This window comes from Massilia sp. CFBP9026 (genome assembly GCF_034045165.1).
GTDB classification, from domain to species: Bacteria; Pseudomonadota; Gammaproteobacteria; order Burkholderiales; family Burkholderiaceae_D; genus Telluria; species Telluria arenae.
The window spans coordinates 1-56,783 of sequence record NZ_JAXCWH010000010.1; the positions used below are offsets into that span (position 1 = coordinate 1).

Annotated in this window: 53 protein-coding genes; 32 read left to right on the forward strand and 21 right to left on the reverse strand. The window is 65.7% G+C overall.

What is annotated here, in order from left to right; translation table 11 throughout:
* Positions 1-419: 419 nt before the first annotated feature.
* Both SOM28_RS21585 and SOM28_RS21590 read left to right on the forward strand, forming a co-directional pair.
* Positions 420-1,133 carry an SDR family oxidoreductase gene (locus SOM28_RS21585; protein WP_320469399.1) on the forward strand — a complete coding sequence of 238 codons (714 nt, stop codon included), beginning with the start codon at positions 420-422 and terminating at the stop codon, positions 1,131-1,133.
* 78 nt (positions 1,134-1,211) lie between these two features.
* Positions 1,212-1,895, forward strand: coding sequence for a hypothetical protein (locus tag SOM28_RS21590; protein WP_320469400.1), 684 nt, complete (start codon positions 1,212-1,214; stop codon positions 1,893-1,895).
* A gap of 55 nt (positions 1,896-1,950) precedes the next feature.
* On the opposite strand, the gene SOM28_RS21595 is transcribed toward SOM28_RS21590, so the two are convergent.
* On the reverse strand, positions 1,951-3,294 hold the full coding sequence (locus tag SOM28_RS21595) for an MFS transporter (protein WP_123071374.1): 1,344 nt from the start codon (positions 3,292-3,294) through the stop codon (positions 1,951-1,953).
* Positions 3,295-3,438: 144 nt separating this feature from the next.
* Here SOM28_RS21595 and cyoA point away from each other — a divergent pair, with 144 nt between their 5' ends.
* From cyoA to SOM28_RS21635, 8 genes are read left to right on the forward strand one after another with little or no spacing between them, the layout of a single operon-like run.
* Positions 3,439-4,446 (forward strand): ubiquinol oxidase subunit II, encoded by a 1,008-nt coding sequence (cyoA, locus tag SOM28_RS21600; RefSeq protein WP_123071373.1) that lies wholly within the window; start codon positions 3,439-3,441, stop codon positions 4,444-4,446.
* Positions 4,447-4,448: 2 nt separating this feature from the next.
* Positions 4,449-6,458: a cytochrome o ubiquinol oxidase subunit I gene (gene cyoB / locus SOM28_RS21605; protein ID WP_123071372.1), complete on the forward strand. Its 2,010-nt coding sequence runs from the start codon at positions 4,449-4,451 to the stop codon at positions 6,456-6,458.
* The gene (gene cyoC, locus SOM28_RS21610) at positions 6,451-7,089 is read left to right on the forward strand and encodes a cytochrome o ubiquinol oxidase subunit III (RefSeq protein WP_123071371.1); all 639 of its coding nucleotides are present in this window, start codon (positions 6,451-6,453) and stop codon (positions 7,087-7,089) included. The genes cyoB and cyoC overlap by 8 nt, the downstream gene beginning before the upstream one ends.
* Positions 7,086-7,463, forward strand: coding sequence for a cytochrome o ubiquinol oxidase subunit IV (cyoD, locus tag SOM28_RS21615; RefSeq protein WP_320469401.1), 378 nt, complete (start codon positions 7,086-7,088; stop codon positions 7,461-7,463). Before cyoC ends, cyoD begins: the two co-directional genes overlap by 4 nt.
* A complete protein-coding gene (locus SOM28_RS21620) occupies positions 7,464-8,279 on the forward strand; it encodes an SURF1 family protein (protein ID WP_320469402.1) in 816 nt (271 codons plus the stop codon).
* Positions 8,280-8,331: 52 nt separating this feature from the next.
* The gene (locus SOM28_RS21625) at positions 8,332-9,690 is read left to right on the forward strand and encodes an ATP-binding protein (protein ID WP_123071368.1); all 1,359 of its coding nucleotides are present in this window, start codon (positions 8,332-8,334) and stop codon (positions 9,688-9,690) included.
* Positions 9,677-10,216 (forward strand): response regulator transcription factor, encoded by a 540-nt coding sequence (locus tag SOM28_RS21630; protein ID WP_123071367.1) that lies wholly within the window; start codon positions 9,677-9,679, stop codon positions 10,214-10,216. Before SOM28_RS21625 ends, SOM28_RS21630 begins: the two co-directional genes overlap by 14 nt.
* A gap of 18 nt (positions 10,217-10,234) precedes the next feature.
* Positions 10,235-10,663, forward strand: coding sequence for a c-type cytochrome (locus tag SOM28_RS21635; RefSeq protein ID WP_320469403.1), 429 nt, complete (start codon positions 10,235-10,237; stop codon positions 10,661-10,663).
* On the opposite strand, the gene SOM28_RS21640 is transcribed toward SOM28_RS21635, so the two are convergent.
* Positions 10,660-11,418 carry a ZIP family metal transporter gene (locus SOM28_RS21640; RefSeq protein WP_320469404.1) on the reverse strand — a complete coding sequence of 253 codons (759 nt, stop codon included), beginning with the start codon at positions 11,416-11,418 and terminating at the stop codon, positions 10,660-10,662. The two genes, SOM28_RS21635 and SOM28_RS21640, sit on opposite strands and share 4 nt — an antisense overlap.
* 391 nt (positions 11,419-11,809) lie before the next feature.
* Here SOM28_RS21640 and SOM28_RS21645 point away from each other — a divergent pair, with 391 nt between their 5' ends.
* Positions 11,810-13,039, forward strand: a complete 1,230-nt coding sequence (locus SOM28_RS21645) for a cation:proton antiporter (RefSeq protein ID WP_320469405.1) — start codon at positions 11,810-11,812, stop codon at positions 13,037-13,039.
* The gene (locus tag SOM28_RS21650) at positions 13,026-14,147 is read left to right on the forward strand and encodes a YbdK family carboxylate-amine ligase (protein ID WP_320469406.1); all 1,122 of its coding nucleotides are present in this window, start codon (positions 13,026-13,028) and stop codon (positions 14,145-14,147) included. The genes SOM28_RS21645 and SOM28_RS21650 overlap by 14 nt, the downstream gene beginning before the upstream one ends.
* Positions 14,148-14,150: 3 nt before the next feature.
* Here SOM28_RS21650 and SOM28_RS21655 read toward each other — a convergent pair whose 3' ends face one another.
* Positions 14,151-14,651 carry a MarR family winged helix-turn-helix transcriptional regulator gene (locus SOM28_RS21655; protein ID WP_123069328.1) on the reverse strand — a complete coding sequence of 167 codons (501 nt, stop codon included), beginning with the start codon at positions 14,649-14,651 and terminating at the stop codon, positions 14,151-14,153.
* Positions 14,652-14,756: 105 nt separating this feature from the next.
* Here SOM28_RS21655 and SOM28_RS21660 point away from each other — a divergent pair, with 105 nt between their 5' ends.
* Both SOM28_RS21660 and SOM28_RS21665 read left to right on the forward strand, forming a co-directional pair.
* A complete protein-coding gene (locus SOM28_RS21660; RefSeq protein WP_320469407.1) occupies positions 14,757-17,570 on the forward strand; it encodes a bifunctional diguanylate cyclase/phosphodiesterase in 2,814 nt (937 codons plus the stop codon).
* 91 nt (positions 17,571-17,661) lie between these two features.
* Complete coding sequence (locus SOM28_RS21665) at positions 17,662-20,109, forward strand: penicillin-binding protein 1A (RefSeq protein WP_320469408.1); 2,448 nt, start codon at positions 17,662-17,664, stop codon at positions 20,107-20,109.
* Here the strand turns inward: SOM28_RS21665 and SOM28_RS21670 are convergent.
* The 3 genes from SOM28_RS21670 to SOM28_RS21680 are packed head-to-tail and all read right to left on the reverse strand — an operon-like array spanning position 20,081 to position 21,748.
* A complete protein-coding gene (locus SOM28_RS21670) occupies positions 20,081-20,671 on the reverse strand; it encodes a M23 family metallopeptidase (protein ID WP_320469409.1) in 591 nt (196 codons plus the stop codon). The two genes, SOM28_RS21665 and SOM28_RS21670, sit on opposite strands and share 29 nt — an antisense overlap.
* An 11-nt stretch (positions 20,672-20,682) precedes the next feature.
* Entirely contained in the window at positions 20,683-21,522 is an 840-nt protein-coding gene (locus SOM28_RS21675) for a glucose 1-dehydrogenase (RefSeq protein WP_123069332.1), read from the reverse strand.
* A 49-nt stretch (positions 21,523-21,571) separates the two neighbouring features.
* On the reverse strand, positions 21,572-21,748 hold the full coding sequence (locus SOM28_RS21680) for a DUF3606 domain-containing protein (RefSeq protein WP_147935428.1): 177 nt from the start codon (positions 21,746-21,748) through the stop codon (positions 21,572-21,574).
* 195 nt (positions 21,749-21,943) lie between these two features.
* Between SOM28_RS21680 and SOM28_RS21685 the strand changes: the two genes are divergently transcribed.
* The 4 genes from SOM28_RS21685 to SOM28_RS21700 are packed head-to-tail and all read left to right on the forward strand — an operon-like array spanning position 21,944 to position 25,356.
* Entirely contained in the window at positions 21,944-22,264 is a 321-nt protein-coding gene (locus tag SOM28_RS21685; RefSeq protein WP_320469410.1) for a thioredoxin family protein, read from the forward strand.
* Positions 22,261-23,550, forward strand: a complete 1,290-nt coding sequence (locus SOM28_RS21690) for an MFS transporter (protein WP_320469411.1) — start codon at positions 22,261-22,263, stop codon at positions 23,548-23,550. The genes SOM28_RS21685 and SOM28_RS21690 overlap by 4 nt, the downstream gene beginning before the upstream one ends.
* The gene (locus SOM28_RS21695) at positions 23,547-24,035 is read left to right on the forward strand and encodes a GNAT family N-acetyltransferase (RefSeq protein ID WP_320469412.1); all 489 of its coding nucleotides are present in this window, start codon (positions 23,547-23,549) and stop codon (positions 24,033-24,035) included. The genes SOM28_RS21690 and SOM28_RS21695 overlap by 4 nt, the downstream gene beginning before the upstream one ends.
* 40 nt (positions 24,036-24,075) lie before the next feature.
* Positions 24,076-25,356, forward strand: a complete 1,281-nt coding sequence (locus SOM28_RS21700; protein WP_123069337.1) for an MFS transporter — start codon at positions 24,076-24,078, stop codon at positions 25,354-25,356.
* Here SOM28_RS21700 and SOM28_RS21705 read toward each other — a convergent pair.
* Together SOM28_RS21705 and SOM28_RS21710 are read right to left on the reverse strand one after the other, a co-directional pair.
* Positions 25,344-26,141 carry a DUF481 domain-containing protein gene (locus SOM28_RS21705; RefSeq protein ID WP_123069338.1) on the reverse strand — a complete coding sequence of 266 codons (798 nt, stop codon included), beginning with the start codon at positions 26,139-26,141 and terminating at the stop codon, positions 25,344-25,346. The genes SOM28_RS21700 and SOM28_RS21705 overlap by 13 nt on opposite strands.
* A gap of 210 nt (positions 26,142-26,351) precedes the next feature.
* A complete protein-coding gene (locus tag SOM28_RS21710) occupies positions 26,352-27,644 on the reverse strand; it encodes an NCS2 family permease (protein ID WP_123069339.1) in 1,293 nt (430 codons plus the stop codon).
* A 133-nt stretch (positions 27,645-27,777) separates the two neighbouring features.
* Between SOM28_RS21710 and SOM28_RS21715 the strand changes: the two genes are divergently transcribed.
* Both SOM28_RS21715 and SOM28_RS21720 read left to right on the forward strand, forming a co-directional pair.
* Positions 27,778-28,980 (forward strand): hypothetical protein, encoded by a 1,203-nt coding sequence (locus SOM28_RS21715; RefSeq protein ID WP_320469413.1) that lies wholly within the window; start codon positions 27,778-27,780, stop codon positions 28,978-28,980.
* A gap of 395 nt (positions 28,981-29,375) precedes the next feature.
* On the forward strand, positions 29,376-30,554 hold the full coding sequence (locus SOM28_RS21720) for a glycosyltransferase (RefSeq protein ID WP_123069341.1): 1,179 nt from the start codon (positions 29,376-29,378) through the stop codon (positions 30,552-30,554).
* Between the two features lie 173 nt (positions 30,555-30,727).
* Here the strand turns inward: SOM28_RS21720 and SOM28_RS21725 are convergent, their stop codons facing one another.
* From SOM28_RS21725 to SOM28_RS21745, 5 genes are all read right to left on the reverse strand, one after another.
* Entirely contained in the window at positions 30,728-33,070 is a 2,343-nt protein-coding gene (locus tag SOM28_RS21725) for an ATP-binding protein (RefSeq protein ID WP_320469414.1), read from the reverse strand.
* A gap of 90 nt (positions 33,071-33,160) precedes the next feature.
* Positions 33,161-33,421, reverse strand: coding sequence for a hypothetical protein (locus tag SOM28_RS21730; protein ID WP_123069343.1), 261 nt, complete (start codon positions 33,419-33,421; stop codon positions 33,161-33,163).
* Positions 33,422-33,524: 103 nt separating this feature from the next.
* On the reverse strand, positions 33,525-33,794 hold the full coding sequence (locus SOM28_RS21735) for a DUF5985 family protein (protein ID WP_123069344.1): 270 nt from the start codon (positions 33,792-33,794) through the stop codon (positions 33,525-33,527).
* A gap of 4 nt (positions 33,795-33,798) precedes the next feature.
* Entirely contained in the window at positions 33,799-34,059 is a 261-nt protein-coding gene (locus SOM28_RS21740) for a DUF5985 family protein (RefSeq protein WP_123069345.1), read from the reverse strand.
* 115 nt (positions 34,060-34,174) lie between these two features.
* A complete protein-coding gene (locus SOM28_RS21745; RefSeq protein ID WP_320469415.1) occupies positions 34,175-34,507 on the reverse strand; it encodes a hypothetical protein in 333 nt (110 codons plus the stop codon).
* A 229-nt stretch (positions 34,508-34,736) separates the two neighbouring features.
* On the opposite strand from SOM28_RS21745, the gene SOM28_RS21750 reads away from it, so the two are divergent.
* The 3 genes from SOM28_RS21750 to SOM28_RS21760 all read left to right on the forward strand — a co-directional run bounded on the left by SOM28_RS21750 (position 34,737) and on the right by SOM28_RS21760 (position 38,138).
* Positions 34,737-35,525: a DNA/RNA non-specific endonuclease gene (locus SOM28_RS21750; protein ID WP_123069347.1), complete on the forward strand. Its 789-nt coding sequence runs from the start codon at positions 34,737-34,739 to the stop codon at positions 35,523-35,525.
* A 9-nt stretch (positions 35,526-35,534) separates the two neighbouring features.
* Complete coding sequence (locus tag SOM28_RS21755; RefSeq protein WP_123069348.1) at positions 35,535-35,798, forward strand: hypothetical protein; 264 nt, start codon at positions 35,535-35,537, stop codon at positions 35,796-35,798.
* Positions 35,799-36,050: 252 nt separating this feature from the next.
* Positions 36,051-38,138, forward strand: coding sequence for a general stress protein (locus tag SOM28_RS21760; RefSeq protein ID WP_148043985.1), 2,088 nt, complete (start codon positions 36,051-36,053; stop codon positions 38,136-38,138).
* 201 nt (positions 38,139-38,339) lie between these two features.
* Here the strand turns inward: SOM28_RS21760 and SOM28_RS21765 are convergent, their stop codons facing one another.
* The 3 genes from SOM28_RS21765 to SOM28_RS21775 all read right to left on the reverse strand — a co-directional run bounded on the left by SOM28_RS21765 (position 38,340) and on the right by SOM28_RS21775 (position 43,388).
* The gene (locus SOM28_RS21765) at positions 38,340-41,198 is read right to left on the reverse strand and encodes a M16 family metallopeptidase (protein ID WP_320469416.1); all 2,859 of its coding nucleotides are present in this window, start codon (positions 41,196-41,198) and stop codon (positions 38,340-38,342) included.
* A 77-nt stretch (positions 41,199-41,275) separates the two neighbouring features.
* Positions 41,276-42,250: a sensor domain-containing diguanylate cyclase gene (locus tag SOM28_RS21770; protein WP_320469417.1), complete on the reverse strand. Its 975-nt coding sequence runs from the start codon at positions 42,248-42,250 to the stop codon at positions 41,276-41,278.
* A gap of 139 nt (positions 42,251-42,389) precedes the next feature.
* Entirely contained in the window at positions 42,390-43,388 is a 999-nt protein-coding gene (locus SOM28_RS21775; RefSeq protein ID WP_320469418.1) for a sensor histidine kinase, read from the reverse strand.
* Positions 43,389-43,559: 171 nt separating this feature from the next.
* On the opposite strand from SOM28_RS21775, the gene queE reads away from it, so the two are divergent.
* From queE to tadA, 3 genes are read left to right on the forward strand one after another with little or no spacing between them, the layout of a single operon-like run.
* The gene (gene queE / locus SOM28_RS21780; protein WP_320469419.1) at positions 43,560-44,195 is read left to right on the forward strand and encodes a 7-carboxy-7-deazaguanine synthase; all 636 of its coding nucleotides are present in this window, start codon (positions 43,560-43,562) and stop codon (positions 44,193-44,195) included.
* A 15-nt stretch (positions 44,196-44,210) separates the two neighbouring features.
* Positions 44,211-44,654, forward strand: a complete 444-nt coding sequence (queD, locus tag SOM28_RS21785) for a 6-carboxytetrahydropterin synthase QueD (protein ID WP_005670817.1) — start codon at positions 44,211-44,213, stop codon at positions 44,652-44,654.
* Entirely contained in the window at positions 44,654-45,172 is a 519-nt protein-coding gene (gene tadA, locus SOM28_RS21790; protein WP_320469521.1) for a tRNA adenosine(34) deaminase TadA, read from the forward strand. Before queD ends, tadA begins: the two co-directional genes overlap by 1 nt.
* Positions 45,173-45,188: 16 nt before the next feature.
* Here the strand turns inward: tadA and SOM28_RS21795 are convergent, their stop codons facing one another.
* Positions 45,189-45,836 carry a hypothetical protein gene (locus tag SOM28_RS21795; protein ID WP_320469420.1) on the reverse strand — a complete coding sequence of 216 codons (648 nt, stop codon included), beginning with the start codon at positions 45,834-45,836 and terminating at the stop codon, positions 45,189-45,191.
* Between the two features lie 249 nt (positions 45,837-46,085).
* On the opposite strand from SOM28_RS21795, the gene SOM28_RS21800 reads away from it, so the two are divergent.
* The 6 genes from SOM28_RS21800 (at position 46,086) to SOM28_RS21825 (ending at position 52,051) form a co-directional block, all read left to right on the forward strand.
* Complete coding sequence (locus SOM28_RS21800) at positions 46,086-47,015, forward strand: alpha/beta hydrolase (RefSeq protein ID WP_320469421.1); 930 nt, start codon at positions 46,086-46,088, stop codon at positions 47,013-47,015.
* A complete protein-coding gene (ldcA, locus tag SOM28_RS21805) occupies positions 47,012-47,929 on the forward strand; it encodes a muramoyltetrapeptide carboxypeptidase (protein WP_320469422.1) in 918 nt (305 codons plus the stop codon). The genes SOM28_RS21800 and ldcA overlap by 4 nt, the downstream gene beginning before the upstream one ends.
* 110 nt (positions 47,930-48,039) lie before the next feature.
* Positions 48,040-49,638 carry an ABC-F family ATPase gene (locus SOM28_RS21810; RefSeq protein WP_147935405.1) on the forward strand — a complete coding sequence of 533 codons (1,599 nt, stop codon included), beginning with the start codon at positions 48,040-48,042 and terminating at the stop codon, positions 49,636-49,638.
* 69 nt (positions 49,639-49,707) lie between these two features.
* Positions 49,708-50,847: a quinolinate synthase NadA gene (gene nadA, locus SOM28_RS21815; protein ID WP_320469423.1), complete on the forward strand. Its 1,140-nt coding sequence runs from the start codon at positions 49,708-49,710 to the stop codon at positions 50,845-50,847.
* A complete protein-coding gene (nadC, locus tag SOM28_RS21820; protein ID WP_320469424.1) occupies positions 50,844-51,707 on the forward strand; it encodes a carboxylating nicotinate-nucleotide diphosphorylase in 864 nt (287 codons plus the stop codon). The genes nadA and nadC overlap by 4 nt, the downstream gene beginning before the upstream one ends.
* 23 nt (positions 51,708-51,730) lie before the next feature.
* The gene (locus tag SOM28_RS21825) at positions 51,731-52,051 is read left to right on the forward strand and encodes a hypothetical protein (RefSeq protein WP_123071163.1); all 321 of its coding nucleotides are present in this window, start codon (positions 51,731-51,733) and stop codon (positions 52,049-52,051) included.
* Positions 52,052-52,177: 126 nt separating this feature from the next.
* Here the strand turns inward: SOM28_RS21825 and SOM28_RS21830 are convergent, their stop codons facing one another.
* The 4 genes from SOM28_RS21830 to nadB all read right to left on the reverse strand — a co-directional run bounded on the left by SOM28_RS21830 (position 52,178) and on the right by nadB (position 56,701).
* Positions 52,178-53,218 carry an alpha/beta fold hydrolase gene (locus tag SOM28_RS21830; protein WP_320469425.1) on the reverse strand — a complete coding sequence of 347 codons (1,041 nt, stop codon included), beginning with the start codon at positions 53,216-53,218 and terminating at the stop codon, positions 52,178-52,180.
* A complete protein-coding gene (locus tag SOM28_RS21835) occupies positions 53,215-54,108 on the reverse strand; it encodes an NAD-dependent protein deacetylase (protein ID WP_320469426.1) in 894 nt (297 codons plus the stop codon). The genes SOM28_RS21830 and SOM28_RS21835 overlap by 4 nt, the downstream gene beginning before the upstream one ends.
* Before the next feature lie 78 nt (positions 54,109-54,186).
* Positions 54,187-55,092, reverse strand: coding sequence for a DMT family transporter (locus tag SOM28_RS21840; RefSeq protein WP_123071190.1), 906 nt, complete (start codon positions 55,090-55,092; stop codon positions 54,187-54,189).
* A gap of 1 nt (position 55,093) precedes the next feature.
* Positions 55,094-56,701 (reverse strand): L-aspartate oxidase, encoded by a 1,608-nt coding sequence (gene nadB, locus SOM28_RS21845; RefSeq protein WP_320469427.1) that lies wholly within the window; start codon positions 56,699-56,701, stop codon positions 55,094-55,096.
* Positions 56,702-56,783: the final 82 nt, after the last annotated feature.

A 56,783-nucleotide genomic window follows, 5' to 3' on the forward strand; every position in this document is an offset into this window, starting at 1 on the left:
GGGCTATCAAACGCCTGCCGCCGTCGAAGCCGCATTCCGTGTGCCTAAATAACTGTCCAGAAAGTCCGGACCACCTCAGGTCTGACATTCGGACACGGCCTCTGCAGCGCCTGTAAGTGGGGTCAGGTCTGACATTCGGACACGGCCTCTGCAGCGAGCTCCCGTGATCACAGTTCAGCTCGTGTCCAAATGTCAGACCTGACCCCGATTTTTTCTGGTCGGCGCCCTGCAGATCGCGCGCACCTTCGGTCCCGACCCGTAAGGCAGTGCGATGCTGGCGACCAGCCGGCAAGCCTTGCTGACCCAGTACGCATGCCAGCCTGCCTGAATCCCAGCCTGTCAGTACGCGTTCGTTTTTTCTGGACTAAAATATGATGATCGTCATATTTAATGACGCCCACAACCAGAAAGGGATAGCCATGAAACTCGACAATGCCACCGTCCTCGTCACCGGCGCCAACCGCGGCCTGGGCCTCGAATTCGCCCGCCAGGCGCTCGCACGCGGCGCCAAGAAGGTCTATGCGGGGGCGCGCGATCCCGCCAGCGTGACGCTGGCCGGCGTCACCCCGGTGCAGCTCGACGTCACGGATGCGCGCAGCGTGGCCGCAGCGGCGCGCGAGCTGGGCGACGTCGACCTGGTGATCAACAATGCCGGCATCGCCCATTTCCAGCAGGTGCTGGCGGACGGCGTCGAGGACTCGCTGCGGGCGATGCTGGAAACGAATGTGTTCGGCATCCTTGGCATGAGCCGCGCCTTCGCGCCGGTGCTCGCCCGTAACGGCGGCGGGGCCATCCTGAACGTGCTGTCGGTGGCGAGCTGGATCAGCTCGCCGGCGCTGGCGGCCTATGGGGTGTCGAAGTCGGCGGCCTGGGGGCTGACCAATGCCGTGCGCAACGAGTTGCGCGAGCAGGGGACGCAGGTACTGGCCCTGCACGTCGGCTTCATCGACACCGACCTGACGCGCGATATCGCCTTGCCCAAGTTGGCGCCGTCCACCGTGGTGGACCGCGGCTACGCGGCGCTGGAGGAGGGCGCGGACGAAGTCATGATCGACGAACTCACGCAGGCGGTGAAGGCCGGGCTGTCGAGCGTGCCGGGCATTTATACCGAGGTCAGGCGCAATAATGCGTGAGAAATAGCCGCGCGGCGGCGGCTATACTCGGGTCTTATGTACCCAGCCCGCCTACTGAGCCACCATCGGAATAGCCGCATGATGGGCTTGGTCGTCACGCTGCTGGTCCATGCGGCGCTGGTGGCCACCTGGCAGCAGGCGCGCAAGCTGCGGCTGCCCGTGCAGGGCGAGGCGGACTTCGTCCAGTGGGTGAGGGTGCAGCCGCGCCTGCCAGCGGCGGCGGCAGTCGAGACGGCTCCTGACCGGCCGCGCGTGCATGCCACGCCCGGGCCGATCGCATCTTCCGCTCCCCCTGCGCCGGCAGCGGAGGCCATTGCAGCCGCCGCTCCGGCCGAGGCCGCGACCGCCCCGGCGGCGACGGCGACGGAGCCGGCCGCCGGCCCTGCGCGCCAGATGATCGAGCAAGCGATCCGCGACGCTGGCGCCATCGACCGTGCCGTGCGCAAGGACAGCAAGCCGACCATCGTCGCCCCGCGCGACAGCCCGCAGATCCGCATGGCGAACAAGTTCAGGGAAGCCGCCGCGCTGGCGCCGAACAAGTGGTATGAGGCGCCCAAGATCGTCGAACTGGTGAACGATGGCGGCGACGGTGCGCGCCGTTTCCGGGTCCTGACGGCGCTCGGCATCTACTGCATCACCGAGCGCTCGCCCGCCACCAGCATCGACATGATCGAAAAACACGGCAAGCAGCGGATCACGAATTGCGGCACCGGACATGAGCAGCCGGTCAATCCCCAGGAGTGGCGTACCGCGCGCGATTAGCCCAAAAAAAGACGGCCCCGTAGGGCCGTCGTCGTTTCACGCTAAGCGACAATCATCAGTCGCGAATCTCCAGCTTGCGGTTCAGGCTCAGTGCCGCCAGCGAGGCCACGGCGCCCGACAGCAGGTAGAGGCTGACATAACCCAGGCCGAAGTGAGCCGACAGGCCGAGGGCAACCAGCGGTGCGAAGGCCGCGCCGACCAGCCAGGCGAGGTCCGACGTCAGCGCCGCGCCGGTGTAGCGGAAGTGCTTCAGGAAGTTCGAGGTCGTGGCGCCCGCTGCCTGGCCGTAGGAGAAGCCGAGCAGGGTGAAGCCGATCAGGATGAAGGCATTCTGGCCGCCGGTGCCGCTATCGAGCAGGAACGGGATCGAGGCCGAATACAGGGCGATCAGCGCCGCGGCGGTACCCAGCGTGGTGCGGCGACCCAGCTTGTCGGCGACGACGCCCGAGATCAGCATGGCGATCGCCGCGAGGCCGGCGCCCCACATCTGGACGTGCAGGAACTCATCCATCGGACGGGTATCGTACAGCTGGATCCACGACAGCGGGAACACGGTCACCAGGTGGAACAGGGCGTAGCTGGCCAGGGCAGCCATGGCGCCGATGGCGATATTGCTGCCTTGCTTGCTCACCAGTTCGCCGACCGGGGCCGGGTCGAGGTGGTGCGAGTCGAGCAGGCGCGAATACTCGGGCGTGCTGGCCAGGCGCAGGCGGGCGAAGGTGCCGACCACGTTGATGGCGAAGGCCACGAAGAACGGGAAGCGCCAGCCCCAGGTCAGGAAATCTTCTTCGGCCGTGTAGGTGATCAGGAAGGCGAAAATGCCGGCCGCGATCACGAAGCCAAGCGGTGCGCTCAATTGTCCGAGCATGGCGTACCATCCGCGCTTGTTCTCGGGTGCGCTAAGAGCCAGCAGCGAAGGCAGTCCATCCCACGAACCACCCTGGGCGAAACCCTGGGCGATGCGCAGCGCTGCCAGCAGGACGATCGCGGTGGCGCCGATTTCACTATAGCTCGGGAGCATGGCGATGACGACGGTGCTGGTACCCATCATGAGCAGGGAAATGCCGAGCTTCATGTCGCGGCTCCAGCGCTTCTGGATCGCCATGAACACGACCGTGCCGATCGGGCGTGCGATGAAGGCGAGCGCGAAGATCGCGAAGGAATACAGGGTGGCGTCGAGCCGGTCCGCCCATGGGAAGAAAATGGCGGGGAAAACGAGTGCCGACGCGATTGCGTACGTGAAGAACTCGAAGTATTCCGCCGACCGGCCGATGACCACGCCGACGGCGATGTCACCGGGATCGACGTGCGCATCCCTGGCGTTGATGTTGCGAGCCCCGCTGTGCGGGTGTGTGATTGGAGCGGCCCCTGCGCCGCCGTACGTCGTCGTGCTTTGCATATTGTGTTCTCCAGAGAAGTCGACGGTCGCCACTGTTGTTAAAATTGCACTCCGGCAAAGGTGGGACAATGTGTCCAATGTTCTTTGGCGACCGTTGGCATTACAGTAGCATGTTCTCCTTCCATGTAACGTTAGATACCTAGCATGATTCCTAAAATTGTCCGCCGCGGACTCCCATTACTTCCGCTTGCAGCGCTGGCCGGCTGCAACACGGTCGTAATGAATCCCACCGGTGATATTGCGAAGCAGCAGGCCGATCTGATCACCATATCGGTTGTGCTGATGTTGTTGATTATCGTCCCTGTGATGATCTTGACTGTCCTGTTCGCCTGGCGCTATCGCAAGAACGCCAACGCGAAGTACGAACCCGATTGGGACCACTCGACCAAGCTCGAGCTCATCATCTGGGGCGCACCGCTCCTGATCATCATCGTCCTTGGCCTGATCACCTGGGTCAGCACCCACAAGCTCGATCCTTACCGTCCGCTCGAACGCCTGGACGAACACCGTCCGATCCCGGCATCGACCAAGCCACTCGAAGTGCAGGTCGTGGCGCTGGACTGGAAATGGCTGTTCATCTATCCAGAGCAGGGCATCGCCTCGGTCAACCAGCTGGTGACCCCGATCGATACCCCGATCCGCTTCAAGATGACCGCATCGACCGTGATGAACACCTTCTATATTCCGACGCTGGCCGGCATGATCTACACGATGCCCGGCATGCAGACCGAATTGAACGCGGTGCTCAACAAGACCGGTGACTACCACGGCCTGTCGGCCAACTTCAGCGGCGACGGTTTCTCGCACATGAAGTTCGCCTATAAAGGCGTCACCAACGAAGAGTTCAACACCTGGGTGCAGGAAATGAAGGCCAATCCAGCCGTCCTGGATCGCGCCGACTACCTGGTGCTGGAAAAGCCGACCGCCAAGGAGGCCGTGCGCCACTACGGCCAGGTCGAGCCTGCGCTGTTCAACCGTGTCGTCAACCGCTGCGTGGCGGAAGGCACCATGTGCATGAACCAGCAGATGCACGAAGACGACAAGCGCAACCAGATGGCCGCCGCTATCCGCCAGCAATCGCAGGGTGGCAAGTCGCAGCTGGCGGAAGCACTGGAAATGTGCGTCGCTCCTATTAATACCTTGATGAAGTAATCATGCAAGAATCATTCGACTTGACGAAGTTTATCTTCGGTCGGCTGGGCTGGGACGCGATCCCGCTCCATGAGCCGATTCTGCTCGCTACCTTCGCAGGCGTGATCGTCGGCGGCCTGGCCCTCGTGGCCATCCTGTCGTACTTCCGCCTGTGGGGCACCCTGTGGAAGGACTGGATCACCAGTATCGACCACAAGAAAATCGGGATCATGTACATGATCCTGGGCCTGATCATGCTGCTGCGCGGCTTTGCCGACGCCCTGATGATGCGCGCCCAGCAGGCGATCGCCTTCGGCGACAACGCCGGCTTCCTGCCGCCACACCACTACGACCAGATCTTCACCGCCCACGGCGTGATCATGATCTTCTTCGTGGCGATGCCGTTCGTGACGGGCCTGATGAACTACGTGGTGCCGCTGCAGATCGGTGCGCGCGACGTGGCCTTCCCGTTCCTGAACAACTTCTCGTTCTGGATGACCACCATGGGCGCCGTGCTGATCATGGCATCGCTGTTCGTGGGTGAGTTCGCACGTACCGGCTGGCTGGCGTATCCGCCGCTGTCGGGCATCCTGGCAAGTCCGGGTGTCGGCGTCGACTATTACATCTGGGCGCTGCAGATCGCGGGTGTCGGTACGACCCTGTCGGGCGTCAACCTGATCGTCACCATCATCAAGATGCGTGCGCCGGGCATGGACCTGATGAAGATGCCAGTCTTCGTCTGGACCTCGCTGTGCACCAACATCCTGATCGTCGTCACCTTCCCGATCCTGACCGCCGTGCTGGCCATGCTGGGCATGGACCGTCTGCTCGACACCGCGTTCTTCACGAGCGACCGTGGCGGCAACCCGATGATGTACGTCAACCTGATCTGGATCTGGGGCCACCCTGAGGTCTACATCCTGATCCTGCCGGCCTTCGGTATCTTCTCCGAAGTCGTCTCGACCTTCTGCGGCAAGCGCCTGTTCGGCTACACCTCGATGGTGTACGCGACCTGCGTCATCATGGTTCTCTCTTACCTGGTGTGGCTGCACCACTTCTTCACCATGGGTTCGGGCGCCAGCGTCAACGCGTTCTTCGGCATCACGACGATGATCATCTCGATCCCGACCGGCGCCAAGATCTTCAACTGGCTGTTCACCATGTACCGCGGCCGTATCCGCTTCGAACTGCCGATGATGTGGACCGTGTCGTTCATGCTGACCTTCGTGATCGGCGGCATGACCGGCGTCATGCTGGCCATCCCGGCGGCCGACTTCGTGCTGCACAACTCGCTGTTCCTGATCGCTCACTTCCACAACGTCATCATCGGCGGTGTCGTGTTCGGTATCTTCGCCGGTATCAACTACTGGTTCCCGAAAGCCTTCGGCTACAAGCTGGACCGTTTCTGGGGCCTGGTCTCGTTCTGGCTGTGGTCGATCGGCTTCTGGGTCGCGTTCACCCCACCGTACATCCTGGGCTTCATGGGCTACACCCGTCGCGTGAGTCACTTCGACGATCCTTCGGTGCAGTGGCTGTTCCAGATCTCGTTCGTGGGCACCCTGATGATTGCCGGTGGTATCGGCGCGCTGCTGATGCAGTTCTATGTCAGCTTCCGCGACCGCAACACCGCTCGCCTGCGCGACTTCACCGGCGACCCGTGGGAAGGCCGTACCCTGGAGTGGGCGACCTCGTCGCCACCGCCAGACTACAACTTCGCCTTCACCCCGGTGGTGTACGACAACGACACCTTCGCCGACATGAAGAAGAACGGCTACCGTCGTCCGCTGAAGGACTTCGTGGCGATCCACATGCCGAAGAACACCGGCGCCGGCATCATCATCTCCGCGATCTCGTGCGTGGTGGGCTTCGGCATCATCTGGCATATGTGGGCGCTGACCGTGGCGTCGTTCATCGCCATGATGGTCGCGATCATCATCCATACCTTCAACTACAAGCGCGACTACTACATTCCGGCCGAAGAAGTGGCCCGTACTGAAGCAGAGCGCACCCGTATGCTGGAAAGCCATGTCTGAACTTAAAGCAACTGTAACCGGCGGCAGCGTCGCCGACGACGTGAGCGGGCGCTACATCTCCCGCGACCACCACCCGGAGCAGGGCACGCTGCTGGGCTTCTGGCTCTACCTGATGAGCGACTGCCTCATCTTCGCGTCCCTGTTCGCGACCTACGCGGTGCAAGGCCGCTCGTACGCCGGCGGTCCGACCGGCGCCGAGCTGTTCGAGCTGCCGCTGATCGCGCTCAACACCGCGTTCCTGCTGGTGTCGTCGCTGACCTTCGGCTTCGCCATGATCGCCGCGCAAGCGAAGAACCTGGCCAAGACCCGCATGTGGCTGGTCGTGACCGGCATCCTGGGCCTGGCCTTCCTGTGCGTGGAAATCTATGAGTTCCAGCACCTGATCCACATGGGCGCGGGTCCGCAGCGTTCGGGCTTCCTGACCGCGTTCTTCGCGCTGGTCGGCACCCACGGCCTGCACGTGACCTTCGGCATCATCTGGCTCGTGACCCTGTTCTTCCAGCTGGGTAAACACGGCCTGACTCCGGAGAATTTCCGTCGCCTGTCGTGCCTGTCGCTGTTCTGGCACTTCCTGGACCTGATCTGGATCTTCGTCTTCACCTTTGTCTACCTGATGGGAGTCCTGCCATGAGCGACCACCACGACAACGGCCATCATGGCCACGACGTCTACGTGACGCACTACAGCCAGAAGGATTACCTGATCGGCTTCGCGCTGGCAGCGATCCTGACGATCATCCCGTTCTGGCTGGTGATGGGCAACGTGCTGGCGCCAGAGACCACCAAGTGGGTCATCCTGGCCTTCGCCGGCGTGCAGCTGATCGTACAGATGGTGTATTTCCTGCACCTTAGCTCGAAGTCGGAAGGCGGCTGGAACATGATGGCTGCCATCCTGACCATCGTCATCCTGGTCATCGTGCTGGCCGGTTCGATCTGGGTCATGCATCATATGAACACCAATATGATGCCGGGCATGGGTCCGAACAGCACCCACGACATGACCTAAATGGCAGTAGTGCACGAACAGCCGGTGGTTTCGGCACATCCCCAGCGCTCCGCCTTCGTGCGGCGCGCCCTGGCAGTGGCGGCCCTGCTGCTGTTCGTGCTGTTTGCCGGTCTGGGAACCTGGCAGGTGTTTCGCCTGCAATGGAAACTGGACCTGATCGAACGCGTCGACGCACGCGTTCATGCGGATCCCATTGCGCCACCCCCGGTGGCGCAATGGCCGCAGATTTCAAAAGAGTCCGACGAATACCGGCGCGTGCGCCTGTCGGGCCACTATCTCTACGAATTGACCACACCGGTGCAAGCGCTGTCCGATCTCGGCGCCGGTTTCTGGCTGCTCACGCCGTTATGCCTTGACTCGGGCCACATCATCCTCGTCAACCGCGGTTTCATCCCGTCGAGCGGCAATATCGCGCAGCAGTACCCGGCCAACAAGGCTGATGGCGACGCGTGCGCGGCCGCTCCTGGCGCGCCGGTCGCGTTGACCGGCCTGTTGCGCATCGCCGAACCGAAAAGCGGTTTCCTGCGCGATAACGACCCGGTTAACAACCGCTGGTATGCGCGCGAAGTGGGCGCCATCGCCGCCGCGCGCGGTCTCGATCCCGCCAGCGTCGCACCATTCTTCGTCGACGCCGGCAAGGGCCAGGATCCGAAGGACGCGCCCGAAACGGCGGTCGGCGGCCTGACCGTCATCTCTTTCCCGAATAATCACCTCGTCTACGCGCTCACTTGGTATGCTCTGGCCCTGATGGTGGCCGCCGCCACGTGGTGGATTGTGCGCTATGAGGCCAGGCGCAGCGGCGACGCCGACGATTAAGACGTCTGGCGCGCCGTATTCGCGCGTCACAGGACAGACATAACGGATCCCGATGCAATCTCCGCTGGATTTCTTTGCCAGGGCGGCGCGCTCGTCGCCGTCGGCCGCCGCCGCCAACGTCGAGTTCGCGGCCGGCCACAAGAACATGCTGCAGCTGATCGAGCTGCGCTGGATCGCCGTCATCGGCCAGATCACCACCATCGCCTCGGCCATCATGATCTTCCGGATCGAGCTGCCGCTGGTGCACATGCTGCAGGTGCTGGCCTGCCTGATCGCCTTCAACGTCGCCAGCCACCTGCGCTGGCACGAGCGGCGTCCGGTCTCCAATGGCGAGATGTTCCTGGCGATCCTGGTCGACGTTTCCAGCCTCACCGTGCTGCTCTACCTGTCGGGCGGCACCACCAATCCCTTTGCCTTCCTCTACCTGCTGCAGGTAATCGTCTCTGCTGTGCTGCTCGACGTGCTGTGGACCTGGAGTATCGTGCTGGTCACGATCGCCTGCATGGCCGGCCTTGCCATCTACGCCCAGCCCCTCGCGCTGCCGTTCGACCATGCGCGCGGCATCGGCAGCCTGTACGTGCAGGGCCTGCTGGTCTGCTTCGCGCTGAATGCGGCGCTGCTGGTGATGTTCATCTCGCGCATCTCGGACAACGTGCGCGACAAGGCGACCCAGCTGGCTGCGCTGCGCCAGCGCGCAGCCGAAGAAGAACACATCGTGCGCATGGGCCTTCTTGCGAGCGGTGCCGCCCACGAGCTGGGCACGCCGCTGTCGACGGTCTCGGTGATCCTCGGCGACTGGAAGCGCATGCCCGAGTTTCGCAACAATCCCGAGATGCTGGGCGAGCTGACCGAGATGCAGACCCAGCTCAAGCGCTGCAAGGCCATCGTCAGCGGCATCCTGCTGTCGGCCGGCGAGGCGCGCGGCGAGTCGGCCGAGCGCACCACCGTCAGCCGCTTCCTCAACGAGCTCGCCGAAGGCTGGGAAGCCAGCCGTCCGGTGCGCACCTTCATCTACAATAACCGGATCGCCGACGACCTGCCGGTGGCGAGCGATTCGGCGCTGCGCCAGACGATCGACAACCTGCTCGACAACGCGCTGGAAGCGTCCCCCGACTGGGTCTATATGGACGCCCACATCGACGAGCGCACCCTGGTGCTGACCGTGTTCGACCGCGGTCCCGGCTTTGCGCCCAGCATGCTGGCGCATTTCGGCAAGCCCTATCACTCGACCAAGGGCAAGCCCGGCGGCGGGCTGGGGCTGTTCCTGGCGGTGAACGTCGTGCGCAAGCTCGGCGGCACCGTCACGGCGCGCAACCGGCGCCAGGACGAGGGCGGCGGGGCCGAGGTGTCCGTGCGCCTGCCGCTGGCAGCGATCGAACTGGAAGAGGAAATAGACGATGCAGAATCCTGAGCCGCTGCTGCTCATTATCGAAGACGACGAGGCCTTCGCCCGCACCCTCTCCCGCTCCTTCGAGCGGCGCGGCTACCGCGTGCTGGGGGCCACCGGCCACGATGAGGCGCAAGCCCTGCTGGCCCAACATAACCCCGGCTACGCCGTGGTCGACCTGAAACTCAAGGGCAATACCTCGGGCCTGGCCTGCGTGCAGCTGCTGCACGAGCACGACCCGGACATGCTGATCGTGGTGTTGACGGGCTTTGCCAGCATCGCCACCGCGGTCGAGGCGATCAAGCTGGGCGCCGTGCAATACCTGGCCAAGCCGTCGGACGCCGACGATATCGAAGCCGCCTTCGGTCACATCGCCGGCAGCACCGATGTCGAGGTCACCAACCGCTCGACCTCGATCAAGACCCTGGAATGGGAGCGCATCCACGCCGTGCTGGCCGAGACCGATTTCAATATTTCGGAGGCGGCGCGGCGCTTGGGCATGCACCGGCGCACGCTGGCACGCAAGCTCGAAAAGCAGCGGGTCAAGTAGATGCGCACGTACACGGCGTTGCCAGGCCTTCTGCTGGGTCTGGTTCTGTGCCTGATACTGGGCCTGGCCGGCTGCGGCCGCAGCGATACTGCCCCCGCGGCAAGCGGCGCGGGCGCCGACGGGGCTCCTTCACCGGCCCGGATCGAAGCCGGTCGGAAGCTGTTCGCGCGTTGCGCCGGTTGCCACCAGGTGGGACCCAACGCGGTCAACATCTTCGGTCCGCACCTCAATGGCATACTCGGCCGCAAGGCGGGCGGCGTGGCCGGCTACGCCTATTCGCCGGCGCTGAACGCGTCGCAGCTGGCCTGGGACGAACGCAACCTGGCCGCCTTCATCCGCGATGCCGACGCGGTCATCCCCGGCAACAAGATGCGCTTCATGAATTTCATGAGCGAACAGCAGGCGAGCGACATCGTCGCCTACCTGGCCACGCAGGACGGTCGTTAGCCCAGCTTGCTGAGCGCGAAAGCTGCCAGGAATCCGGCGGCCACGATCAGTCCCGCGAAGTCGTGGGTTTCGTCGAAGGCCTCCGGGATCATGGTGTCGACCACCATCGCCAGCACGCCGCCCGCGGCCACCGCCGTGGTCGCCGCCAGCATCTCGGGAGGAAAGCGGTGGAATACCGTATAGCCGAACAGGGCAGCGAGCCCGGATGCCACGGCGATGCCGCTCCAGACACCGTAGATGTGGGCCGGCGAGCGGCCGGCATGCCGCATCCCGGCCGCACTGGACAGGCCCTCGGGCAGGTTGGACAGGAACACCGCTGCTACCACCGCCACGCTGACGCCTTCTCCTTGCAATAGCGACAGGCCGATCACGATCGATTCCGGGATGCCGTCGAGCAGGGCGCCGACTGCCAGCGCCGTGCCGCCGGCGTCCTGTTCCGCTGCCGCCGGGCGCGGCCCGGCCCGCTTGCGGTGGCGCGCCCCTTTGCGCCCCAGCCACCAGTTGGCGCCCGTGTAGACCAGGGCGCCGAGCAGGAAGCCGGTCGCGGTGGAGGCGAAGCCGCCGGTGTCGATCGCCTCGTCCATCAATTCGAACGACAGCGCCGAGATCAGGACGCCGCTGCCGAACGCCATGATGGCGGCCACCAGCCGCTGCGGAACCTTGAAACGCACGCCGATGAAGGCGCCCAGTAGCAAGGCGGCGCCCGCCAGCAATCCCCAGCCACCCGCCTGCAGCCATCCCGGTATCGAGTCCAATATGCCTCCATGTGTTTCATCCATGCTAATATTTTCAAGCAAATATGGCGCGCACCGCTGGCCGGCCGATGGTCGGCGACACGGATTCCCAGCCTGACGGACGGGTAGGGTGAGCTATCGCCTGTCTGTACATTCGCACAAATAGGGTTGCCACGATTATATTTTTCGTGCAGTATAGCTGGGTGGCAACCGGCAGCGTCCGGTTGCCCCGATCAGCGATGAGGCGGCTCACCCCGTTTCTTTTCGCCCCCCGCATCCGTCGGGGGGCATTTTTCGACACGCGGCCTAGCGTTTCCCACATCTGCCGCGTCTGGCGCTCCCCGCGCCGAATCGGACCATCGTGCCTGCGCGGCTCCCTGCCGCCGATCGGCGCGTCCCACCGGAGAATTGGATGAGCGAGCTGCTTTCACTCACGCATGCGCTGGCCTGGCCGCTGGCGCTGACGCTGGCCTGGATGACCGGCGAGCTGCTGTACCGCTGGGCCAACGTGCCGCGCATCTCCATCTATGGCTTGTGCGGCTTCGTGTTCGGCAACCTGTCGAGCGGCTATCTGCCGCCGGCCCAGGCCGACAACTTCATGATGCTGGCCAACCTCGGATTCGGCCTGATGCTGTTCGAGCTCGGCTACCGCATCAACCTGCGCTGGCTGCGCACCAATCCCTGGCTGCTGATCACCTCGGTGCTGGAAGCCGGCCTGACCTGGGCCGCGGTGTATTACGTCTCGCGCATCTGCGGCCTCGCCGTACTGCCGGCCTGCCTGCTGGCAGCGCTGGCCATGGCCAGCTCGCCGGCCGGCCTGCTGCGCATCGTCAACGAGCAGGGCGGCGGCGGCCAGGTGACCGAGCGCGCCATGCACCTGACTGCCCTGAACTGCGTGCTGGCCGTGTTCGTGTTCAACGTCACGGTGGGTTTCGGCGTATTCCAGACCTCGGGCGACGTGGTCCACGCCAGCTGGACCGGCCTGGTGGTGCTGGCGGCGTCCAGCGGCCTTGGCGCTGCACTGGGCTGGCTGCTGCCGCTGTGGCAGCGCGTGGCCGGCCATGTCCGCTCCAATTCCACGCTGACGTTCGCGGTCTTCGTGTTCCTGCTGGTGGCGATCACCCATGTCTTGAAACTGTCGCCGGTGCTGGCGGCGCTGACCTTCGGCCTGGTGGCACGCCACCGCCGCGTGACCCTGAGCCCGGCCCAGCGCAACTTCGGCGCCCTGGGCGACCTGCTCACCGTGCTGCTGTTCTTTTTCGTGGCCACCACCATCGCCTGGCAGCCGACCGCCGAAGGCCTGATGCTGGGCCTGTTGCTGCTGCTGGTGCGCGCCCTGGTCAAGGTAGCGGTGTGCACCGCCACCGCGCGGGTGTCGGGCATCTCGGCGCGCAAGGGCGCCCTGACTGGTGTCGCGATCATGCCGCTGACGGTGTTCGCCATCATCCTGATCGAGCAGACCCGGCGCTCGGGCGTCGACCTGTTCGACACCCTCGCGCCACTGGCGCCATTGGCCGCGATGGCCATGATCCTGGAAGTGCTGGCGCCGATCCTGACCCAGATCGCGCTGACCGGCGCGCGCGAGTCGGGTTTTGCCAAATACAAGAATGTCGTGAAGGAGGACAAGGATGCCGCTGCCTGAGTTTTCGCGCTCGGAACCGCTGACCATGGGCGTCGAGCTGGAGTTGCAGCTCGTCGGCCTGTCGGATTTCGACCTGGCCCCGGCCTCGCCGGACATGCTCGACCTGCTGGCGCGCGCGCCTTTCCCCGGCGCCGTGACGCCCGAGATCACCGAGAGCATGATCGAGATTAACAGCAGCATCCATACCGGCTACGCGCCGCTGGTGGACGAGCTGCGCCTGATCCGCGACACCCTGCTGCGCGCGGGCGACCGCCTGAACGTGGGCGTGTGCGGCGGCGGCACCCATCCGTTCCAGCAGTGGACCGAGCGCCGCATCTATGAAAAGCCGCGTTTTCGCGAGGTGTCGGCGCTGTACGGCTACCTGGCCAAGCAGTTCACCGTGTTCGGCCAGCACGTGCACATCGGCTGCGGCAGCGGCGACAATGCCCTGTTCCTGCTGCACGCACTGAACCGCTACATCCCGCACTTCATCGCGCTGTCGGCTTCGTCGCCCTTCCTGCAGGGCAGCGACACCCAGTTCCATTCCTCGCGCCTGAATTCGGTGTTCGCCTTCCCGCTGTCGGGCCGCGCGCCGTTTTTGCTGAAATGGGAAGACTTCGAGCGCGATTACTTCAAGCGCATGGAAGACACCGGCATCGTGCGCAGCATGAAGGATTTTTATTGGGACTTACGCCCCAAGCCCGAATACGGCACCATCGAGCTGCGCGTGTGCGACACCCCGCTCACGGTCGAGCACGCTGCGGCCCTTGCCGCCTACCTGCAAGCCCTGTGCAGCTATCTGCTGGCTGGCAACGAAGCGCCGCCGCGGGAAGACGATTACCTGGTCTACAACTACAACCGTTTCCAGGCCTGTCGCTTCGGTCTCGATGGCAATATCGTGCTGCCGCAGGAGCACCAGCAGGTCAGCCTGCGCGACGACATCCTGGCCACCCTGGCGCGCATCGCGCCGCATGCCGAGCGGCTCGGCTCGGGCGCCGCGCTGACCCACCTGTCCCATGTGACGAAGGCGGTCGGCGATGCCGAACAGCTGCGCATCGTGCACGAACACGAGGGAAGTGTGGAGGCGATGGTGAATCTCGCTTTGGGGAAATTCCGCGGCGAGGTGTAAACCTCAGGACTGACTGAGAGGGATCTTGCCTGCCGACTCATCCGCATCCAGGCGGGCGATCAGCATCGCCAGGTCCTGTTCCAGGCGCAGCAGGGTGGCTTCATCCAGCGTCCCCAGCGCGCTAGGCAAGACACCGGCCGCCGGCCCGGGGACCCGGCGCAGCACTTCCTGGCCGGCAGGCAAGACACGCAGTGCAACGTTGCGCCGGTCCGCGCCTTCGCGCGCCGCCGCCACGTAGCCACGCTCGACCAGGCCGCGCACCAGGTTGCTGGCGGTCGACTGGTGGATGTCCATGGCGCGCCCCAGGCTGGTGGCGCCGATGCCGGGCTGGCTCTCGATCACCGACAGCGCCCAGACCTGGGCCCCGCCCAGGCCCGAGTCGCGCTCGAGCTGGCGAAAATGTGTCTTGACTGCATTGAAGACGATACGAAACTGGCGCAGCACGCGCTGGGGCGGGGCGTCTGCGGGCAGGATCAACGGTGCGGGTGGGGCTTCGGAGGACATGGGCGAGATGATAATGCAACAGCTCGCAAAGCGGGGCCGGGCAGCGCGCTTTTTCTTGGCATGCGAAAGTCCCCCGAACGCCCCGTTCTGCGCTAGCATCGATTCATGCGAAGCGCATCCACCAGCCCTGGTGTCCCGGAGCGCGGCCTGTCCCGGGCCGCGATGGGCACCTGTCTGCTCGGCCTGGTGCTCACCTCGCTGCTGTGCGGCGCGGTGCGCAAGATGGAGTACGACCGCGCCGAGGCCGAGTTCGACCAGCGCGCCGTGGTGCGGGTCGCCGCCGTGACCCGCGCCTTCGCCGAGGCCACCGACGCCGCGCGCGCCGTCAACCTGTTCTTCCGCGCTTCGACCGAGATCACGCGCGCAGAGTTCGACGCATTCGCCCAGCCGCTGGTGGCGCGCCACGGCTATATGCAGGCGATGATCTTCCAGCGCTTCGTGGGCGATGCAGAGCGCGCCACCTTCGAGGCCCGGCGGCGCGCATTCTGGCCGGGCTTCGAGATCCGCGAACGCATCAAGACCGGCGAGCCGGCCCTTACCCGGGCCGGCGTGCGCTGGCGCTACCTGGTCAACGACTACGTGGCGCCGATTGTCGGCAATGAGGTCGCCTTCGGCTACGACGCCTGGTCCAACCCGCCGCAGCGGGTCGATACCCAGCGGGCGATCGACACCGGCGAGCCGGCCGCCAGTCCCATTATCACCCTGCTGCAGGGTGGCGGCGCCCGCCACGGGATCCTGATCATCCTGCCGGTCTACCGGCCCGGCACCCAGCCATTGGCGACCCCGGAGCGGCGCGCGGCCGTGATGGGCGCCACCGAGGTGGTGATCGACGTCGCCCAACTGGTGGGCGGCACCCTGGAGGCGGTGCGCCTGCTCGACGACGACACGTTCGCGCTGTCGCTGCGCGGCCCCGACGCACTCGGCAATGTGGTCACCGCCTACCAGCACGGCAGTCTGGCCAAACCCGAGGGCTGGTGGGAGCGCCTGCTGGACGGCATGAACCTGCGCCATGTGGAAGAGTTCGAAATTGCCGGCAGTCCGTGGCAGGTGGTGGTCGAGGAACAGCCGCCGGCCCTGGGCGCCCACATGGCCGAGCTGGTGGCGATGGCGCTGGGGCTGATCCTGAGTTTCGCCGCCGCCGGCCTGGTGCAGCAGCGGGTGGCGCGCACGCGCCGCATCGAGGCCCTGGTCGAGCAGCGCACCGCGGCGCTCGAACGCGCCACCGGCTCGCTGCGGCTGTACGAACGCGCGATGGAGGCCAGCGCCAATCCGATCCTGCTGGTCGACGCCGAGCGGCCGGGTTACCCGATCGAATACGCCAATCCGGCCTGCGAACGCACCTTCGGCTATCCGGCGCGCGAGCTGGCCGGCCAGCCCCTCAAGCTGCTCGCCGGCCTGGATGCCGACCAGCCGGCCGTGGAAGAGCTGCGCCGCGCCCTGCACGGGCAGCGCGAGGAGCACGCCCTGGTCACGGCCCATACCCGCGACGGGGTGGAGCTGATCAGCGACGTCTACGTGGCGCCGGTGCGCCGCGCCGACGGCACGGCCGGGCATTTCGTGGTCACCGTCTACGACGTCACCACCGCCAAGCGCTACGAGGCCGAACTCGAACGCCATGCCCACTACGACACGCTCACCGGGCTGGCCAACCGTTCCTTGCTGTCCGACCGCATCGAGCGCGCCATCGCCAATGCCGGCGGCATGCCGGTATGGACCGTGCTGCTCGACTTCGACCACTTCAAGCTGATCAACGACACCCTCGGCCGGCGCGCCGGCGACGAGGCGCTGCGCATGCTGGCCGCACGCATCAAGGGTGCGCTGCGGCCGGTGGACACCGCGGCCCGGGTCGGCGGCGACGACTTCGTCCTGGTGCTGGTCGGCGTGGCCGACGAACGCCAGGCCGCGGCCCGCATCCAGCAGGTGCGCGAGGCGGTGGCCGAGCCGATCCACCTGGCCGGCCAGCGCCTGGTGCTCAGCTGCAGCGCCGGCGTGGCCGCATTCCCGGCCGACGGGCTGGACGCCGACAACCTGGTCAAGCACGCCGAGATCGCGATGTACCGCGCCAAGGCCATCGGCCGCAACGGCGTGCAGTTCTATGCGCCGCACATGAATGCCCAGGCCTTCGACCGCCTGGCCCTGGAGAGCGCGTTGCGCCATGCGCTGCAGGACGACCAGTTCGAGCTGCATTTCCAGCCGCAGGTCGACCTGGCCACCGGCTGCGTGGTCGGCAACGAGGCGCTGATCCGCTGGCGCCATCCGTTGCTGGGCACGGTGCGGCCCGACCGCTTCATCGCGCTGGCCGAAGAGACCGGCCTGATCGTGCCGATCGGCGCCTGGGTGCTGCGCACCGCCTGCCGCCAGAACCGGCGCTGGCAGCGCGCCGGCCTGGGGCCGCTGCGCATCGCGGTCAACCTGTCGGCGCGCCAGTTCGCCGAACCCGACCTGGTCGACACCGTCGCCCAGGTGCTGCGCGAGACCGGCCTGGCGCCCGGCTCGCTCGAGATCGAGCTCACCGAGAGCATGATGATGGCCGACGCCGACGCCGCCATCCGCACCATGGAATGCCTGAAGCGCATGGGCGTCAAGCTGTCCATCGATGACTTCGGTACTGGATACTCGAGCCTGCAATACCTCAAGCGCCTGCCCGTCGACGTGCTCAAGATCGACCGCTCCTTCGTGCAGGATATCGTGGGCAACCCGGACGGCGCCGCACTGGTCGACGCCATCATCTCGCTGGCCCACGGCCTGCGCATGCAGGTGATCGCCGAAGGGGTCGAGACGATCGAGCAGCTCGATTACCTGCGCGGCTGCGGCTGCGACGAGGTACAAGGCCACGTGTACAGCCGGCCGCAGACGGCCACGCGGGTCGAGGCGCTGCTGCGCGCCGGGCGGGTGGAGCCGGCGGCCAGCACCGCCTGAGTTGCCGCTCATTCCATCCCGTGCCGTGGCGGCGGTCGCGGTCGGCTATACTTGCGCCACATTGTTACTTTGATCAGGGCAGGTAGAGCGAGTGGACCAACAACAGGACAACGAGAACACGGACAGCGCGAACGCCGCGCCAACCGTGCAGCAACGCATCAAGCAGCTCTCCCGACGCCTGCTGGCCGGCGCCTCGACCCGGGCTGGCGCGCTCAAATCCGGCGCTCAGTCGCGCTTGCACGGCCGGCCGCTGCCGGTCAAGCTGGCCCTGATCGCGCTGTGGAGCATGGCGGCCGGCCTGATGGCGATCCTGGCCTGGCTGCTGATCCTGATTCCGTTCACCCCCGGCATCGACGACCTGGAACAGGTCAGCCGCTCGCGGCCGACCGTGATCCTGGACGCCGGCGGCCGCCCGCTCGGCACCTTCGAAAAGGGCCTGCAGGAGCGCGTCAAGCTGTCGCAGGTGTCGCCGCACGTGGTCGAGGCGCTGATCTCGACCGAGGATCACCGCTTCTACCAGCACCACGGCGTCGACTTCAAGCGCGTGGCCGGCGCACTCTGGGCCAGCGTCAAGGGCGACCCGCAGGGCGGCTCGACCATCACCCAGCAGCTGGCGCGCAATATGTTCCCGCAAGAGATCGGCCGCGCACGCAGCGTGAACCGCAAGATGAAGGAACTGATCACCGCGATCAAGATCGAGAACACCTACAGCAAGACACAGATCCTGGAAGCCTACCTGAACACGGTGCCTTTCCTGTACAACGCCTATGGCATCGAGATGGCGGCGCGCACCTACTTCGGCAAGCCGGCGCAGAGGCTCGACGTACTGGAATCGGCGACCCTGGTCGGCATGCTCAAGGGCACCCACTATTACAATCCAGTGGCCAATCCCGAGCGCTCGCTGTCGCGCCGCAACGTGGTGCTGGGCCAGATGCGCAAGCACGGCGCCTTCGACGACAAGCGGTATGCGCAGCTGGTCAAGCGTCCGGTGCGCCTGCGCTTCGCGCGGCTGCCGGACCGCAGCGGCAAGGACGACCATTTCACCCACCACGTGCGCAAGTGGCTGCTCGACTGGGCCGACGAGAACGACTACAACCTGCAGCTCGACGGCCTGGTGGTGCGCACCACGCTCGACCCGGAACTGCAGGCGGCGGCCGAGCGCGCGGTGCGGCGCCAGGCCGACATCCTGCAGGCGATCGCCGACGTCGAATGGGCCAACCCCAACGTGCCGCGTTCGACCGCGACCGCCACCTATACCTCGATCCGCCCGAACATCGATCCGTTCTCCTACTACTGGATCACCAATGCGCGCGCGCTGGATGCCTTCGTGCGCGAGAGCGGCGCCTACCGCAACGCTGTGGAGGAGGGCGAGGAGCCGGCCGCCGCGCTCAAGCGCCTGAAGGCCGACCGCGGCTTCATGAATGAGCTCAAGGCCGCGAAGTCGCGCCTGGAGGCGGGCTTCGTCGCGGTCGACCCGGCCACCGGCGAGGTCAAGGCCTGGGTCGGCAGCCGGGATTTCGAGCGCGACCAGTACGACCACGTGGCCCAGGCCGCGCGCCAGCCCGGTTCGACCTTCAAGCCCTTCGTCTATGGCGCGGCGCTCGAGCGCGGCATTCCGCCCGACCAGGCCTACCGCGACGTGGTGCTGGAGTTCAAGGGCGACCACGGCGAGGTGTGGAAGCCGACCGACATGGACGGCAACAGCGGCCGCTCGATGCCGATGCGTGACGGCCTGGTGTTTTCCAAGAACACGATCACCGCCCAGGTGAGCCAGGAAGTCGGCATCGAGCCCATCGTGCGCCTGGCCCAGGGACTGGGCATCCGCCAGAGCCGGCTGGAAGCGGTGCCCTCGCTGGCCCTGGGCACCAGCCCGGTCACCCTGCTCGAGATGGTGAGCAGCTATGCCACCATCGCGGCCCTGGGCGAATACCACAAGCCGATTTTTGTCCGCACCATCGAGGATCGCGAAGGCAATGTGATCGCCGATTTCGGGGTCAGCGAGCCCGAGCGCGCGATGTCGCGCGAGTCGGCCGAAGCCCTGATCGACATGCTGCGCGGCGTCGTTACCCGCGGCACCGGCAATGGCGTGCGCAACCGCTTCGGCATCCGCGGCGACCTGGCGGCCAAGACCGGCACCAGCCAGAACAACCAGGACGGCTGGTTCATCATGATGCACCCGAACCTGGTCGCCGGGGCCTGGGTCGGCTTCAACGACAACCGCGTCACCATCCGCAGCAGCTACTGGGGGCAGGGCGGACACAATGCCGCGCTGGTGGTGGGTGACTTCTTCCGCGGCGCCTTCGACGGCGGCAGCCTGGACGCCAAGGCCACCTTGCCCGGCTGGCGCGCGCCGGAGCCGCGCCGCTACGTGGTGGAAGAGGAGCCGGAAGAAATCTTCATGGACGAGGCGCAGGAAATCGTGCCGGAAGGCGGCCCCGAAGAGATAGAGGTCGCGCCGCAGCCCGACTTTGTCGATCCTCCGATCGAACCGCTCGAAGTGGCGCCTGTGCCTAGCGCGCCGCCGACTGGCTTGTTGTAGCCGAGGCCGTTGCCGGCGCCGCCGCCGGGGCCTCGATCAGGGCCGGATCGGCCTTCAGCAGCGGATAGGGATTGATGGCGCCGCCGGTGTCGTAGATCCCATAGTGCAGATGCGGCGGCGTGCCCTTGGCATTGCCCGTATCGCCCACATAGCCCAGCACCCGGCCGGCCTCGATGCGCATGCCGGGTTCGACGTCCGAATAGCTGTCCAGGTGGGCGTAATAGTGACGCTGGCCGCCGGGTCCCAGCACCCAGACCACCAGGCCGCCAAGGCGGTTGGTGCCTACCTGGCTCACGATGCCTTCGGTGCTGGACACGACCGGCGTACCACGTTTGGCGAAGATGTCGATCCCCTCGTGCTTGCGGCCCTCGCTGCGCGCGCCGCCCCAGGTGTCGCGCAGCGCGCGCTGGCGCACGCCCTCGACCGGCACCGGCAGCGCCAGCGGCTTGGGCATGGCGGCCAGGCGCATGGTGTAGAGGGCCCGCTCGATATAGGGCTCGAGCAGGCCGTACGCCAGCACCAGGACGACGGCGACGACGAGGGTGCGCAGGATAGCGGCCATTGAGCGGCCTTCTAGAGGATCGGCGTGCCGCCCGTGACGGCGATGCGCGCGCCCGAGATATAGCTCGCCTCATCGGAGGCCAGCATCACGAATGCCGGCGCCACTTCCTTCGGCTGGCCGGCGCGCTTCATCGGCACCTGGCTGCCGAAGTTCTCGACTTCTTCCGGCGGCATCGTCGACGGAATCAGCGGCGTCCAGATCGGGCCCGGCGCCACCGAGTTCACGCGGATGCCTTTTTCGGCCAGCAGCTGGGCCAGGCCGGCGCTGAAGTTGGCGATCGCGCCCTTGGTGGTGGCATACGCCAGCAGGGTGGGCTTGGGATTGTCCGAGTTGATCGAGGTGGTGTTGATGATCGAGGAGCCGGGCGCCATGTGCTTCACTGCTGCCTTACACAAGTGGAACATGGCGGTGATGTTCACCTTGAAAGTGTAGTCCCATTCGTCGTCCGGGATCTCGTCGAGCGAGTCGTGCGACATCTGGAACGCGGCGTTATTGACCAGCACGTCGATACGGCCGAATTCGGCCACCGCCTTGTCGACGATGGCGCGGCAATGGGCGCGGTCGGCGATGTCGCCCGGCACCAGGATGGCGCGGCGCCCGGCTTCCTCGACCAGGCGCGCCGTTTCTTTCGCATCGTCGTGTTCGTCGAGGTAGGAAATCAGGACGTCGGCGCCTTCGCGCGCGAAGGCCAGCGCCACCGCGCGGCCGATACCGCTGTCCCCGCCGGTGATGACGGTGGCCTTGTCCTGCAGGCGGCCTGAGCCGCGGTAACTGGTCTCGCCATGGTCCGCTTGCGGGGTCAGTTCGGATTCACGGCCAGGCCATTCTTGCTGTTGCTTCGGTATTTCCATCGTGTGCTCCATGTCTGGGTCAAAAGAGTGCGGAAGCGGCGGGAGCCGCTCAGCGGCCGAGGTGTTCGCGCACCGCGCTGGCGCTCACGCCGACCTGGTCGATGGCGCGCTGTAACTCTTCGCGGGTCACGCCAAGCGCCTCGGTCCAGTAGCGCACTTCGTGCTCTTCGTGCATATTGATGCGGGAACGGTCCTGCTGGCCGCGTTTGTTCAAGTCATCCGACATGATCTGCTCCTGATAAAAAGATGGGTTATAGGACGATGAATCACAGGGTGACAGTCTCGGGCGTGAGACTCCGTTAGCTGCCACACGCTGGAGCCAGATCGGCGCCAGCCAAGTGCGTCGGCATGCCAGACGGCGCGTTTTGAGGTAGGCTTGCGGTATTCGAATAGCAATAAATACCGTTCATCAGGAGACTCCATGACCGCCCCCTACGCCAGCAGCCAACCCGAACGCAGCACCATCGACGCCACCCCGGGCCTGGTCGCCCTCGACTTCGGCGCCAACTGGTGCGGCTATTGCCGCGCCGCCGAGCCGCTGATCGAACAGGCCCTGGCCGACCATCCGGCGGCCCGCCACATCAAGGTCGAGGACGGCCCCGGCCGCCCGCTGGGCCGCTCGTTCCGTATCAAGCTGTGGCCGACGGTGGTGGTGCTCAAGGATGGCCAGGAAGTCGCGCGCGTGGTGCGTCCGGTCGACGCCGACGCGGTGCGCCAGGTCCTGGCCCAGGCGGGTGCATGAGCGAGGCGGCTGAACAACCCGCGGCCAACAAGCCCCGCACCGTCCTGTTCGCAAGCCTGATCGGCACCACGATCGAGTTCTACGATTTCTACATCTATGCCACCGCCGCGGTGCTGGTGTTCCCGCGCCTGTTCTTTCCGGCCGCCGATCCCGGCGCAGCGGTGCTGCAGTCGCTGGCGACCTTCGCCATCGCCTTCTTCGCGCGCCCGATCGGCTCGGCCGTGTTCGGCCACTTCGGCGACCGTATCGGCCGCAAGGCGACCCTGGTCGCGGCCCTGCTCACGATGGGCATCTCCACCATCCTGATCGGCATGCTGCCCACCTATGCCCAGATCGGCGTGGCAGCGCCGCTGCTGCTGGCGCTGTGCCGTTTCGGCCAGGGCCTGGGCCTCGGCGGCGAATGGGGCGGGGCGGTGCTGCTCGCCACCGAAAACGCGCCGCCGGGCAAACGTGCCTGGTACGGCATGTTTCCGCAGTTGGGGGCGCCGATCGGCTTTTTCCTGTCGGGCGGCGTGTTCCTGCTGCTCGGCGAACTGATGAGCGACGACGCCTTCTTCGCCTGGGGCTGGCGGATTCCCTTCCTGGCCAGCGCCTTGCTGGTGGCGGTGGGCCTGTACATCCGCCTGAAGATCACCGAGACGCCCGACTTCCAGAAAGTGCTGGATCAGAAGGCCCGGGTCAAGGTGCCGATGGTGGCGGTGCTGCGCGACCACCGCCGCGCACTGGTGCTCGGGACCCTGACCGCCTTGTCGACCTTCGTCATCTTCTACCTGATGACGGTGTTCGCCCTGAGCTGGGGCACGGCGCAGCTGGGCTATACGCGCCAGGAATTCCTGGTGCTGCAGCTGTTCGCGGTGGTGTTCTTCGCGCTCACGATTCCGCCGTCGGCGCTGCTGGCCGACAGCCGCGGGCGGCGCACCGCCATGATGCTGGTGAGCGCTGCGATCGCCGTGTTCGGCCTGCTGTACGGACCGCTGTTCGGCGCCGGCGGCTGGGTCGCGGTCACGCTGTTCATGGTGCTCGGCATGTGCCTGGTCGGCTTTACCTACGGCCCGCTCGGCACCTTGCTGGCCGAGATGTTCCCGCCCGAGGTGCGCTATACCGGCGCCTCGCTCACCTTCAACCTCGCCGGCATCCTCGGCGCCTCGGTGGCGCCCTATATCGCGCTGTGGCTGGCCACGAACCACGGGCTGGAGTACGTCGGCTACTACCTGAGCGGCGCAGCGCTGATCAGCCTGGCCGCCCTGGCGCTGGCCAAGGGCCTGGTGCCGTCGCCCGCGCGGTGAAAGAGCGCCGTTTCGGACGCCTCGGGGCGCGGGCTCCGACGTCCGCCGACGAGGCCTTCCTCGACGCGCTCTACCTCGACTCCCGTCCGGACCTCGGCGCGCTGCCGGTCCCGCGCGGCGTCATCGAAGGGATCGCGCGCCATCAGCGCGCCATGCAGGTCGAGGACTATGCGCGTCGTTATGCCGCGCTCGAGACCTGGCTGGTGATCGACGGGGAGGCCCCGGTAGCGCGCGTCGTGCTGTCGGGGGAAGCCGGCGCGTTGCGTGTGGTGGACCTGTCGGTGGCGTCGGCCGCGCGGCGCAAGGGCATTGCCAGCCAGGTCCTGCGCGCGTTGCAGGATGAATGCGAGCGTATGTCATTGCGTGTCCGCACCGAAAACCTGGCCGCACGCCGGCTTTACGACAGGCTGGGTTTTACGCCCGTGCGGGCCGACGACGCCACCCTGGAACTTGAATGGGGCCAAAAGAGAGAGCATCCGGAATGACGTGCGCGGCGTAAGTGCGAGATCTAACTGGAGATCTCCCATGGCCGCAAGCGCCCCCGCCACCAAACCCGGCACCGTCCTCTTCGCCAGCCTGATCGGCACCACGATCGAGTTCTACGACTTCTACATCTACGCCACCGCCGCGGTGCTGGTGTTTCCGCAGCTGTTCTTCCCGGCCAGCGATCCGGGCGCCGCGACCCTGCAGTCGCTGGCCACCTTCGCCATCGCCTTCCTGGCGCGTCCCGTCGGCTCGGCCCTGTTCGGCCACTTCGGCGACCGCATCGGCCGCAAGTCGACCCTGGTCGCGGCCCTGCTCACGATGGGCATTTCGACGGTCGTCATCGGCCTCCTGCCTACCTATGCCCAGATCGGGGTGGCGGCGCCGCTGCTGCTGGCGCTGTGCCGCTTCGGCCAGGGGCTCGGCTTGGGCGGGGAGTGGGGCGGGGCGGTGCTGCTCGCCACCGAGAACGCGCCGCCGGGCAAGCGCGCCTGGTACGGCATGTTTCCGCAACTGGGAGCGCCGATCGGCTTCTTCCTGTCCGGCGCCACCTTCCTGTTGTTGGGAGAGGTGATGAGCGATGAAGCCTTCTTCAGCTGGGGCTGGCGCGTGCCGTTCCTGGCCAGCGCCTTGCTGGTCGGGATCGGCCTGTACATTCGCCTGAAGATCACCGAGACACCCGACTTCCAGCGGGTGCAGGCGCGCGGCGCCCAGGTGAAAATGCCGATGGTGACGGTGGTGCGCGAGCATGGCCGCACGATGCTGCTGGGCGCACTGGCGGCGATGGGGGGCTTCGCCTTCTTCTACCTGATGACGGTGTTCGCGCTCACCTGGGGCACGACCCGGATGGGCTTCACGCGCCAGCAATTCCTGCTGCTGCAGTTGTTCGCGATCGTGTTCTTTGCCCTGACCATCCCCTTGTCGGCGCTGCTGGCCGACCGCGTCGGGCGGCGCGTCGCGCTGATGCTGGTGAGCGTGGCGATCGGCAGCTTCGGCCTGCTGTACGGACCGCTGTTCGGCGCCGGCGCCTGGTTGCCGGTGGGGATTTTCATGGTGCTCGGGATGTCGCTGGTAGGCTTTGTGTATGGCCCGCTCGGCACCTTGCTGGCCGAGCTGTTCCCAGCCGAGGTGCGCTATACCGGCGCGTCACTGACCTTCAATCTTGCGAGCATCCTGGGGGCCTCGGTCGCGCCCTATATCGCGCTGTGGCTGGGCACCAGGTATGGCCTGGCCCAAGTGGGCTACTACCTCAGCGCGGCATCGCTGGTGAGCCTGGCGGCGCTGGTGCTGCTCGGCCGCCAGCGCCGTTCTCAGAACGAGTAGACCATCGTCAGCGAGGTCTGGGTATCGGTGTTCTTCTTGTCGTCCGGGACGTCGCTGTCGTTGCGGACGCTAAAGCCCGCCTTCATCTGCATGCTGCCGTTGATCTTGGTGCTCAGCGAGGTTTCGGCCACCGAGTGGGTGTTGCCGGTGCCTTTCTCGACGCTGACGGTCTGGGCGAAGAAGGCCGATGGGCTGACCTGCCAACGGAACTGGGCCGCGCTGCGCACCGTCATGCCGCGCTCTTCTTCCTCGTTGTCGCGCTTGCCGACCGAGTAGCCAGGACCGATCTCGACGTCGAGCGTCTTGTCGGGCGCCGTGTACCAGCGCGAGCCGTAACCGATGCCGACCGTCGAGTACTTGCGATAGGCGCCGAAGCGGTCGTCGGTGTGGGTAGCCAGCACGAAAGCGCGGCGGCCGTCGCCCAGCAGCTTGAGCGAGGCCTTGGCCGAGGTGGCCCAGCGCTGGGCCGAGCGGCTCTTCACGGGCTCGCCGAACTCGTCCTCGTACTCGTCTTCCTTGAAGTAGCCGCTGGCGATGAACTCATGGCTCCAGCGCGCCGTCTCGTGACGGGCGTCGATCTTGCCCGTGACGGAAGTGCCGTTGGTATTGCCCGAGGTCGTGATCGCGCCCAGTTCGGCGGACGTAAACCAGCCGCCATCCGGAATCGCCGGCATCGCGACGGCGAGCGGCGCATGGACGTCGCCGATTTGAGGAAGATCGGGAGCGGCAAGCGCCGCACCCGGGATGCCAGCCAAGGCCAGCGCCAGGATCGAGAGTGGTTTCATCAGCTTCTAGCGGCCGCATGGGACGCGCCGTACCGCGTGGCATGCCCAGGGCGACCGGCCCATCGTTCGTGGATCGTGCGCGACCGTGGTGATAGCCGCGAGTAGACCGACATTGTAACGCAAAGACAGCGCGAAGCGATGCAATCAGGCACGAACCGGGCGCTGTTTAGTAAAGAACGGCGCGAACGACCGGTCACTTTTTCAGGCGCCTCAGGTACCGACATAGACGATCTTGAATGCGAACAGCCCCGCGATCACCCACACCACCGGCTTGACTTCGCGCGCCCGCCCGGTCAGCAGCTTGAGCACCGCATAGCTGATGAAGCCGAAGGCGATGCCCTCGGCGATCGAATACGTGAACGGCATGCCCAGCGCAGTGACGGCGGCCGGGATGCTCTCGGTGCTGTCGCTCCACTCGACGTCGCCCAGGTCGGACAGCATCAGGCAGGCCACGAACAGCAGCGCTGGCGCGGTGGCGTAGGCCGGCACCACGGCCGCCAGCGGGGCGATGAACAGGCAGGCCAGGAACAGCGCGGCCACGGTCAGGGCGGTGAGGCCGGTACGCCCGCCGGCCTGCACGCCGGACGCGCTTTCCAGGTAGGCGGTGGTGCTGGACGTGCCCAGCACGCTGCCGGCGACGATGGCGCCGCTGTCGGCCAGCAAGGCTTTATTCAGACGATCCATCTTGCCCTCGACCAGCAGGCCGGCGCGGCGCGCCACGCCCATCAGGGTGCCGGTGGCGTCGAACAGCTCGACCAGGAAGAACACCAGCACAACATTGAGGATGCCGGCGGCGAGGGCGCCCGGGATGTCGAGCTGGAACAGGGTGGGTTCGATCGACGGCGGCAGCGAGAACAGGCCCTGGTAGGTGTTCCCGCCAAAGAAGAAGCTGAGCACCGTCACCAGCACGATGCCGATCAGGATCGCGCCGCGCACCCGCAGGCGGTCCAGCGCCACGATGGCGAAGAAGCCGACCACCGCCATGATCGCGGCGGGCTGGTGCAGGTCGCCGGCCTTGACCAGGGTGGCTTCGTTGGCCACCACGATGCCGGCGTTCTTGAGGGCGATCAGGGCCAGGAACATGCCCAGGCCAACCGTGATCGCGACCCGCATCGAGCGCGGGATGCCGTCCACGATCATGGCGCGCAAGCCTACCATGGTGACCAGGATGAACAGGCAGCCCGAGATGAACACGGCGCCAAGCGCCGCCTGCCACGGGATGCCCATGCCCAGCACCACGGCATAGGCGAAATACGCGTTCAGTCCCATGCCGGGCGCCATCGCGATCGGGTAGTTGGCGTACAGGCCCATGATGGCGGTGCCGCCGGCGGCCACCAGGCAGGTAGCGACGAACACCGATTCCTTCGGCATGCCGGCGTCGCCCAGGATCGAGGGATTGACGAAGATGATGTAGACCATCGTCAGGAAGGTGGTCAGTCCGGCCATCATCTCGGTGCGGATGTTGGTCTTGTTTTCGCTGAGTTTGAAGAGACGTTCGAGCATGGGGGACTTTCGGGATGTGTTTTTTGCCCGAAGCATAACACCGGGGCACAGCGCCTGCAGTCCGTAGCGCTACGCCGGGGCGCGCGGCGGTGTTACCATGCCGGCTCGAACCTCCATCTACTTTGTCCACACTATGCCGAAGAACAAGCGTCCCGCACCCCGCACCTCGAACAACACGCGCGAACCCGACACCGATGCGCAAGCCCGGCTGATGGCCGACATGGCCCTCGAGATCGCCGAGCGCGAGGACGAGGCGGCGCAGGGCGGCGAGCAGGCGGAGGCCCTCGCCAGCCTGGTGCGCAAGGCGATCCGCAAGAAGCACGACGAGGTCCTGTACGAAGCCATCGAACTGGCGCGCTATACCGACCCGCTGGCCTGCCGCCTGCTGCGCGCGCGCGTGGAAGAAGAAGCCGCCACCCTGCGCATCCGGCGCGACGACGGCCCCGAATATGAGATCGACGCCTTCTTGGTGCCGCTGTTCGTGCGCAGCCAGGGCGGCCTGGATGCGCGCGAGACTTTCCAGGACGAGGCGGCCTTCGGGGCGCTGGCCTCCAGCTTCCAGGACCATGGGCTGGACAGCAAGGGCGCCAAGGTGGTGCTGCTGCAGCATGCCTACGACCTGGCCGAGATCGACCATATCGCCTACGGCACGCTGCACCAGATGCTGCGCGAAGCCGCCGCGTCGTTGATGGACAAGAAGCTGCAGCCGGCGCCGACCATCGAGGCCAGCATGCGCGGCTGGACCGGCGAGCCGGTGGCGCCCGACGAGACCGCGCTCGAGCTGCGCTTCCTGCTCGGCTTCTCGCTCAAGCGCGCCGACGACCCGTTCTACCGGGTGCCGCGCGACGAAGCGGGCAGTGACGCCTATTTCGCGGCGCGCATGGAGCGCTACCGCGCTTGGACCGAAGCCGTCGCCCCACTGGTGGCGCGGGTTCTTGCGCGCGCGCCGGAGCGCCTGGAAGTGAACTTCCTCTACCAGGACCTGTTCTATGGCGCCAAGGAGCAGGGCGTGGCCGAACTGGCGACCCTCGGCGTGCTGGCCGAGGCCAAGCGCCTGCTGGCGGCCAAGGACCTGGCGCCGGACGCGGTGCACGCCGCGGTGGCGCCGCTCGACATGGGCGAGCATGTGGTCCTGCGCGCCAACCTGTATGCGCTCGACGGCGGGCAGCCGTGGGGCAGCGTCGAAAAGCCGGTCGACCTGGCTGCCGACCTGTCCGCCGAGGTCGACGAATTGTGCGATGCACTATTGTCGCTCGGCCTGGAAGGTGTGTCGATCGCCGCCGGCTTCAGCGCCGACGGCCACGCCGAAGGCGCCGAGCCTTACCACCCCGTCTGACTCCCCATCCTCAGTCGCCCGCCGGCCAGACCTTCGCGGATCCTGGCCGCGAGGGCGGTAAACGGGTGCTTTCGGCCCCCGATTTCAGTGCAGACTGTAAAGTTTTTGCCGGATTTTCGTAGTGGATTTTCCTGTGTTGGTGTAGGACACCCCTTACAAAAAATTGCTCGATAGATGGCCTCTCCCTATGGAGCCCAACAGTGCTTCGCAATATTTTGCGTACATCTGGCGCAATCTTGCTTTGCACAACTGAAAATATTGGGAAAATTGCATGATACGATTCCTTGGTCCGACCGGCTTCCCAAGCTGCGCCACGCCCTTGTGAGAGAGAGAAGAAGCGGTCCGGTTTGACCTTACCAACAACTAGAGCGCCGCCAAGGCGAAAGGAAATCGACATGCCGACCCTGATCGTGTTTTGCCACCTCCGCTGGGATTTCGTGTTCCAACGCCCACAGCACCTGATGACCCGCCTGGCCGAACACTACAACGTCCTCTTCGTCGAAGAACCGATGCATACCGAGGGCGAGGCGCGCCTGGAAAAGACCGTGGTCGCTCCGAACATCACCGTCTGCCGTCCGCACACGCCGATCCATCAATTCGGCTTCCACGACGACCAGCTGCCGACCCTGCAGGCGCTGCTGGCCAACCTGGTGCCCGAGGACGAGGCGCCGATCGTCTGGTTCTATACCCCGATGGCGCTGCCGCTGCTGCAGGTCTTCAAGCCGTCCAAGGTCATCTATGACTGCATGGACGAACTGGCCATGTTCAAGAATGCGCCGAAGCAGCTGCTGCAGCGCGAAAGCGCACTGCTGAACATCGCCGACGTCGTCTTTACCGGCGGTCCGAGCCTGTACCAGTCGAAACGCGACCGCCACGCCAACGCCCACTGCTTCTCGAGCAGCGTCGACGCCAAGCACTTCCGCCAGGCCCAGGACCGCGCCATCTCGCACCCGGACCAGGCCCACATCGCGCATCCGCGCCTGGGCTTCTATGGCGTGATCGACGAGCGCTTCGACGTCGACCTGGTCTCGAGCATGGCCGATGCCCACCCTGAATGGCAGATCGTGCTGGTCGGCCCGGTCGTCAAGATCGACCCGGCGACCCTGCCGAAGCAGCCGAACGTCCACTACATGGGACAGCGCACCTACGACCAGCTGCCGCAGTTCCTGGCCGGCTGGGACGTCTGCCTGCTGCCGTTCGCGATGAACGATTCGACCAAGTTCATCAGCCCGACCAAGGTGCTCGAATACATGGCGGCCGAGCTGCCATGCGTGTCGACCCCGATCACCGACGTCAAGGTGCCCTATGGCGACGTGGTGGAAATCGCCGAATCGCACGCCGACTTCATCGCCGCCTGCGAGCGCCAGCTGGCGCTGGGCGACGACGAACGCCAGGCGCAGGCCCGCCGCATGCGCGAAGTGGTGGCCGGCACCTCATGGGACCTGACCGCCAGCCGCATGCACGCGCTGATCGGCAGCGCCGTCGCGGGCAACAAGGTCGAGCGCTTCTTTGCCAATAGCCAGGAAGCGGTGCGTGTGCCGGCGGAGCAGTTGCCGGTGGCGCAAGTCGGCTGATTCCAGCCAGGCCGGTAATAATCGGCCCGCACGCCCACCACGTCGTCCCCGCGAAGGCGGGGACCCAAGTACTGCTAGCGATATCGAAACGCACGCAAACTTGGGTCCCCGCCTTCGCGGGGACGACGTTTCTAGGCCAACAAAAAAATCACATGTGACCGGCTATCAACGGCTCACACCCTCCTGAGCACTTCCTCGATCGCCTCCACCGTCGCCGGTTTGGTCAGGTGTTCATCAAACCCCGCCGCCCTGGTCCGGGCGCGGTCGGCTTCGCCACCCCATCCCGTCAGCGCCACCAGCCGGATGCCCTCCAGGCGCGCGTCTTCCCTGATTGCCGCCGCCACTTCGTAACCGGACATGCCCGGCATGCCCAAATCCAGGAACACCACGTCCGGCATCAGGCTGGGCAGCATGCGCAGCGCCTGGCGGCCGTCGTTGGCCACCGGGGCGCGGTGGCCCAGCATATTGAGCAGGGCAGCCAGGGTTTCGGCCGCATCGCGGTTGTCGTCGACCACCAGCACGCTGCGGCCTTGTGGCGCGGCGTCTGTCACCGTCCCGATCATCCCGGCCTCGTCCGCCGGAAGCGCTGCAGGGGCATCGGCCACCAGCGGCAGGCGCACCGTGAAGGTGCTGCCGGCATTGGTGCCGGCGCTGGCGGCGCTCACGCTGCCGCCATGCAGTTCGACCAGGCTGCGCACCAGCGACAGGCCGATGCCCAGGCCGCCGGATCCAGGCTGCTGCGCCTGGCCGACCTGGGTGAACATGCGGAACACCTCTTCCAGCGCCTCGGGTGCGATGCCGATGCCGTTGTCAGACACCGTCACCACCGCATCCCCGCCTTCGCGCCTGGCCTCGAGCGCGATGCGGCCGCCCTTGGGCGTATAGCGCGCTGCATTGTTCAGCAGATTGCTCACCACCTGGGTCAGGCGGGTCGGGTCGGCCTCGAGCACGAGCGCCTCTGGCGGCAGGCGCAGGTCGAAAGCGTGGCGCGCTGCCTCGATCAGCGGCATGCTGGTCTCGACCGCGGCCGCCAGGACCGTCGCCAGGTCGACCCGCTCACACCGCAGCTCGACCTGGCCGCGCGTGATGCGCGCCACGTCCAGCAGGTCGTCGACCAGGTTCACCAGGTGGTCGAGCTGGCGCTCCATGATGTCGTGCACGCGGCTGACCGCGTCAAGGTCGGCCGGCGAGCGGCGGATGAACTGCAGCCCGCTGCGGATCGGCGCCAGGGGATTCCTCAGTTCGTGCGCCAGGGTGGCGAGGAACTCGGTCTTGAGGCGATTGGCCTCGGACAGGTCGGCCGCCATGCGGCGCAGCGCAGCCTCGGACAGGCGGCGCTCCGTAATATCCGTAAACAGTACCGCGACCCGGTGCCGCTCGGCCGGCCCCAGCCGCGTCGCGTGCACGTCATACCAGCGGTTCAGGCCCTGGGCCTCGTTCTCGAAGCGCACCGCCTCGCCCGTTTGCGCCACCCGGCCATAGATGTCGAACCAGTGCTGCTCGTGGGTGGGTACGATCTGGCGGATCGTCTTGCCGACCGCGTCGGTCAGGCCGGTGTGCTTGACGAAAGCCGGATTGGCCTCGATAAACAGGTAGTCGCACGGCTTGCCATCGGCATCGTAGATCATGTCGATCACGCACAGTCCCTCGTCGATCGAGTCGAACACCGTGCGATATCGCTCTTCGGTGGCGTGCAGCTGCTGCTCGGCCTCGCGCTGGCGGGTGGCGTCCATCACCACGCCGTGCACTTCGCGCGGCGCCCCATGGTCGTCGTACTCGACGTGGCCGCGCGCGATCATCCAGCGCCAGCCGCCGCCGGCGGCGCGGATGCGGTAGGTGGCGGCGTAGGCGCCTTCGCCGTCGATGGCGGCATTGATCAGGGCGACGGTCGGCGCGACGTCGTCCGGGTGGAAGGCCGCCAGATAGGTGGCCAGCGGCGCATCCAGCCGGCGCTCCTGCGGGACGCCGAACAGCGCCGCCATGCGGGCGTCGGCCTCGACCCGGTCTGGCACGATGTCCCACGACCAGGTTCCCAGCTCGGCGGCTTCGATGATGCGCTGCAGGCGCGAGCGGGTCTGCTCGAGTTCGGTTTCGGCGCGGTGGCGCTCGAACTGGCTGTTGAAGGCCTCGATGTAGAAGCGCGCCTTGGCGCGCAGGATCGTGGGCGACAGCGGTTCGGTGAGCACGGCGATGGCGCCGGCGTCGTACAGCAGTTCCTGGGGGAAGGGCAGGGGTTGCGGCAGGCCGAGCGCCACGATCGGCGTGCGATTCGAGCGCGGGTTGGCGCGCACCGCGCGCACCGTCTCGAGCATGCCCTCGGCATCGCCCGAGTAACCGACCAGGATCAGCGCGAAGTCGCCCGTGCGCGCCTGGTCCAGGCCGTCGGCTGGCGTGGTGGCGCGCACGATGTCCTGCTCCAGTTCGCGCGAGACCTGGTTGACGATCGGATCGTCGATCGCGCGCTTGCAGATGAAGAGAACACTCCCGTGGCTGCCTTGCGGTATGGTGTCATTCAAGATGATGCTAGTCCGTTAATATAGTTATTTCGGCAATCTAAGTGCGCAGCCGGGCCGTGTCAACGATTTTGCGCCATTCCAGCGTCAGCCTCAGGACTTGTCGGGCACCTGCTGTGACGGCACCGGCGTGCGCAGCGCCTCGGGAATGGCGTCGGCAATGCCCTGCGACGGGGCCTGACCGATCCTGCGCGCCTCGTCCGACTGCTGGTCGAGGTTGACTTCTTCGGCGACGTCGAAGCGGCCGTCCTCGGCGCCTTCTTCGCCTGGCAACAGGTTGTCGGAGCGGTTGTCCTGGCCACCGGCGGGAACCGGGGCGTCCTGCTTGCGGTCTGAGTTATCGGGAGTGCTCACGCCGACCTCCATGGTGTGTTTGACATGCGCCGATTATCGCGCAGCGCCCCCGCGCCAGGCGCACGCCAGCGGTCGGATCCCGGCCCGCTGCGGCTTGCCGGGTTCAAGGGCGGCGCTTCTTGCGCGGCAGGTTTTTTTCCAGGATGGCCCACAAGATCAAGCCATAGGCCAGCAGCCTGATCAGATAGTGCAGCGGCGAGTCCTCGCCGCCGCTGTCGCGCATGACCGCGTACACGCGGTGCAAGCCCTCGATCGCGAACGACAGGGCGAAATACAGGAAGAAACGGTCGCCGCTGGCGCGCCAGAAGCGCAAGAAGAACAGGGCGATGATCAGGGACGCCATGGCGATGGCGCCGGCCAGCATATGGGTCATCGCGTCATTCCTTCTCGTAGATCAGGCCGTACAGCAGGAGCAGGCAGGCCACCAGCGCGCTGGCCTGGCGCCATGGCAGCAAATCGACCTGGGTCGGAAACACGACCTTGTCCAATAACAGCAAAAAATTATTCAAAGTCATGCCCGCAAAACAGGCGCCGCTCCAGAACAGGAGCCGCAGTCGCGTGCGCCGGTAGCCGGCGAACAGCAGCACGGCGCAGCTCAGCGAGGTCAGCATGCAGAGGGTATAGATTACTTCGCCCATATCACATCGTCCCGAAGGTAATGCTCATTATTGTTGTCGGCGCCTGGCGCCCGCTCATTGCGACTGATTAGTGCTTCAGTTTATTGCATACAACCCAGCTTGCCACTTGCCATATTCACTCGTCCTTGCGCAGGCGGAAGGCATCGGCGAACTGCCAGGCCTGGCGCTCGAGGCTGGAGTGGATCAGGTGGGTGACGTCCACCAGCTGCCGCGCATACAGGTCGGCCAGACGGTCGATGCGTTCGCGCAAGGCCACGCTGACGGGCTCGTAACGGTAGCAGTGGGCGACGGGCGGACCGCAGGATTGGGCAATGCCCGCCGTACACAGATCAGCCAGCAGCTGGCTCGCCACACGTTCGCGAATGTAGAGCCGGCTGGCCAGCATCGCGCTTTCCCACTGCTGGGTGGGATCGGCGCGCAGCAGCAGCAACGCTTCCAGAAAGGGCACGGAGGGAATGCTCGTCAGGACGAAACGGCGTAGATCCTCCGGGATCGGCGGGTGCATCATTCTTGGTGAATATGTTTCCCAAATGGAAAATCTTATTGAGAAAGCGTTAATTTTAAAACATTCCACGTGGAATTGCTTTGGCAATCGTGCGCGCTATGCACCCGAAATTGATACCAGGGAGCACATGCTCAGCTAAAATGCCCGCTTTCTTCACCACAGCCGTCTCCTCATGCTTCGCTCCACCCTGGGCCGACTCTTCGCCCGCCTCGCCGTCGCCGGCGCCCTGATCGCCGCCGGTGCGGCCCAGGCCGCCAGTTGCCCGGTCCACTACCTCGATGGCCGCGCGCCCGAGATCCGCAACCAGAAACTGGCCGCCGCTACCCGAGAGCTATGCTACGGCGTGTTCGGGGTCGTGCATTCGGGCGTGACCCGCACGCCGCTGTGGTCGGCCGAGCACGTAAGCGCCGCTAACCTCAAGCGCGCCCAGGGCCTGGACCGCGACGACAAGTTCCACGCCGAGCAGCGCCTGCCGCGCGGCCAGCGCGCCGAGCTGTCGGACTATGCGCGCAGCGGCTTCGACCGCGGCCACCTGGCGCCCAACGCGAACATGCCCGACCGGCGCACCCAGCGCGAGAGCTTTTCGCTGGCCAATATGGTCCCGCAAGACCGCGACCACAACCGCCACATCTGGGCCCCGATCGAGGGCGCGGTGCGCACCATGGCGAAGAAGGAAGGGGAGTTGTACGTGATCACCGGCCCGGCGTTCCTCGGGTCCAGTCTCAAGAAGGTGGGCAACGTGATCGTGCCGAGCCATATGTACAAGGTGGTGTACAGTCCGCGCCAGAAACTGGCCGCGGCCTGGTTCACCGAGAACCGCGCCGACGCGCCGATCAATGTAGTGCCGGTGGCCGAACTGGAGCGCATCGTCGGCATCGAACTGTTGCCTTCGCTGTCGACGAAGGAAAAGGAACGCATGCTGCGCCTGCCAAAGATCAAGCAGCGCAAGAACCGATCGTAAAGGAAATCCATGAGCAAGAAGAAACCCGCCGCCTTCACCCCGTTCGCCAACGAAGCCGACGTCGCCGGCATTGGCGACCTGATGCTGGAAAACCGGGTCGACCGCATCACGATTTCGGGCGACGTCGACTTGACCGCTGACGTGCCCGGGCTGGACAAGGCGCGCCGCCTGCACGCGCTGCTGGGTGAGATCGTGGCTGCGCTCGAGGCGCGCGAGTTACCCGACGCGCTGCCGCCGCCCGAGGTCAAGACCATCGATAATCCCTTCGCCTGACCCTAGCGCACCGGCTCCGGTGCGCTGTCCATGCCGGGTGAACGCCCGGCATTTCTCCCCTTGTCGTCCTGCTCCTACGCACCCGTCGGGAGGTGGTCCGACGCCGCATTTCGCTTTGTCCTGACATAAATTTTCCAATGGTCAATGGTGCGCGAGCCCCATCAGTATTGGAGTAATCTTGACAACAAAGCGCACAAGCAGCGGCAACTTCGCCGCCGGCGTTAGTACCACTATTTTTTCGGAGGAACGACCATGCAACATACACTTGTCGCGGTGTTCGACAACCGCACCGACGCGCAGAACGCGATGAACGAACTGCTGTCGTCTGGCTTTACCCGTACCGACGTCCGCCTGTCCAACGCCGACCCAACCGGCCAGACCGACAGCCTGACCGGCCGTTCCGACCTCAACATCGAACGCAGCCACGACGGCGATACCGGCATCACCGCCAGCATCAAGAATTTCTTCAGTGACCTGTTTGGTTCGGATAACGCCGAACACGTGAGCCGCTACGAGGGCGCGGTCACCCGCGGCCACCACGTGCTGACCCTGGTCGCGAATTCGCTGCCGGAAGTCGAGCGCGGCGCCGACATCGTCGAGCGCTACGGCCCGACCGACATCGACGAGAACGCCACGGGTACCCCGGACATCGGATCGAGCGGCATCAGCGCTGGCGCCATGCGCATGGGCAGCAGCGCCGGCATGCAGCAATCCTCGTCGATGTCGGCGCAGTCGGGATCGCTGGGCAACGCCCAGGCCGCGCCGACGCCGAAACTCGACAATCCGGGCGACCGCGAACTGTTCCAGCAAGGTTCCTTGAACCAGGGCCAGACCGTGGGCGGCACCCATCAGGAATCGCTGGGCACCAGCGGCCTGACCGCCACCGGCGGCACCTCGCTCCAAAGCTCTACCCTGCGCGACGACCCGGTGCAAAATGCGCCGTTCGACAGCAGCCAGCAGGGCGGCCTGTCGGCGGGCAGCGCGCAGCTGGACAACGACCGCATCGCGGCCCAGGGCAAGACCACGTCGGCGGCCGGCGCCAGCCCGCTGGCTGGCAGCTCGCTGGGTGCGGCCGCGGCCGGCTCGTCGCTCCAGGGTTCAGCCCTGGACGGCTCGATCCGCAGCGACTCCCTGCAGCGCGACACGCAAACCGGCTCGCTGACGGGCGGTACGTCGAGCCTGGACAAGCAGCGTAGCGGCGTGCGCATCTTCTCGCGCGGCGCGTCCGACGCCGCGCTGGGCCTGGGCGCCAGCACCGGTTCGGCGTCGAGCACCATGGGTGGGTACGACGACGACAGCTATTACCGCAACCACTTCAACACCACCTACGGCGCCACCGGCGCGGCCTACGACGACTACCTGCCGGCCTACAGCTACGGCAGCGAAGCCGCGCGCAGCGGCCGCTACACCAACCGCGCCTGGGACGACATCGAAACCGACCTGCACAGCGACTGGGACAGCCGCTATGCCACCGGCGGCGAACCGTCGACCTGGGAAAAAATGAAGGCGGCGGTGCGCCACGGCTGGGAACGCATGACCCGCGACGATGACGACGATCTGTACCGCGGCCACTACGACAGCACCTATGCGTCCAGCGGCACCAAGTTCGAGGAGCTGAAACCGGCCTATGCCTACGGCAGCGAGGCGCGCCGCAGCGAGCTGTATCGCAACCAGCCATGGGACGACGTCGAGGGCACCCTGCGCACCGGCTGGGACAACCGCATCGACGGTACCCGCGACTTCAGCACCACCGGCAGCGATGCCAGCGAACCGTCGGCCTGGGACCGTGTCAAGAACGCCGTCCGCCACGGCTGGGACCGCATGACCGATGACAACGATGACGACGTCTACTACCGCAACCATTGGAACACGACCTACGGCGCGAGTGCCGGCTCGTACGACGAGTACCGCCCGGCCTACAGCTACGGCTCGGAAATGGCCCGTAACGACCAATACCGCGGCCGTAGCTGGGACGCGGTCGAGACCGACCTGCGCAGCGACTGGGATCGCCGCTATCCGGGTGAACAGTCGACCTGGGACAAGATGAAATCGGCCGTGCGTCGCGGCTGGGACCGCATGACCGATGGCGACAACGACGCCTACTATCGCAACCACTGGAACTCGGTCTATGGCTCCAGCGGCGAGGCGTATGACGAGTACCGTCCGGCCTACAGCTACGGTTCGGAGATGGCGCTCAACGACAAGTACCGCGGCCGTCCATGGAATGACGTCGAGACCGACCTGCGCAGCGATTGGGATACCCGTTATCCGGGCGAGCAGTCGACCTGGGAGAAGATGAAATCGGCCGTGCGTCACGGCTGGGATCGCATGATGCGTTGAGCGCCTAAAGGCGAACTCCAGGAGTTGCGATAAGCTCGAACTCCTGTGTTGCATCTTGCACGTCGTTACTGCCACTGGCAGTAACGACTCCCCGCGAAGGCGGGGACCCAAGTCTGTCAGCGCAGTGCCTACGTTAGATCCAGTGGGGCAGCGAAGGACTTGGGTCCCCGCCTTCGCGGGGACGACGGTTTTGAGGCTAACTTACTTGGCAAACACCTGCGCCGCCGGCGTGATCGTCACCGCCTCCGGCTTGATGTTCAACTTCATCTCACCAATCTGCTTGTCCTCGTCCAGCAGGGACTGCGGCTTGTTGGCGTCGTACTTGATCGGCGAGAAGGCGTCGCTCAACAGCGCCTGTTTCAGGCCGGCCGCATCCTTGGTGATGATCACCACCGACAGGTTCTTGGCCGACAGGTGCTTCTTGATGGCCGCATTGACGTCGGCCGCGCTCAGCTTCGACAGGGCGTCGCGCATCATGGTCGTGAACTCCGGCGTGCCATACCACTGCGAATCGAGCGCGTAACCCAGGCGCTGGTCCTGGGTCGCGGTCATCACGAACACATTCTTCATCAGGTAATCGCGGGTGGTCTCGAAATCGGCCTGGCTGATGCCTGCGTCGACCATCTTGCCCAGTTCATGCAGCGCCACGCGTAGCGCGAAATGGCCGTTCTGCGGCGCCACCGGGCGGATCCAGACTTCGAACAGCTGCGCCTTGCGGCCCAGGTTGGGGTTCGGGAAGAACTGGAACATCCCGCGCGGGAAGGCTTCGATATACGCGTAGTCGCCATAGTTCATCCCGCGCTCTTCGCGGATGCGCTGATACAGGTGGGCGCTCGAGGAGCGATGTTCGCCGAGCCAGGTCTTGGCCAGCCACAGGGCGGCGAAGTCCGGGTGGGTGCGGGTCACTTCGAGCGGCAGACCGAACGAGATCGCGGTGGCGCGGGTGTTCTTCTCGACGATTTCCACTTCCAGGCCATTCGGCATGCGTCCTTTCGGCACGCTGGTGGCGGGCAAGCCCGCGCCTTCCGGCAAGCGCGCCAGCTGCGCCTTGAGGGAGGCCGTCATCGCATCCGACACGTCGCCCGAGATGCCGACCTTCACCGCGCCGCGGGTATAGGCCTTGGCGTAGAAGGCTTTCACGTCGTCCAGGGTGATGGCGTCGATGCCGGCGACGGTGCCAAGCACCGGATGACCGTAGCCGGTACCGGCGAACACATTCGTTTGCAGCCGCTCTTTGCCAAATTCTTCCTCGTTATTGTCCTTCAGGTCCAGCACCAGGGCGTTACGCTGGGCGTCCTTCAGGCGGCGGAAATCCTCCTCGCGGAAGCCCGGGTCGGTCAGCAGCGGCATGGCGATGCCGAGGAACTGGTCCCAGTTGTCCTTGTGGATGGTGCCAGTGAAGGTCGTCATCTCCTTGTCGGTCTGCTCGGCAAGGCTGCCGGCCATCGGAAACAGCGCCTTGGTCACTTCGTCGATCTTGCGCTCGCGCGAACCGCTCGAGGCCACCATCGCGGCGGTGAGGGCGGCCAGGCCCTCCTTGCCCTTCGGGTCGTGGGCCGAACCGGCGGCGAACAGCAGCTTGAAGCGGATCTGCGGCAGGGCCGATTTCTGCACCAGCACGTCGAATTTCGCGCTGGCTGCCTGCGGGGCGAACGACGCCAGCTTCGGCAGTTGCTCGATGCCCTTCGGCAGCGCGTCATGCGACAGGGTGGTGACCACCATGCTGTCGTCGACCAGGTATTTGCGGGCGGCGGCCTGCAGGTCGGCCGGCGTCAGGTTATCGATTGCGCGGTAGTAGCCGTTAAGGGTGCCGTACGAGCGCTCGAAGTGCACATAGGAAGCCAAGGTCGAGGCGATCGCCTCGGTATTGTCGAGCGAGCGGATCAGCCCATACTTCTGGGCCGACTTGGCGGCCTCGAGTTCCTGGGCGCTCACCGGTTCGTCGCGCAGCTTTGCCACCGTCTGCAGGATGGCGTCGCGCACCATCACGGCGTCCGCCGGATTTTTTACGCGTGCGCCGATGGTGGCCAGGGTCGGGTCGACCCGGTTCGGGGTGAAGTCGAACAGCTGGTCGACTTTTTGCTCATCCTGCACCAGCCGCTTGTACAGCGGCGAGGTGCGCCCGAACGACAGCGACAGTGCCATCGACAGCGCCGCCTGTTCCTTCTGCTGGGCGACGAAGCTCGGGGCGCGATAGGCGACCGTCACCAGCGGCAGGGTCGGCGTCTGCCAGGCCACATGGCGGTACTGGGCGCCGCGCGGCGCGGGTTCGACCGGCACGTTCGATTTGAAGGTGCCGCGCTTCCAACCGGCCCAGTATTTCTCGACCATCGCGATCGCTTTGGCCGGCTCGACGTCGCCGGCGATGATGATGGTGGTCTTTTCGGGACGATACCAGCGGTCGAAGAAGACCTTTGAGTAATCGTACTGGTTGGGCATGTCCTCGATGTCCTTGAGGAAGCCCATCGTGGTGTGCTTGTAGGTGTGGGTGGTGTAGGCGGCGTCGCGCTGCACCTCGAACAGTTTCGACATCGGGTTGGCGCTGTTCTTGTTGTACTCGCCCAGCACGGCGCGCGATTCGGTCTTGAAGGCCTCGACCGGATACGACAGGTGCTGGAAGCGGTCGGCCTCGACCTTGAGCACCGTCTCCAGGTCCTGCTTGGCGAAGGTGGTGTAGTAATTGGTCAGGTCGTCGCTGGTATAGGCGTTCTGGCGCGCGCCGGCCTTCGTGATCACTTCCTGGTATTTTTCCGGCGGGTAGGTTGGCGTCCCGCGGAACATCATGTGTTCGAAGAAGTGGGCGAAGCCCGACTTGCCCGGCTCGACTTCGTTGCGCGAACCGGTCTGCACCGGGATGTGCACCGAGACCAGGTTCGGGAAGCCGGTCGGCACCACGATGACCTTCAGGCCGTTGGGAAGCAGTTTTTCGGTGGCCTTGAATGGCAGCACGTCGCCACCGGTGGCCCGCTTGGCGGCTGGCGCGGCATGGGCTGCGCCAGCCAGCAGCACGCCTGAAATCAAGGTCGCGAGCGTGGTGCGCGACAGGGTCGATTGAAACACGATGTCTCCTTGGGAAATAGACAATCGCGAAGGATAGTCTATCCGCCAAGGAATGAACAGCCGCAGGGCTACCGTCTTTACGCGGCCTCCGACATCGGCAGGCTGATGCGGTTGCGCCCCAGATGCTTGGCGCGGTACAGGGCCGCGTCGGCAATCGCGACCAGCTGGCTGGCATGGTTGTCGGGCCCGGCGATGGCGGTGGCGGCGCCGATCGACACCGTCACGTGGCCGGCGGCGAAGCGGCACGGCAGTTGCAGCTGTTCGACCCGGCACCGGATGCGCTCGGCCACAATGGCGGCGCCTTTCAGCGACTGGTTGGGCAGGATCACGGCGAATTCCTCGCCGCCGTAGCGCGCCACCAGGTCGTTGGCCCGCATTTCGCTGGCCACGGCGCGCGCCACCCGCTTCAGGCATTCGTCGCCGCCCAGGTGGCCGTGGGCATCGTTATAGGACTTGAAGTTGTCGACGTCCACCATCAGCAGCGACAGCGGCTGCATCTGGCGCAGCGCGCGCGTCCATTCCGCATGCAGGGTGTCGTCGAAGCAGCGCCGGTTGGCCAGGCCCGTCAGGCCGTCGCGCGTGGCCAGCTGCTCTAGCGCGATCTGGGCCATCTTGGCGTCGGTGAGGTCGCGCAGGGTCTCGACCACGGCGGACAGCTGGCCGTTGGCGTTAAAAATCGGGCTGGCGTCGGCCGCCAGGTAGCGGCGCCGGCCGGCGCGCGGCATGTCGCACCAGCTTTCGATCGACAGCGGAAGGGGCGAGCGGCCATCCGCTCCAGGCTGCAGCCGGGCCTCGTCGCGCCGGCCCTTGAGCACCATGTCGGCCAGGGTGGGGCGCTGGATCTCATAAAAGCTGCGCCAGTGATCGCCCGTGCCGAGCACTTCCGGCGCCGCCACGCCCGTGAGCTGTTCGCAGGCGCGGTTCCAGACCATGACGCGGGCATCGGTGTCCAGCACGAAGACCGGCACCGACAGGCTTTCCATCAACTGCCCCACGAAAGCCACGTCCTGGACCAGGGCTGTCGGGCCTGTACCGGTGCTGGGTGCGCTCATGAGCCGTCCTCTGTGGTTGCGATATCGGAAGGCGACAAAGGAGTTGCCGCTAGGGACCGATACTGCAACATGAGCAGGTTCAGGCCATTGATTTCGAGCAAGGACAATGGCGAGGTGGCATTTTGCAACGCTGAGCGGTTCAGGCCACCTTCACGTTGACGCCGGGCAGGCCGGGGGGCGCAACCTGCACCGGATCGCGCACCGGGTCGGGCCGAGTGGCGCACACCGGCACCGAGAGCGACCAGCGGGGGCGCCGCTCGGCGGTGGCGACCATTCGCAGCACGCCGCCCATGGCGCGGATGTGCTCGACCAGCTCGACGGGCAGGGCAGATACGTCGTCGACCGAGCCGGCGCAGCCGTCGATTTCCAGGCCGAGCGTGCTGGCGCCTTCGAGCAGCCGCACATGGAGTTCGCGGCCCTGTGCGGCGCCGCCCCTGCCGGCGGCCCCGGACAGGACGTCTTCCAGCACACGGAACACGGCCAGCCGCGCCGCCCGGTCCTGGCTGGCGCGCGAACTCGGATCGACGCCGGCCTCGAAGCGGTAGCGCAGGCCGTGGCGATGGGCATGCTCGGCCAGGCAGCGCTCCAGCGCCTGGCGCAGGCCATCGCCAGGATTGGCGCCGCGCAGGCCGCCGGCGACGGCGCGCAGCGCGTGGATGGCGCCGTCGATGCCGGCCAGCGCGCGGTCCAGACGGCCCAGGAGGACCGGGGCGGGGGAAGCCTGGGCGCACTCCCGCAGGCTCGCCATCTCATTGCGCAAGCTCGTCAGGCGGCGGCCCAGTTCGGCTTGCAACTCGCAGCCGATCCGGGTTCGCTCGCCTTCGCGCACGCCTTCGTGCTGGCGCACCAGGCGGCACAGGACGTCGTGGTTATCGGCCAGCGCCTGGTCGGACTGGCAGCGCGCCTCGCGCTCGGCCGCGAGCTGGTGCTGCAGGGCGCGCGCCCGTTCGTCGGTGGTGACGCTGCGGCGCAGGCCGATATAGGCCAGTACCAGGGCGGCCAGCGTGACCATCAGGCAGGCCAGCAGTTCCGGCGCCGCGCTGCGCCACGGCAGCGGCAGTAGCGCATGCGCTTCGCCGGCCTCGGCGCCTTGGGGAATAAAGGATAGCGAAACTAGGAAAACTGAAGACTTTGTCATGGTAGCCCTCTTACCTGATTCGGAACATTCCGTAGGACGATACCGCCGGGTCGCTGTAGGAATATTGTTTCTTCTCAAGCGGCCGTCGCGTGACATGTTTTGTGGAAAGGCAGCAACCGCAGCGCCAGCCCGTCCGGCGCGCTATAATGGAAGGTTGACGAGAGGCTTAACGTGACTTACAGCATCAAAGAGATCTTCTATACCTTGCAGGGCGAGGGCGCCCATGCGGGGCGGCCGGCCGTGTTCTGCCGGTTTTCCGGCTGCAACCTCTGGACCGGGCGCGAAGCCGACCGTTTGACCTCCGTTTGCCAGTTCTGCGACACCGATTTCGTCGGCACCGACGGCGAGCGCGGCGGCAAGTTCAAGGAAGCGGACTTGCTGGCGGCCGAGATCGACAGCCTGTGGCCGGCCACTTATCCGGCCAGCAAATACGTGGTGTTCACCGGCGGCGAACCGCTGCTGCAGCTCGACCGTCCCCTGATCGACGCCATGCATGCGCGCGGCTTCACCATCGCCATCGAGACCAACGGCACCCTGCCGGTGCCGGAAGGCGTGGACTGGATCTGCGTCAGCCCCAAGATGGGCTCGACGCTGGTGGTGCACAAGGGCAGCGAGATCAAGGTCGTCATTCCGCAGCTAGGCCAGGACCTGGCCGCCTATGAGGGGCTCGACTTCGAGCACTTCTACCTGCAGGCGATGGATGGCCCGCTGGCCGCCCGCAACATCCAGCTGGCGATCGAGACCTGCCGCGCCAACCCGAAATGGAAGCTCAGCCTCCAGACCCATAAACTTCTTCAGATTCCTTAAAGATCCACACGCAGCATGTTGACCATTACCCGCAAGCTTGAATTCGATGCCGGACACCGGATTCCCGACCACAAAAGCCAGTGCCGCAACCTGCACGGCCACCGCTATACCCTTGAGATTACTCTGACAGGCCAGGTAATCGATTCCGATGGCAATTCCGACAATGGAATGATCATGGATTTCTCCGACGTGAAGGCCCTGGCAAAACAGCACCTGGTCGACGTATGGGACCATGCCTTCATCGTGTACGAAAAGGATGACAAGGTGCGTGAGTTCCTGGCCTCGCTGCCGGACCACAAGACGATCGTGATCGACCGCATCCCGACCGTCGAAAACCTGGCCCAGGTGGCGTTTGACATCCTGAAGGCCGTGTTCATCGACCGCTACGGCACCGGCCTGCGCCTGCACAAGCTGGTGCTGCACGAAACCCCGAATTGCTGGGCCGAGATCACGGAATGATGCCGGATCAGACCGTCCAGGCCGCCCAAGAGGCGCCGGCCGAAACTGCGGAAGGGCGCTATATGGCCCTGGCCCTGGCCCAGGCGCAGCTGGCCTGGGACCGGGGCGAGGTGCCGGTCGGCGCCGTCGTGGTCAAGGATGGCGAAGTCATCGCGACCGGCTTCAACCAGCCGATCAGCGGCCATGACCCGACCGCCCACGCCGAGATCGTCGCCCTGCGCGCGGCCGCCGAAAAGCTGGGCAACTACCGGCTCCCGGGTTGCGAGCTATATGTGACCCTGGAACCCTGCATCATGTGCTCGGGGGCGATGATGCATGCGCGCCTCGCCCGGGTCGTCTACGCAGCGACCGACCCCAAGACCGGGGCCTGCGGCTCGGTCGTCAATCTGTTCGAGGAAGACAAGCTTAACCACCATACCGCTGTAACCGGGGGGGTGTTAGCTGATCAGGCAAGCGTCCTGCTCAAGCAATTTTTTGCTGAGCGACGAGCGCTAGCACGCAAGTTAAATCGCGCGTGATGGGAAAATGAGCCCACTAACGTGCCTTTGCGCTTAGTTTGCCGAAGTCAAAACACTCTTGAGCGATAAGCTTGCCATTCGCAAGCTCACCAGGTTTCGCGTTCATGCTTCCCGACTGCTTCCGCAGTCCCACGTATTCATTCTGCCTGCTCGTGCTGGCAATCGCGAGATCGCGGTAGCGTACCCAGAGTTCCAGGTTTTCACTGTCCTTCGACTCAAGGAAGTGATCAGAGCGCAATTCCGCCAGTTGCTCACTCGGCATCCACCATGCGATTGCGGTTCGGCTCTGCATGTATTCGCTTTGGTTGTGAAAGAAGAGCACGCATGCCAATGCCGAGTTACTTGTCCGGATAAGCAGATCCAGCTCTGCCGGTTTGATGTAGAAGCAGCCCTCCCAATACGGCCGCTCGGCGGGATTGTCCGGCACGGTAAGCCTGACCTGTCGGCTCTTCACTTGAAGATAAATCGGTGCTTCATCCGCTGGCAAATGAGAGTCGATACCGGCATCGAAATGCACGTAGGCGCGCGTTACAACGAGATCGAATCCTTTGTCGATTGGCAGCTTGAATGCCTCATAGCAGTTCCTGAAACACTCGGACATGACATGATGCTCACCGGCAGCGCCGATGTAGAGGAATTGGGCAGGAATAGTCTTGTAGCTCATCTTTCTTTGATTATTTTGGCTCTGCAAAAGAATTATAGTTTACCGTTCTGGAGTTGCTGCATACTCACGAACTGTAACTTGTTAGCACTTCCTTTCGAGGACGGCCTGCACGAAGCGGTATAAGCGACGTAATGAGCGCGATAGTGCTATCCTAAATTCCGTTGCATGCGCATGCTGATAGCCCCGCGCGGAAGGCCTCACCGAGTCGGGCATCACGGCGTCCTTAGACCCAGCCTTTACTTTGCCGCCATGCCCACCCTCCACGCCAACGGACTGCGCATCGCCTTCGACACCGCGGGCGACCCGAAAGCCGCGCCACTGCTCCTGATCCACGGCCTCGGCATGCAGCTGACCAACTGGCCCGACGAGTTCGTCGAAGGCCTGGTAGAGCTCGGCTTCTACGTGATCCGTTTCGACCACCGCGACTGCGGCCTGTCGACCAAGTTCGAGCAGGCAGGCACCCCGAATCTCACGCTGGCGCGCATCAAGGCGGCGCTCGGCTGGCCGCTGCGCTCGCCGTATGGCATCGACGATATGGCGGCCGACGCCCTCGGCGTGCTGTCGGCCTTGGGCGTGGCCCGGGCCCACCTGGTCGGCGTCTCGGCACTGGGCGGCATGGTCGCCCAGCAGCTGGCGGCGCGCCACCCGCAGCGCGTACTGAGCCTGACTTCCATCATGTCCACCAGCGGCCGGCGCGGCCTGCCCGGGCCGAGTGGGGCCGTGCGCAAGGCACTGGCCAGCCGTCCCGCCGACCCGGCCAATCTCGATAGCGTCATCGACCACGCGGTCGGATTGCTGCGGGCACTGGGCAGCCCGTCCTATCCAACCCCCGACCGGCAGTTGCGCAAGCGCGTCACGCGCTCGATGCGGCGCTGCTATTGCCCAGGCGGCAGTGCGCGCCAGATGCTGGCGCTGCTGGCCGCCGGCGACCGCAGCGCGCTGCTGCCGGCGATCGCGGCGCCGACCCTCGTCATCCACGGCGCCGCCGATCCGCTGCTGCCCGCGGCCTGCGGCCAGGACGTCGCGCGCCACATCGACGGCGCGCGGCTCGAGATCATCGAAGGCATGGGCCATGATTTGCCGCCCCAGCTGGTCGAGCGCATCCTTGCCTTGATCGACTCCCATGCGCGGGGTAAGATGTTGCCAAACTCAACACCCCGGCTCTTCGTCAAACAGTGATCATCTCCCGTCCCGGCATCGCCATCGTGGCGCCAGCCGGCTGCATTCCCGAACCATCGGCGCTCGAACGCGCCATCGCGCGCCTCGAGGAGCAGGGCTTCCTGGTGCGTAATTACTACGACCACAGCTGCACCCACCAGCGCTTCGGCGGCACCGACGACGCGCGCCTGGAACAATTGCACGCCGCCGTAGCCGACCCCGACGTGCACCTCGTCATTGCCCTGCGCGGTGGCTACGGCATTAGCCGCCTGCTGCCGCGCATCGATTTCGAGGCGATCGCGGCCAGCGGCAAAATCGTGGTCGGCTTTTCCGACCTGACGGCCCTGCACATGGGCCTGATGGCCAAGGCGGGCGGCCTCAGTTATGCCGGACCGATGATCGCGGGCGACTTCGGCGCGCTCGAACCGGTCACGTTCACGCTCGAGAATTTCTGGTCTTGCCTGGCCGGTCCCACCCATACCATCACCGAGTGCGTGGCCGGCAATCCGGCGCTCGACGTGCGTGGCACCGTCTGGGGCGGCAACCTGGCCATGATCGGCGCCATGGTCGGCACGCCGTACTTTCCGCGCATCGACGACGGCATCCTGTGGTTTGAAGACATCGCCGAACATCCGTACCGGGTCGAGCGAATGCTGCTGCAATTGATGCAGGCCGGCGTGCTCGAACGCCAGCAGGCGGTGGTGCTGGGCGACTTTTCGGGTTATCGCCTGGGGCCGCTCGACAATGGCTACGACTTCGACGCCATGCTGGCCTACCTGCGCCAGACCCTGCCGCTGCCGGTATTGACGGGCCTGTCCTTCGGCCACATCGAGCGCCGCGTCACCATCCCGTTCGGCGCCCGGGGCCACCTGGTGTCCGATGCCATTGGCTTCCGCCTGACCTTGTCCGACTATCCGACCCTGGTTCGCGCCTGATCTGCGCGCCAGACTCGCTCGCCACTGTCCGGAATCGACCCTTATTCGCCTGGCAAGGCGCAGAATGGTAAAATAGCCGGTTAATCAAATATGCTTTTTGGGGTAATACAGTGCTATCCACAGCCAATATCACGATGCAATTCGGCGCCAAGCCGCTGTTCGAGAACATTTCCGTCAAATTTGGCGAAGGCAACCGTTACGGCCTGATCGGCGCCAACGGCTGCGGCAAGTCGACCTTCATGAAGATCCTGGGCGGCGACCTCGAGCCGTCGGCCGGCAACGTCAGCCTCGATCCGGGCGAGCGCCTCGGTAAGCTGCGCCAGGACCAGTTCGCCTACGAAGACGTGCGCGTGCTGGATGTCGTCATGATGGGCCACACCGAGCTGTGGAACGCGATCGCCGAGCGCGATGCGATCTACGCCAATCCGGAAGCGACCGACGACGACTACATGAAGGCGGCCGAGCTCGAAGGCAAAGTGGCCGAATACGACGGCTACTCGGCCGAGGCGCGCGCCGGCGAACTGCTGCTGGGCCTGGAAATCGGCACCGACCTGCACCAGGGCCCGATGAGCGCCGTGGCGCCGGGCTGGAAGCTGCGCGTGCTGCTGGCCCAGGCCCTGTTCTCGAATCCGGACATCCTGCTGCTCGACGAACCGACCAATAACCTGGACATCAACACGATCCGCTGGCTGGAAAATATGCTCAACGAGCGTAATTCCACCATGATCATCATTTCCCACGATCGTCACTTCCTGAATCAGGTCTGCACCCACGTGGCCGACATGGACTACGGCACGCTGAAGGTCTATCCGGGCAACTACGACGACTACATGCTGGCCTCGACCCAGGCCCGCAACCAGCAGCTGGCGAACAACGCCAAGGCCAAAGAGAAGGTCGCAGAACTGCAGGACTTCGTGCGCCGCTTCTCGGCCAATAAATCGAAGGCGCGCCAGGCGACGTCGCGCGCCAAGCAGATCGACAAGATCAAGATCGAGGAATTCAAGCCATCGTCGCGCGCCTATCCCTTCGTGCGCTTCGAAGGCGAGAAAAAGCTGCACCGCCTGGCGGTGGAAGCCGAGAACATCTCGAAAGCCTACGATCGCCAGCTGTTCAAGAACTTCTCGATCATGGTCGAGGCGGGCGAGCGCATCGCGATCATCGGCGCCAACGGCGCGGGTAAAACCACGCTGCTGCGCACGATCGGCGGCGAGCTGTGCAACCTGCAGCCGGACAGCGGCCGCGTGAAGTGGGCCGAGAACGCCAATCCGGGCTATATGCCGCAGGATCCGACCGAGGAATTCGCCAGCGGCGAAACCCTCACTGACTGGATGGGCCGCTGGACGCAAGAGGGCGACGACGACCAGGCGGTGCGCTCGATCCTGGGCCGCCTGCTGTTCGGCGGCGACGAAGTCAAGAAGTCGGTCAAGGTACTGTCGGGTGGCGAGAAGGGCCGCATGATGTACGGTAAGCTGATGCTGGGCCGTCACAATGTGATGCTGCTCGACGAGCCGACCAACCACATGGACATGGAATCGATCGAATCGCTGAACATCGCCCTCGACAAGTACGCCGGCACCCTGATCTTCGTGTCGCACGACCGCGAGTTCGTGTCCTCGCTGGCCACCCGCGTCATCGAGATCCGCGAGAACGACGTGGTCGACTTCCAGGGCAATTACGAGGAATACCTGCGCAGCCAGGGCATCGACTGATCGACAGCCTGACATCGGTTTGAAGGAGGGCGGGGTCTCGGCTCCGCCAACGCGAGGAGACGCGCGAGCATGAATGCCGTAACAGTACCAATCAAGACCTACGAATACGACCGGCCCCAGGCCGGCATGGCCTGCACCGCCGAGGCCTGGGCGAAAGTCCCGAGCGCGCTTCAGAATGCCGAGCGCGCCGAACTGAAGCACCGCATCCGGCGCCTGCTGAAAGAGAAGGGCGCCGTGCTGGTGGCCCACTATTACGTGGACGCCGACCTGCAAGACCTGGCCGAGGAAACCGGCGGCTGCGTGTCCGATTCGCTCGAGATGGCGCGCTTCGGCCGCGACCATCCGGCCCAGACCCTGGTGGTGGCCGGCGTGCGCTTCATGGGCGAAACCGCCAAGATCCTCAGCCCCGAGAAAACCATCCTGATGCCCGATCTCGACGCGACCTGTTCGCTCGACCTGGGCTGCCCGGCCGATGAATTCGCGGCCTTCTGCGACCAGCATCCGGACCGCACCGTCGTCGTGTATGCCAACACCAGCGCGGCCGTGAAGGCGCGCGCCGACTGGATGGTGACCTCGTCGATCGGCCTGGACATCGTGGCCGAGCTGCACGCCCAGGGCAAGAAGATCCTGTGGGCGCCCGACCGCCACCTGGGTTCCTACATCCAGGCCAAGACCGGCGCCGACATGCTGCTGTGGCAGGGTTCCTGCCTGGTGCATGACGAATTCAAGGGCATCGAGCTCGACCTGCTCAAGGCCGAATACCCGAATGCGAAAGTGCTGGTGCACCCGGAATCGCCGGCCAACGTCGTGGCCCAGGCCGACGCCGTCGGCTCGACCACCCAGCTGATCAACGCGGCCCAGACCATGGACGCGACCCATTTCATCGTCGCCACCGACAACGGCATCCTGCACAAGATGCGGATGGCGGCTCCCGGTAAGACCTTCATCGAGGCGCCGACCGCCGGCAATAGCGCGACCTGCAAGAGCTGCGCGCACTGCCCGTGGATGGCCATGAACGGCCTGCGCAACTTGGCCGAAGTGCTCGAATCGGGCGCCAACCAGATCCACGTCGACCCGGCCGTCGGCCTGCAGGCGAAACGCGCCATCGACCGCATGCTCGATTTCGCCGCCGCCAAGCGCGCCAAGGCGCTGCCGACCGGCAAACTGGAAAACAATGCCCCGATGTTCTCGGGGGTAGGACCGGCATGACCACACTGAGAAACCCACACGCCCAGTTCGACGACAGGCTGCAGGCCGCTTTCGAGCAGAACATCCTGGCCGCACTGCTGGAAGACGTCGGCACCGGCGACCTGACCGGCAAGCTGGTTCCCGACGATACCGTGGTGACGGCGCGCGTGATCGTGCGCGAAGCGGCCGTGCTGTGCGGCGCGCCCTGGTTCGAAGGCCTGATGCTGGCTGTCGACCAGGACATCGAGATCGACTGGCACTATGCCGAGGGCGAGCTGATGGCGGCCGATTCGGCCGTGTGCACGATCCGCGCCAATCCGCGCTCGCTGCTCACCGCCGAGCGCGGTGCGCTGAATTTCATGCAGCTGCTGTCGGGTGTGGCGACGGCCACCCGCCGCTACGTCGACGTCATTGCCGGTACCAATGCCGCGATCCTTGACACCCGCAAGACCTTGCCCGGCCTGCGCCTGGCGCAGAAATATGCGGTGCGCGTCGGCGGCGGCAAGAACCAGCGCATGGCGCTGTATGACGGCATCCTGATCAAGGAAAACCATATCGCGGCGGCGGGCGGCGTTACTGCCGCGCTACAGGCGGCGACCGCATTGAACTCGGGCGCGCCGGTGCAGATCGAGGTCGAGACCATCGCCCAGCTCCAGGAAGCGCTCGATGGCGGCGTCAAGTCGGTCTTGCTAGACAACTTCGACCTGGCGCGCATGCGCGAGGCGGTGCAGCTCAATGCCGGCCGCGCGCTGCTCGAGGCATCCGGCGGCATCAATCTGGAGACCGTTCGGGCAATCGCCGAAACGAGCGTCGACCGCATCTCGATCGGCAGCCTGACCAAGGATGTACGCGCGACCGATTACTCGCTGCGCATCATCTGACCATTCATTCTCACAGGATCTTCATGACGACTTCCGACAAGTTGAAACGTTCGCTCGGCTTTCGCCTGTTCTGGCTCGGCTTCGGCCTTCTGCTGGGCGTGCCCCAGCTCCTCGACGGCATCGTGTACGGCAGGAAGGCCGAGCTGTTCTTCGGCATCGGCATGCTGCTGGTCGGTATTCGCGGCTTTCTACGCCCGGTCGTGCTGGGCCGCGCGATGGCGCTCAAGCGCGACGACTCGGCCGAGGCATCGTCGATCGGCTCGACCGCCGTACATGGCGTGCTGTCGCTGGCGATGGCGGCCAGCCTGTTCACCGGCCTGGCTATCAAGCTCGGTAGCAGCTAATCCTTCCACCGCAGCGCTCACCGTCGTCCCCGCGCAGGCGGGGACCCAAGTACTGTCAGATCTGAAGTACTGTCTGCCCTGTCGAGACGCCAGCACCCTTGGATCCCCGCCTTCGCGGGGACGACGTCAAACCCCACTTTCGCCGGCCGCCGCGACCGCATTCTCGCGCGCACTCGGCAAGTGGGCGGGCACCCCGACCTGGGACGCGATCGCATCGATCGCCCCCAGCACCTTGCCCGGTTCGGCGTAATGCAGCATATGACCCACACCAGGCGTGACCGACAGCTCGCTGTGGCGTAGCGCCGCATGCAAGCGCTCGGCATTGTGGGCGCAGTCGCAGACCCCATCCTGGGTGCCGGACAGGATCTGCACGGGCACCTTCAGCCCTCCAAACCGCCGCGCCAGCGACATCGCGGCCGGCACCATCAGGCTGCTATCGGCGGCATTGGCCCGCAATTGGCCGGGACGCAGCGACATCCACGGAGACACCGCGCGGAAGCGCTCGGACACCGGCAAGGGCGCGAACGCGCGCCCAACCGCGGCTGGCCAGATCAGGCGTCCGGCGAGCGGCGCCACGGTGTAGCGCAGCGCGTCGCCTACCAGCGGAATGGCTGGCGGCGCACCGACCATCACGTCCATCCTCACGCTCGGATAGTAGTAACCCGATACCAGCACCAGTCCCCGCACGAAGTCAGGCACCTGCAGTCCCATGTTCAGCGCCACCAGCGTGCCCCAGGAATGGCCGGCGACGATGGCGCTGTCCACGTTCAGTTCCTGCAGCGCGTGATGCAGCAGGCGCGCCTGCCGGTCCGGGGTCCAGACCGTGGTGCGCGGCCGCTCGCTGTAGCCGAAGCCGGGGCGGTCGAAGGCGATCACCCGGTAATGCTCGGCAGCGGCGTCCAGCAGGCCGCTGTGCTCCCAGTCGGTGGCGTCGACGCCGTTACCGTGCAAGAGCACCAGCACCGGGCCCTGGCCGCGCTCCAGGTAATGGAGCTTGACGCCGTCGACCGTGATGAAGCTGCCGGTCGGCGGGTGTTCGCGCTCGGCGCGCCGGGACTTGGCGCGTACCAATAACCAGGACGCCAGCAGGCCCAGGCCCGCAATGGCGACGCCGGCCGACAGGCGCCGCGTGCTGCTTGCGTTTGTGCTTCGATAGGTGCTGATCACATGGTCCCCCTATGGTCGATAAGGTCGGATGGCGGCGCGGGCCGGTTCGCACCCAGCAGTTGCGCCACCTGCGGCAAGATCTGTTCGGCCGTGGCTTCGAGCTTGAGCGACAGCATATCGTCCGCGCGGGTGCGGCCGAGGTTGATGGCGGCGATCGGCTTGCCGGCTGCCTGCGCCAGCCGGCAGAAACGAAAGCCCGAATACACCATCAGTGAGGAACCGACGACCAGCAACGCGTCGGCCGCCTCCATCTGGGCCAGTGCGCAGGCGGTGCGCGCTGGCGGAACGTTATCGCCGAAGAAAACGACGTCGGGCATCAGTACCCCGCCGCAGTGCACGCAGGCGGGGATGGCGACGCCAGTAACTGCGTCAGGGTCGAGCGCCGCATCGCCATCCGGCAGCGGCGTCGCCATCGCCTGCAGCAGCGCCGGGTTGGCGAATTCGAGCTGGGTCTGCACAAAAGCACGGGGGAAGCGCGCATGGCAGGCCAGGCAAGTCACGTGGTGGATATTGCCGTGCAATTCGAGCAGCGCGTGGCTGCCGGCCTGCTGGTGCAGGCCGTCGACGTTCTGGGTCAGGATGAATCCGAGCTTGCCGGCCGCTTCGAGGGCGGCTAGCGCCCGATGTCCGTCGTTAGGCCTGGCGCGCGCCAGAAGCGGCCAGCCGACCATGCTGCGCGCCCAGTAACGCTGCTGGACTGCGACGTCGCGCCGGAATTCCGGACCCTGGATCGGCAGGCGGCCGCGGCGCACGCCGTCACGGTCGCGGTAATCGGGGATGCCGGAAGCGGTCGACAGGCCGGCCCCGGTCAGGACCAGGGTGCGTGGGTGCCTCGCCAAAAAAGCGGCCATCGCGTCGACGCCGTCGTGAATGCTGAGACCTTCTGCCATGCCGCTTCTTCCTCCCATGCATGGGATCGTAACATCGGCAATCCGGGAGCCACACACGATTCCCCGGGTCAGCGCCGCTTATCTGGCGGATACGGCAATCCCACCCACGATCATACCGAACGCCAGCACGTGATACAGGTGCGGCGCCTCGCCAAGAAACGCCGACGACAGCAGCGCCGTGAACAGCGGCGTCAGGTTGATGAAGAAGGCACCCAAGCTCGGCCCGGCCCGCTGCACGCCGGCGCCCCAGCAGCGCATGGCGATGATGGCCGGGCCAATCGCCACGTACAGCAGGGCGGCGACGAGCGGCCAGCTCCAGGCGATGTGCACGTCCCTGAGCGCCCATTCGCCGCCGGCCAGCGCGCCCGACCACAGCACGCCAAAACCAACCTGGGCCAGCAGGAAGGCGGCCCAGTCCGCGCGCAGCGCCGGGACGTCCTTTTGCTGCATCAGCAGCCAGCTATAGAAGGACCAGGCGATGGTAGCCAGGATCATGTACAGGTCGCCCGCCATCAGCCGCAGCGCCGCCAGTTCGGCCAGCGAGCCGCGGCACAGGACCACCAGCACGCCCGCGATGGACAGCACGGCCCCAGCGACCTGCCTGCGCTTGACCGGGATGCCGAAAAACAGCCGCCCGACCAGCAGCATCCACACCGGCACGCCTGAGGCGACCAGGGTCACGTTGATCGGGGACGAACTCTGCAGCGCCAGGTACTGCAGCGAGTTGTACAGGCCGACGCCCAGCAGGCCGAGCATGCTGTAGCGCTTCCAGTTGGTCAATACGCCACTGCCGGGGCGCAGGGCGGCACGGCCCAGCGGCAGCAGGACGGCGAGCGCGATCGACCAGCGGATCAGGTTGAGCGTCATCGGCGGCACCGCGTCGCGCACCAGCCGGCCGACGATGGCATTGCCCGCCCACAGCACGGGCGGGATGGTCAGGAGCAGGGCAGTGGCCGGGGTGAGCCGGTAGCCGGGCGTCGACATTTCAGCCGCGCCGCGGCGTCAAGACGCTCGGCAGCGCCTTCGGCAGGGTGTCCGGGAAATCGCGCGAATAATGCAGGCCGCGGCTTTCATGGCGCGACAGTGCGCTCTTGACGATCAGGTGCGCCACTTCGACCAGGTTGCGCAGCTCCAGCAGGTCGGGTGTGATGCGGAAGTTGCGGTAATACTCGTCGATCTCTTCCTTGAGCAGCTTGATGCGGTGCTCGGCCCGCTCGAGGCGCTTGGTGGTGCGCACGATGCCGACGTAATTCCACATGAAGCGGCGCAGCTCGTCCCAGTTGTGGGCGATGACGACTTCTTCGTCGGCATTGGTGACGCGGCTTTCGTCCCAGGCCGGCAGCGCCGGATGCTCGACCGGGCTGCTCCCCGCGATGTGCTCGGCGCAGGCACGGCCCACCACCACGCATTCCAGCAGCGAATTGCTGGCCAGGCGGTTGGCGCCGTGCAAGCCGGTGCAGGCGGTTTCGCCGACTGCGTACAGGCCGGGGATGTCGGTGCGGCCGGCCAGGTCGGTCACGATGCCGCCACAAGTAAAGTGAACGGCAGGCACCACAGGAATCGGCTCGCGCGTGATGTCGATACCCAGCTCCAGGCAGCGCGCGTAAATCGTCGGGAAGTGCTCCTTGAGGAATTCCGGATCCTGGTGGCTGATGTCCAGGTCGACGTGATCCAGGCCGCGTTTCTTCATCTCGAAGTCGATGGCGCGGGCGACGACGTCGCGCGGGGCCAGTTCGCCCCGTTCGTCATGTGCCGGCATGAAGCGGGTGCCGGCCACGGCGCCGGCTTCGCGCGGCAGCTTGAGCAATCCGCCTTCGCCGCGGATCGCCTCGGTGATCAGGAAGGATTTCGCGTAAGGGTGGTACAGGCAGGTCGGGTGGAACTGGATAAATTCCATATTCGACACGCGGCAGCCGGCGCGCCAGGCCATGGCGATGCCGTCGCCGGTGGCGGTGTCGGGATTGGTCGTGTACAGGTAGACCTTACCGGCGCCGCCGGTGGCCAGCACCGTGTGGTCGGCCTCGAAGGTCAGCACCTGGCCGCTCTCGATGTCCTGCACGTACAGGCCATAGCAGCGCGGCTGGCCCACCAGCGCCGGCGCGCCCAGCTTGTCGGACGTGATGACGTCGATCGCCACGTGGTGCTCGAACAGCGCGATATTCGGATGCGCGCGCACCTTCTCTTCGAGCGTCACCTGCACCGCATGGCCGGTGGCGTCGGCGGCGTGGATGATGCGGCGCTGGCTGTGGCCGCCTTCGCGGGTCAGGTGGAAGCCCAGTTCTGCCGTGGCGTCGCGCGTAAACGGTACGCCTTGATCGATCAGCCATTCGATCGCGGCCCTGCCGCCCTCGACGATGGTGCGGGTTGCCCCTTCGTCGCACAGGCCGGCGCCGGCGACCAGGGTGTCGTCGATGTGCTGGTCGTGACTGTCGCCCGAATCGAGGACGGCGGCGATCCCGCCCTGGGCCCAGCTGCTCGCCCCATCGCGCAGTGCGCGCTTAGAGATGATGGCGACCTTGCGGGTCTGGGCCAGGTGCAGGGCAACGGACAGGCCGGCCAGGCCGCTGCCGACGATCGCGACGTCAAATTTCATGGCAATGTCATATTTGTACAGAGGCATCACTATAAGCCATTTGTGGTCTTTACGTCACGGCTCGCCGTAAGGCTTGCCGAGG

Bases quoted from the DNA above. Each gene is read 5' to 3' on its own strand.
- nadC (WP_320469424.1), top strand. From the start codon at position 50,844: ATGACCACACTGAGAAACCCACACGCCCAGTTCGACGACAGGCTGCAG.
- SOM28_RS21740 (WP_123069345.1), bottom strand. From the start codon at position 34,059: ATGGGCGAAGTAATCTATACCCTCTGCATGCTGACCTCGCTGAGCTGC.
- SOM28_RS21800 (WP_320469421.1), top strand. From the start codon at position 46,086: ATGCCCACCCTCCACGCCAACGGACTGCGCATCGCCTTCGACACCGCG.
- SOM28_RS21685 (WP_320469410.1), top strand. From the start codon at position 21,944: ATGACCGCCCCCTACGCCAGCAGCCAACCCGAACGCAGCACCATCGAC.
- nadA (WP_320469423.1), top strand. From the start codon at position 49,708: ATGAATGCCGTAACAGTACCAATCAAGACCTACGAATACGACCGGCCC.
- cyoA (WP_123071373.1), top strand. From the start codon at position 3,439: ATGATTCCTAAAATTGTCCGCCGCGGACTCCCATTACTTCCGCTTGCA.
- SOM28_RS21620 (WP_320469402.1), top strand. From the start codon at position 7,464: ATGGCAGTAGTGCACGAACAGCCGGTGGTTTCGGCACATCCCCAGCGC.
- SOM28_RS21660 (WP_320469407.1), top strand. From the start codon at position 14,757: ATGCGAAGCGCATCCACCAGCCCTGGTGTCCCGGAGCGCGGCCTGTCC.
- SOM28_RS21750 (WP_123069347.1), top strand. From the start codon at position 34,737: ATGCTTCGCTCCACCCTGGGCCGACTCTTCGCCCGCCTCGCCGTCGCC.
- SOM28_RS21630 (WP_123071367.1), top strand. From the start codon at position 9,677: ATGCAGAATCCTGAGCCGCTGCTGCTCATTATCGAAGACGACGAGGCC.
- SOM28_RS21835 (WP_320469426.1), bottom strand. From the start codon at position 54,108: ATGGCAGAAGGTCTCAGCATTCACGACGGCGTCGACGCGATGGCCGCT.
- SOM28_RS21720 (WP_123069341.1), top strand. From the start codon at position 29,376: ATGCCGACCCTGATCGTGTTTTGCCACCTCCGCTGGGATTTCGTGTTC.
- SOM28_RS21625 (WP_123071368.1), top strand. From the start codon at position 8,332: ATGCAATCTCCGCTGGATTTCTTTGCCAGGGCGGCGCGCTCGTCGCCG.
- SOM28_RS21700 (WP_123069337.1), top strand. From the start codon at position 24,076: ATGGCCGCAAGCGCCCCCGCCACCAAACCCGGCACCGTCCTCTTCGCC.
- SOM28_RS21675 (WP_123069332.1), bottom strand. From the start codon at position 21,522: ATGGAAATACCGAAGCAACAGCAAGAATGGCCTGGCCGTGAATCCGAA.
- SOM28_RS21710 (WP_123069339.1), bottom strand. From the start codon at position 27,644: ATGCTCGAACGTCTCTTCAAACTCAGCGAAAACAAGACCAACATCCGC.
- tadA (WP_320469521.1), top strand. From the start codon at position 44,654: ATGCCGGATCAGACCGTCCAGGCCGCCCAAGAGGCGCCGGCCGAAACT.
- SOM28_RS21775 (WP_320469418.1), bottom strand. From the start codon at position 43,388: ATGACAAAGTCTTCAGTTTTCCTAGTTTCGCTATCCTTTATTCCCCAA.
- SOM28_RS21760 (WP_148043985.1), top strand. From the start codon at position 36,051: ATGCAACATACACTTGTCGCGGTGTTCGACAACCGCACCGACGCGCAG.
- queD (WP_005670817.1), top strand. From the start codon at position 44,211: ATGTTGACCATTACCCGCAAGCTTGAATTCGATGCCGGACACCGGATT.
- SOM28_RS21670 (WP_320469409.1), bottom strand. From the start codon at position 20,671: ATGGCCGCTATCCTGCGCACCCTCGTCGTCGCCGTCGTCCTGGTGCTG.
- SOM28_RS21705 (WP_123069338.1), bottom strand. From the start codon at position 26,141: ATGAAACCACTCTCGATCCTGGCGCTGGCCTTGGCTGGCATCCCGGGT.
- SOM28_RS21585 (WP_320469399.1), top strand. From the start codon at position 420: ATGAAACTCGACAATGCCACCGTCCTCGTCACCGGCGCCAACCGCGGC.
- SOM28_RS21655 (WP_123069328.1), bottom strand. From the start codon at position 14,651: ATGTCCTCCGAAGCCCCACCCGCACCGTTGATCCTGCCCGCAGACGCC.
- SOM28_RS21840 (WP_123071190.1), bottom strand. From the start codon at position 55,092: ATGTCGACGCCCGGCTACCGGCTCACCCCGGCCACTGCCCTGCTCCTG.
- cyoB (WP_123071372.1), top strand. From the start codon at position 4,449: ATGCAAGAATCATTCGACTTGACGAAGTTTATCTTCGGTCGGCTGGGC.
- SOM28_RS21715 (WP_320469413.1), top strand. From the start codon at position 27,778: ATGCCGAAGAACAAGCGTCCCGCACCCCGCACCTCGAACAACACGCGC.
- nadB (WP_320469427.1), bottom strand. From the start codon at position 56,701: ATGAAATTTGACGTCGCGATCGTCGGCAGCGGCCTGGCCGGCCTGTCC.
- SOM28_RS21690 (WP_320469411.1), top strand. From the start codon at position 22,261: ATGAGCGAGGCGGCTGAACAACCCGCGGCCAACAAGCCCCGCACCGTC.
- SOM28_RS21645 (WP_320469405.1), top strand. From the start codon at position 11,810: ATGAGCGAGCTGCTTTCACTCACGCATGCGCTGGCCTGGCCGCTGGCG.
- SOM28_RS21595 (WP_123071374.1), bottom strand. From the start codon at position 3,294: ATGCAAAGCACGACGACGTACGGCGGCGCAGGGGCCGCTCCAATCACA.
- SOM28_RS21770 (WP_320469417.1), bottom strand. From the start codon at position 42,250: ATGAGCGCACCCAGCACCGGTACAGGCCCGACAGCCCTGGTCCAGGAC.
- SOM28_RS21825 (WP_123071163.1), top strand. From the start codon at position 51,731: ATGACGACTTCCGACAAGTTGAAACGTTCGCTCGGCTTTCGCCTGTTC.
- SOM28_RS21590 (WP_320469400.1), top strand. From the start codon at position 1,212: ATGATGGGCTTGGTCGTCACGCTGCTGGTCCATGCGGCGCTGGTGGCC.
- cyoC (WP_123071371.1), top strand. From the start codon at position 6,451: ATGTCTGAACTTAAAGCAACTGTAACCGGCGGCAGCGTCGCCGACGAC.
- SOM28_RS21735 (WP_123069344.1), bottom strand. From the start codon at position 33,794: ATGACCCATATGCTGGCCGGCGCCATCGCCATGGCGTCCCTGATCATC.
- SOM28_RS21795 (WP_320469420.1), bottom strand. From the start codon at position 45,836: ATGAGCTACAAGACTATTCCTGCCCAATTCCTCTACATCGGCGCTGCC.
- cyoD (WP_320469401.1), top strand. From the start codon at position 7,086: ATGAGCGACCACCACGACAACGGCCATCATGGCCACGACGTCTACGTG.
- SOM28_RS21680 (WP_147935428.1), bottom strand. From the start codon at position 21,748: ATGTCGGATGACTTGAACAAACGCGGCCAGCAGGACCGTTCCCGCATC.
- SOM28_RS21755 (WP_123069348.1), top strand. From the start codon at position 35,535: ATGAGCAAGAAGAAACCCGCCGCCTTCACCCCGTTCGCCAACGAAGCC.
- SOM28_RS21650 (WP_320469406.1), top strand. From the start codon at position 13,026: ATGCCGCTGCCTGAGTTTTCGCGCTCGGAACCGCTGACCATGGGCGTC.